The following is a 57671-nucleotide window of genomic DNA, read 5'->3' as shown; positions in this document are numbered from 1 at the left end:
AAGATTGAGGTTGCCTTTTTCTTTGGCACGCGTGAAATTTGCTAGACTTTGGCTTAGAAGTTGCTTTGGTGCTATCCAAACACGCAAAATGAGAATCTCTGCGAGCGGGGCTAAAGGTGAAAATTGCGTTTAAAAAAATTACTTCGGCGCAAAAAACCTTTAACCTACAAAATGACGATATGGTGCTAAATGGTTGTTTAAAACGCATAGATTCTCACATAATAAAGCTAGAAGCAACTTTAAGTGGCACGATAGAGCTTATTTGTGATAGAAGTGGCGAGGAATTCATAAAGCAATACAATGAACCTTTGGTTTTGTATATCTCAGATGGTTTGTGGGATACACAAAGTCAAAGCAAACTCGGTAGCTTTGAGGTTATTGAGTTTTTTGATGGCTTTATTGACTTAGATTGTATTTTGCTTAGCGAGATAGAATCTATAAAAAACGATTACCATATCAAAGGAGAATAAAATGGCCGTCCCAAAGAGAAGAGTAAGTAAAACACGCGCAGCAAAGCGCAGAACACACTACAAGGTAACATTGGCAAAGCCTATCAAAGACAAAGATGGGAGCTGGAAAATGCCCCACCACATTAACAAATTCAGTGGCACATATAAATAATGGAGCAAACGATGCAACGCATTGCCGTTGATGTAATGGGAGCAGACAATGGTGTGAAACCCATTGTGCTTGGCGTGCTAGAAGCCCTCAAACATAGGAAGTTTAAAGCTTTGATTGTGGGTGATGAAGCCCAAATAGCCCCGCTTGTGCCTCAAAACTTGCGTGAGAGTGTGCGAATCGTCCATTGCCAAGATTACATAAGAATGGAAGAATCTGCCTCGAGTGCCTCAAAGCGCGAACAAAGCTCCATTTACATCGCCACAGAGCTTGTGCGAAACGGCGAGGCAGACGCACTCGTATCACCCGGACATAGCGGAGCGACTATGAGTTTGGCGACATTGCGACTAGGACGCATTAAAGGTGTGTCTCGTCCAGCCATTTGCACTGCTATGCCAAGCGTAAATGACACACCAAGCGTAATCCTTGATGCAGGTGCAAATACGGATTGCAAGGCGAAATATCTTGTAGATTTTGCCATTATGGGCTATGAATATGCTAAAAGTGTGATGGGCTATGAGAATCCACGCGTAGGCTTGCTCTCCAATGGTGAGGAAGACACTAAAGGCAATGAACTTACAAAAGAAGCATTTGGACTACTAAAAGAATTTTCATTTTTCAAGGGGAATGTCGAGGGGCGCGATATTTTCAATGGAAGTGTAGAAGTAATCGTATGCGATGGTTTTGTTGGGAATCTCGTGTTAAAAACCGCTGAGGGTGTGGCGATGGCGATTTCAAAAATCATCAAAAATAATGTCAAATCACCTTTAAGCATACTTGGCGCACTGCTTTTAAAGCCAGCTTTTAAGGCATTAAAGAAAAAGGTTGATTACACTGAATATGGTGGCGCACCACTTCTAGGGGTGCAAAATGTCGTTATTATAAGCCACGGAAGCTCTAATGAGCGCGCTATTGAATGTGCTGTATATCAAGCACTCAATGCGCTCGATTCTAAAGTATGTGAAAAAATCCAAAAAGTCTTTGAATCTAACCCAAATCAAGGAGGATAATCGTGGGTAATGTCTATGCTTCCTTGCGCTCAATCGCTTCTTTTGTGCCACAAAAATGTGTAAGTAATGCTGAATTTGAAAAAACGCTTGACACAAGCGATGAATGGATAAGCAAACGCACGGGGATAAAGACACGCTACTTCGCGCTAGATTCTCAAAGCACAAGCGATTTGGGTTATGAAGCGGGCAAACTTGCAATTTCACGCGCAGGACTAACGCCAAATGATATTGAACTTGTAATCGTAGCAACATTAAGCCCAGATTTCATTACAATGCCTTCCACTGCGTGCCTACTAAGCGCAAAACTCGGTATAGAAAATGTCCCAGCGTTTGATATAAGTGCGGCGTGCAGTGGCTTTGTGTATTTACTCAAAGTAGCGAAATCCTTTATAGAATCAAAAGCCTATAAAAATGTCCTAATCATAGGAGCGGAAAAAATAAGCTCTTTGCTTGATTTTAGCGATAGGAGCACTTGCGTGCTTTTCGGCGATGGGGCAGGAGCGGCAGTGATAAGCGCGGAGGAGGACAAAAATAAATCTATCATTGATGTGCATATCAGTGCAAATGGCAAGTATGGTGATTTTTTATTCACGCCAAGAGTGCAAAATGGACAAGATAGCACCAAAATAAAACAATGCCTCCAAATGAAAGGCAACGAAACCTTTAAACTCGCAGTCAAAACACTCGCCAATGATGTAAGAGAAATTTTGCAAAACAACAAGCTCAATGCTAAAGACATTACTTATTTTGTCCCTCATCAGGCGAATTTACGGATTCTCCAAGCTGTTGGTAATATGCTTGATTTCGAGGAAAATCAAATCGTAGTTACGGTAAATAAATTTGGTAATACTTCTGCAGCAAGCATACCAATGGCACTTGATGAACTCCACACACAAAACAAACTCAAAAATGGAGATTTGCTCCTTTTAGATGCCTTTGGTGGTGGTATGACTTGGGGTTCTGCGTTACTCTATTATAATGGTTAGATTCTGCAATACAACTAAAAAGGACATACAATGAAAAAATTTATCGCGTTAGGATTTTTAATGCTTTGCTTTGTAGCTTGTGGCGATAAAAGCGCAGAACAAAGTGCTTTTGATTATGCTAATGATATGCTTGCTGGCAATGTAACACAAATAGCAAAAAATGCCAAAACACAAGATGGTCAAGCACTCAACGAAACGCAAAAAGAGCTCTTTATCCAAGATAGACAATATGCCAGCAAGGAGTATCGCGTCCTTTCAAAGCAAAACAATGGAATCAAAGAAATATCAGTATATGATAATGAATGCGCCGAAAAACTCCCCCAAGACAATGCTATATGTGTTGTGTATTTAACTTTGATATTTAATGACGAGACGGGGATTCCTATGGCTGTGCCACTCGTGCAAATAGATAAAAAATGGTATCCTGTATTTGATGTAGCATATCCCCAATAAAAGAGAATCTAAGTTGCGTGTTGATAAGTTTTTAAATGCTACAAATGTGCTTAAAAGACGCACACTCGCGCAAGATATGTGTGAAAATGGTGTCGTGCTCATAAATGGCGCGAAAGCAAAAAGCAGTAAAGAAGTCAAAATAGGCGACATTATCACTATAAACTTTTTGGAAAGTCAAAAGCAATACGAAGTGCTCGCGCTCCCAACAACCAAAAATGTCCCAAAATCCCAAAGCCAAATGTTTGTCAAACTGCTCTAATTCAAAAAGAAAATACAAACGAGTAGAAAAAAAAAGAAAGATTAAAGTGAGATTCTATAACCTTTTAGAGGTTATAGAATCTGTTGAGGCAGATTGTCTTAGCCCTCCGCACCTTTTGGTGGAGTAAAGGCTGTAACTTCAGGAAGTGTGCCTGTGTATTTTTCGACATTCACAAGCCCTGTGTGCGCGCAGTTACCATTCGCAAGTTTTGAAGTCGGTATGTCAAGCGTGAGCACATTTGCACTACCATATTTGCATAGTCCATTTTCATCTTGGTCTACCCAACCACCTTCACACACGCGAACTACGCTTGGTAGAATATCATCGCTTACCACAGCACCCGCGAGAATCTCACCTCTATCATTAAACACACGCACTACATCGCCATTTTTGATACCGCGTGCTTCTGCGTCTTGTTTGTTGATAAGGATTGGCTCTCTACCATTTACTGCATACTGCTCACGCAACGAAGTGTGGCAACACTGAGAGTGCAATCTATCTGCTGGGTGAGAAGTGAGCAAGTGAAGTGGATACTTCTCAGTTGCATTGCCTAGCCACTCAGCAGGCTCAAACCAAGTCGCGTGTGGCTTACAATCGTTGTATTTATAGCCTGCGATTTTTTGTGAGTAAATCTCAAATAAACCAGAATCTGTGCCAAGTGCGTTAAGCACAGGGTCTTCGATAAACTCAGCGAAGCGCACCCAATTATAATTTTCCGCAGGGACATCAAATTGGATTGGCTCATTTTTCGCCCAAAACTCCTCAAATACAGGCATAGGTGTGGTAAATGCTTCACCAAAGGCTTGCACTTGCTTGTATGCACCATCATAATATTCTTTTACAAAATCTTTCGCGCTTTTACCACCATCGCTATATGCCTTATAAACATCATCGCCATACACCTTACACAAATCACAGAATATGTCATAGTCATCTCTGCTTTCATCGATAGGTGCTACGGCTTGCTTCATCGGCACGATAAACATATTTGAATAATCGCTTGCCATTGTAATATCATCACGCTCATAAGAAGTCGTAACAGGAAGCACGATGTCTGCCATTTTTGCAGTTGGTGTCCAATAGATTTCATTCACGACTACCGTGCGAGGCTTTCTCCACGCTTTTTTGTTGGTGTTTGTATCTTGGTGATGCACGAGCGGATTCCCACCAGACCAATAAATGAAATCCATATCTGGGTAAGTTACTTTTGTCCCGTTATGGTCGATAGTCTTGCCCGGATTAAGAAGTGCATCGGCGATTCTTGCGAGTGGGAATGATGCCACACTTGGGTCTCTCAACCATTCTGCCACATCTTCACCGCCATCGCTTTTCGCAAGTCCTTTAAACTTACCATTTTCCCAAATGCCAACGCTACCAGCACTGATACCGCCCACAACGCCACCTTTTGCAGTTGGCACGCCACCGCCTGAGTAGTGATAGCTTAGTCCAAATCCACCGCCTGATGTGCCGATTTGTCCAATCATACACGCAAGTGTAACGAGTGCCCAGTGAGGCTGCTCTCCGTGATGAGCTCTTTGCATTGCCCAGCCACTCATTAGCATTGTAGGATTGTCATAGAAAGTTTCAGCCAAAGATTCTATAACGCTCGCCTCAATGCCACAAATCTTGCTTGCCCACGCAGGAGTTTTTGCTACGCCATCTTCTTTGCCCTCTACATAGGCTTTAAATTTATCATAGCCTGTTGTATAAGTATCCAAAAATTCAGTATTTACCTTGCCCACAGAGATTAAGTGGTGAGCCATTCCTAGCATCATCGCCACATCAGTGTTTGGTTTAGGTGCTATCCAATCTGCCTTGAAAAACTTCGTAGTTTCTGTGCGGATAGGGTCAATGACAATGATTTTCTTCCCGCTTTTGCGAAGTTTTTCATAGTATTGCATTGCGCGTTGGTCATTTGCTGTCCAAGCGATTCGTAGTGTAGAGAGTGGGTCTGTCCCCCAAAATACTACAACTTTTGTATCGCTTAAGATATTTTCCCAAGAAGTTTGTTGCTCATATACTTCGATAGAGCCCACAACATAAGGCATAATCACTTGAGAAGCACCTGTAGAATAGTCTCCTTGCACGCCCACAAATCCACCTGTAACGCTTAAGAATCTATGAAGCAACACGCGCGCATTATGGAAGTTCCCTGTGGATTTCCACCCATAGCTTCCTCCACAAATCGCTTTTGGACCCTTTGCATCGTATGTTTTTCTTAGCTCTTTTGCTACGAGTTTGATTGCCTCCTCATAGCTCACACGCACGAACTCTTCTTTGCCACGCAACTCTGGCTTTGGAGAATCTGGATTCTCTAAATAAGACTTTCGCACATACGGGAATCGCACACGAGATTTATAAATCATATCAGGTGTTACATACCATAGCGGGTTATCAGTTTCTTGCACCTTTTCCCAAGGCTCAGATTTCACACACTTGCCATCTTTAATAGTGAGGTCTAAAATCCCCCAGTGAGCAGCAGTAGTAACTTTACCATTTTGGATAAGACCGCCGGGCTTTATAGAAGTGGCTTTCTTATCATCACAGCCAATCCCTAAAATACCAGCTCCCACACCTATCGCAGCACTTGCCTTCAAAAACTTTCTTCTATCTAAACTCATTTTACACTCCTTTTATTTTACTTTTCGTAGTAGTCTTTGCCATTTTTTTGTAGGTATTCAATCACAAGCCACCTGTCCTCTTGGTCAATCGCCGTGCGATTTACCATCGAGTTAAAGACTGCTTGCCATTGATTTGCACCAAACTCACTTTCTTTATGCGTAGCGTGGCAGATTCCGCAATTCTCTGAATACAGCGTTTTTGCTTTTGCAAACATTGGCTTGCGGTCATTGACAAACTCGCCTTTATCCGCCCACACCTCAATGCTTACCTTATCCCATTTGCCACCGCTACCAGCGACTCTGCTTTTAAACTCCAACTTGGTATTTTTACCAAACGCAGCCACCATTACGCGTTGGCTGTCATTTGTGTATAGCACCGATGGAGCTTTGGGATTGACAAAGCCTGAGATTCTCACTAGCACTTTTTTAGAATCTTGCTTGATAATCTCAAAAGCATTAGTTGGCAACAACCTACCCTCAGGCTTCGTATCTTTAGCATTGAGATACAACGATACAACCTTGTCGCTATAAAGAACCTCTGCAAACGCTATGCTAGCAAATGCTACGCTAGCGCATATAAAAGCCCTTGCAACCTTGCTCATCATAAATTCCTCCTTTATTGAAATTGTTGATACAGCGTAAATTGTAAAGATTGTAACCTTAGAGTTTCCTTAAATGATTATGCTTACTTTTAGCAAATATCTATAAAAATATATTATTTGCCCCCCCCCCGCACGCTATTTTGAGCATATTACACCATAGAATCAATACAAATGTCGTTACATTTTTATACAAATATCAAAGAGAACTTCCAAAAAGGTAAATAAATGTTTGAAGTTTAAGAAGTTTATTTTTATTCTCTATACTTTAGAATCTGTAAATTTTTTAGCGAAGGATTTGTCGTGGATATTTTATTGTGCTTTTTGGATTCTCACAATGGCGCATAGTTCTCTTGTGAAGGGCATTGTGCTAATGCTCCTCTCTACGATTTTTCTAGCCCTTATGAACGCGCTTTTAAAATACCTCACTATGCTTGGCTACTCATCGATGGAAAATGTCTTTTTCCGCGCGTTTTTTATGGTGCTTACGCTTTATAGCATAATCCTCTTTTTCCCCGCGCTCTCACGCATTTCCCCGCGCATAAAAAAGCCCAAACTGCAAGCAAAGCAAAAAGGCGGATTTTCCTCACTGCTTATGCGCGGGCTTTTTGGCGGGGTGGCGGTAAGCATTGCGTATTACAATTTCGCAACTATCCCGCTAGGCATCGCTACGGCATTTTTGCAATCCACGCCCATTTTTGTGGTGTTTCTCTCATTTTTCACGCATAGTAAGCCTAGTGTGTTTGCGCTAGTGGCGACTATCGTGGGCTTTATCGGCGTGCTTTTGGTGGCAAACCCTGAAGCGAGCGAGATTCCGCTTTTTAATGCGCTGATTGGCATCATCGGTGCGATTTTTGCCGCGATTGCGTTTCTTACCATTCCCACGCTAAAGCGATTTTACACAAGCGAGGCGGTCGTGCTGTGGTATGGCATAATGATGTGTATCGTGGGAATCATAGGAATGTGTGTTAGCATTGATAAAATGGGGGGCTTTATATTTCCCTCGCTTTTTGCGTGGATTCTCTTTATTTTGACAGGTGTGGTGGGGACAATCGGGCAATGGCTAATGACAAAATCCTATATGTTTGCCTCGCCAAATGTAGTCGCCCCTATCACTTATATGCGCATTGTGTGGAGCGTGTTTTTGGGCGTGTTGCTAGGCGATAGTTTCCCAAATCTCCTGCCTAGCATAGGAATCGCTCTAATCCTACTCTCTGGCGCACTTATAGGGCTAAATGCAATCAAAAAAGATTCTGCAACAAAACAATAATATATCCAAATGCAATATGTATGTAATCCTGCCAAAATGTGCTCCAAAACTTACTTCAAACAAAAACCCCCAACAATACAAAAAAAGGTTTTTTTGTATTGTTGTTTTTATTAGGGTATGATTGCAAAGACAATTTTGTCAAATATCTTATTTCTAAGGAGAATCTAATGAAAAAACTTCTAGGTAGTGTCGCTCTAGCGGCGGTTTTGAGTTCAAGTGCGTTTGGCGCGGCAAATAGCAATGTAGGTTGCGGTCTTGGAAGCTATTTGATTGATAAGCAAGGGTTAGTATGGAATCTGTTGCAACTTACAACAAACTCTACTTTGTGGAATCAAACTTTTGGTATCACTTCAGGGACTTCTGGCTGTAAATGGGAAGGTCTTGTAATGGATAGTAGAACTCAGGAGTTTGTCGCTTCAAATATGGATACTCTCTCTAAAGAAATCGCTCAAGGCAAGGGAGAATCACTAGATACTTTAGTTGAGCTCTTAGGTGTCGAGCAAAAAGAGGAGTTTAAACTTGCTTTACAAGAAAACTATCATAAACTCTATGCGAGCAAAGATGCTCAAATGGCAGATGTGCTTAGCGGTGTGAATGCACTCTAAGACTTTCGTGCTCTAGTTTGTCCTTAAAGCAAACTAGAGACACATAGATTGTATGCGAATTTTTATATCACTTCTCTTTTCTCTTATCACTTTTATACTTTTAAATGCCAATGAGCTAGATTCTCTTACAAAAGCCAAACAAAAAGCCTTAGAGTTAGAAATTTATAATTCTAAACAATGGCTTGATTTACTGCATTTTGGAAATTTTTTTGGCTTTGGGCGTAAGAGCAAAAGTGAAATAGACTCGCCAAATTTTTTCCTCGCACCAAATGGAAAAAAAGACGCTAAGGCAGAATTGCTTGCCACTATTGAGGGTTTTTATCAAAGTGTAGAATCTGTATCAGTGCCTAAAGACTTCGAGGAAAAAGTCTCTAAAACCAACACTTTGCTTGATGCCGCTGTTACTTCATTGCCAAAACGCTCAAGTGCCAAAGAGGATTACCACGCTATTTGTCGCTTCCCAGCGCGCTTTTATTATTTGGATTCTCTTTTGCATTTTGAGAATCTCCCCGCACTTCAATGCGAAGAATTCCACACAATGAGAGAATATGTCAATCCCATAAGCGCGACACTTATTTTCCCCTCTGCGCATATCAACTCGCCTGCTTCGATGTTTGGACATACATTTTTATTGCTTAATTCTGGCTTTGACTCGCGCTTGCTGTCCTTTGCGATTAACTATCAAGCCAACGCTGATGAAAATGTCGAAAATGGCTTTGCATTCGCGTTTAAGGGATTGCTTGGAATGTATCCGGGAAGCTACTCTATTTTGCCCTATTATGATAAAGTCAAAGAATATGTGGATAGTGAAAGTCGCGATATTTGGGAGTTTGATTTAAAATTAAGCAAAGAGGAAGTCGCGCAAATGTATCGGCACATTTGGGAGCTTGGCGATTCGTGGTCATATTACTATTTCTTTGATGAAAACTGCTCGTATAATATTTTATGGCTCTTAGAAGTTGCGCGCCCGAGTTTAGAATTGCGCAAAAAATTTATCTATCAAGTAAATCCCCCTGAGACACTCTTTGTCATTGCAAATGCAGGGCTTATGCGTAATGAGATTTATCGCCCTTCAAAGCGCGCTAAAATCTTAGAATACGAAAAACAAATGACTCTAAGCGATGTGAGAAAAGCAAAAAAACTTGCCAAAGGCACATTGCAAGCTAGCGAAGTGCTAGACAATGATACACTAAGCCTCCATCAAAAGCAATACATTTTAGAATCTAGTATCGAAATGAGCGAATATCGCTATATGAAAGGCAAGCTAGAACACGAGGACTACACGCAAATCGCCCATAACCTCGCCAAAGCACGCGCCACAATCGGGGAAAGCCCCACGCTCACTCCACCCGCTCCAGCCTCACCACTACAAGCAAATCAGGGCTTAAGAATCTCTCCAAGCTATTACCTTGCCAATGCCACAGATTCTCATAAAGCACTCTCGCAAGGCATTGCGATTGATTTTCGCCTTACTTACCACGATATTAGCGATAATGATAAGGGCTATCTTAAGGTTGCCCAAATTGAGTTTTTAAAGGCAAACGCACATTTACAAATCGCGCCTCAAAGCAATATCTATCTGCATAATGCAACAATTTTATCGCTCGCTTCGTTTGGAAATATAAGTAAATTTTTCGCGCCATTTTCTTATCGATTAGAGACAGGATTCTCGCGCCAGTTTTTATCCCCAAATTTGCGTTACTATGCTATGTTTGGCGGTGGAGCAAGCGTGGGAATCTCGCAATACAGCTTTGCATATTACTTACTTGAGCCGACTTTTTACCTTGATAGGTATAATAGAGGAGATTTTTTACTCTCTAATGTGCTTGGATTCTCGCTCTCAAATGATTCGTGGTGGAAACTGAGCGCGGAATATAAATTTAAAGCATACAATCTACACACTTTTGGGCATTATCTCAATGCCACAGCAAGTGCAAATCTCGCCCATAATTTTGGAATCTTTGCTTCTTTGGAACAAAATTTTTTGCCTTTTGTAACAAGAAGTGCTTTAAATATAGGAATAAGGGCGTATTTCTAAAAGTTTTATAAAACTTTAAGTAAAATAAAAGAAATAAACAAGGAGTGCAAATGTTTCGCTACTTAATGGCGTTTTTTCTCAATGCAGTTTTTTGTGCGGTGGCTTTAGGACAAGATGGTGGAGATGGAGATTCTTTGTCAAAAACAAATTCCCATCAAAATGCGCCAAATGCCCTTAGTATAAAGAGTGCTTGGGACATCGTAGTGCAAAATAACGATGGATTAAAAGCACAGCGTTATGGACTACAACGCGCCGATGAACTTGCTCTTGGCGCGAAATTAAGCTACCTCCCTGAAATCAACTTTACGGCTGCTTATTTTTACTTTGATGATGTCAAAAAGCACCAATTTATCTCTCCAGATTCTCTAGCAAACGCAGGACAACTCGCACAAGCCCTTAGTGGTCTTACCAAGCCTGTTACGCTATTAGAACGCGATGTAATGCTAGGCGCATTAAATATTATCTATCCTATTTATACGGGCGGTTTGCGTCATTCTGGTGTGAAACTCGCACAAATCGCCAAAAAAGACGCCAATGAAATGTTACGATTAAAAAAGCTCGCAACTTTTGAGGAGCTTATAAGTGTCTATTATGGCGATGTGTTAGCAAAGGATTTAGTCGATGTGTTAGCTCAAAATTATGAAGCCTCAAATTTGCATTATCAAAATGCGCTAGGATTACAAAAAAGCGGGCAAATAGCTCGCTTAGAAGTGCTTGCGAGCCAAGTAGCGAGTGATAGAAACGCCAATCGCCTAAAAGAAGCCAAAAACTCGTATGAAAGCGCGGACTTAGCCTTGCAAACTGCGCTAGGCAAAGATGAAGTTACGCCCACCTCAACGCTTGAACTCTCAAACAAAAAACTTCAAAATGAGGAATATTATGTGCAAAAAACACTTGCGAGCTATCCAGCCCTCCAATCACTTGATTTAAAGCTCCAAAGTGCGCAGCAACTCACAAGCATTGAGTTTTCAAAGTTTATGCCCCAAGTGGTTGGAATGGGAAGTTATATTTGGACAAATCATAAAGATTCTCTAATGATGAAATCACTTCCCTCGTGGTATGTAGGCATTGGCATAAGTGTGCCAATCATCACACCAAAGGGAAGATTGCAAAAGTATCAAGCTGCCAAGTTAGGCGAACTTGAAGTGCAATCACTCAAAACCCAAGCCACTAAGGATTTAAGCCTACTTGTGAGGCGCACTTACAAAGAAGCAATATACGCACGGGAAGAATACGAAAGCCTTGCCTCCTCAGTCGCGCTTGCAAGAGAGAATCTAAAACTCCAACAAATCGCTTTTAAGCAAGGTTTAGCCACGAGCACGCAAGTAATTGATGCGCAAAATAGCTTACAAAGCGCGCTTATAGAGCAAAAAATGATTGCCTATAAAGCCATTGTCGCGCTTGCAAAATTACTTGCCCTAAGTGATGAAATTGAGAGTTTTTGGCAATACCAACAATAAGGAGTAAAAATGAAAAAACAATTTGAAATTGCCTTTGTGGTCGTAATAAGTGCGATTTTATGTATCTGGCTTATTATTAGCTTTTATAAAGCATACGCGCCCAAACCCCATCAGATTCAAGGACAGATTGCAACCCGTGAATACAAAGTGAGCTCTAAAGTCGCTGGGCGCATTGGCTCGGTGCTGGTAAAAAGAGGTGATAATGTCAAAAAGGGAGATTTGATTTTCACCATAGAATCTCCCGAGCTAGAGGCTAAACTCACCCAAGCAAAAGCTGGCTACGAAGCTGCCAAAGCCCTCTCAGAGGAAACGCACAAAGGTGCTAGGCTAGAGACTATTATTTCGGCTAGGGATATTTATCAAAGTGCCAAAGCAATGCGTGAGCTCACAGAAAACACCTATAAACGCATTGAAAGTTTATACAAAAATGGCGTGGCAAGTTTGCAACGAAGAGACGAAGCCTATGCGGCATTTCAAAATGCAAAATATAACGAAAATGCTGCACTTCAACAATACAAAATAGCAATGGACGGCGCGACACAAGAAACAAAAGAAGCAGCCAAACAAAAAGAAATCGCTGCAGCTGGACAACTTAGCGAAGTGGAGGCTTACATTAAAGACATTCAAGCCTACGCACCAAGTGATGGTGAAGTGGCAAATATTTTACTCAGTGAGGGCGAGCTAAGCCCCACAGGATTCCCTGTGGTAATGCTCGCTGATACCAACGATGTGTGGTTGCGTTTGGCAATTAGTGAAGAATATTTGCAAGACTTTAAGCTCGATTCTACTTTTAGCGCATTTTTGCCAGCATTACAAAAAGAAATGCAATTTAAAGTAACTTATGTTTCAGTGATGAGTGATTTTGCCACTTGGCGTGCAACCTCTAATTCTAAAGGATATGATTTGCGAAGTTTTGAAATCCAAGCAAAACCGCTAGAAAATAGCGGGGAATTTCGCGCGGGAATGAGTGCAATCATAACGCTTATGAAGTGATGTTAAGGATATAAATGCGTCTCAATATCCCAAATTATGAACAATGCAAAAGTGCATTGTATCACTTAGCAAATCTGCAAGCCACGCGTAAAGTTATCCAGCTTTGGAAGTTTCTCGCGCGCAGAAAAGTGCTGTTTTTGCTCTATTTTGTGTTGCCACTTTTAATTGGATGGTTTATTTATGCGATTTTTGTCTCTTCTTTGCCACGCGATTTGCCCATTGGTTTGGTGGATTTAGACACAAGCAATGCAAGTGCTGAAGTAATCTTTAAAATTAACGCCTCGCCGAGTATGAAAATCACCAAACAATACCACTCTATTTTAGAGGCCAAGCAGGACTTAGCAAGGGCAAAAATTTACGCGCTTGTTGTGATTCCACAAGATTATGAACGCGATGTGAATCTTGGCGTGGGCGCAAAGCTTGGCTTGTATTACAACGCACAATTTGTGCTTATAGGTAAGTCGCTTAATTCTGCGTTTGCCCAAATAGTAGGCACACTTGATGTAACGCAACACACCGCTAAGAATCTCGTAAAAGACACCGATATGAAACTCGCTCTAAGCAAGGCTATGCCGATTTTTTCGCAAATTATCCCGCTGTATAATTCAAATAGTAATTACGCACAATTCTTGCTTACCTTGCTTTTGCCCTGTATGCTCCAAATCTTAAGCGCGCTTGGGTGCGTGCAGATTCTAAGAAATCCTCCAAGTTCGCTTAAAAGTCTCCTTATCCGTTATGCGTTTAACTCGCTTGTGTTTATATTTTGGGGGCTTTGTATGATTATATTTTTGAAAAATTTAGGGTATCAGCATCGTGGCTCACTTGGACTTATCATTCTTGGCATTGCACTCCTAATCCTTAGTATTAACGGCGTGGCTTTGTTTTTACAATCTATTCTCCAAGATATTAAAAGGACTATTGGCGTGCTTGCTGTTTATACCGCACCTTCGCTCGCCTTTGCAGGCATTACTTATCCGCAAAATGCAATGAATCTCCCCGCATTTTTATGGAGCGAATTTTTGCCAATTTCTTCGTATATGAAACTCTATGTCCAACAGGCAAACTACGGCGGTGAGTTTGATTTGGCTTTTGGGATTCTCGCTAAACTTAGTGTATTTTTGCTCTTTTTGTGCTTAGGTGTGGTTATTTATGAAAAGAAACGCAAAAAGGCAAAAAACGAGCAAATTGCCAAAGAATTAAACTTTGCGATAAGGAATGCACAATGAGCTTATTTAAGGCACTCATTTATGAATACAAAGCTATTTTTACCAACAAAGTGGTGCTTTTGGTTGTCTTTATCGGCTCAATGGTGTATGGAATCCTCTATCCAATGCCATATCTTAATGACATTGTTACCAAACAAACATTACTTATTGTCGATGAGGACGACTCTTTTTTGTCAAAGGAATTGATATTTCTGGTTTCTGCCACGCCACAAATTGAACTTGTAAGCGAAGTAGATTCCCTGCAAAGTGCAGAAAAACTCATCGAAAACTTTGAGGCAAATGGCGTGCTCTTTATCCCACAAGGCTTTGAATCTAACGCGCAAATGGGCGTGGGAAGTATTGTCTCATATATGGGAAATGCCTCGTATTTTCTTATTTATGGAGCGATTGTAGAGGGCATACATAACGCCATAGATTCCCTCTCTACACGACTTTATAGAGAAAAAAATATCAATGCCCTAAGTCCAGCGATTATCTCGTATGAAGCAATTCCGCTGTATAATCCAAGTTTAGGTTACATTAACTACGCGCTAGCTGCTGTGCTCGTATTTATCCTCCACCAAACACTTATCGGTGGAAGTGCGATTGTAAGTGCGTATCAAAATAGAATCTTTACGCAAAATGCCAAAGAAATCCGTGCATTAAGAGAGCAAATCGCGCAAAATGGGGGGATTGAGAATCGCAACCCATTTACCACCAAAATGCCCTATTATTTCGCACTTTTTCCGCTTAAAAAGATTCTATGTGCGAGAATCTTGGCGTTTTGTAGCATTTATATTATGTGGTTTTTGTTATATTTTGGCGTGCTTTTTCCACTTTTTGGAGTGAGCATTCACGCAAGTGCGAGTGATTTTTGGTGTTTTGGGCTTGTGTTTATCTTTGCGTGTGCGGGGTGCGGGACTTTACTTGGGAGTTGTCTCAATGATGAAAGTTTGCCTACACAAGTGGTATTTATCTCATCAATGCCACTTGTGTTTATTATGGGCTTTATCTGGCCCAGCGAGCTATTGCCGAGCTTTTTGCGTGAGCTAGCCCATATAATCCCAGCCTTTCACGGCATTCGAGGATTTATTAGCCTCAATCAAATGGGCGCGGAATTTGCCAGTATTATGCCTCATTTTTTTATGCTTGGATTTTTATTTGCGCTTAGTATCACCATAAGTTTTTTTATTTTGCACAAAAAACAAGAGAGAAACGAAATAAATCGGGAAGAAATTTTACATTTTCTATCACAAATTACTTTACACAAGAAAATTTTTGCTATAATCACTCATTTTACAAAGAAAAGAGGAGCACGCGATGCAAAATGAAGTGTTGCTAAAAACCATTGATACTTTGCCTCCACTTCCAGCCACAGTCTTAAAGTTGCGCGAATACATTGATAATGCAGGTGCAGATGTAAGCGTAGATGGAGTAGTGAAAATCATTCAAGAAGACCCACTTGTTACAGCAGAATTGTTGCGCTTGGCAAACTCGCCGTATTATGGATTCTCATACGAAATTTCTACTATCCAACAAGTAGTCTCTTTACTTGGAATCAATAATATTAAAAATATCGTGCTTGCAAACTCACTCAAAAGCACCTTTAAGGCTGATGTTTCGCCTTATGGGCTTGATACTGATGAGTTTTTAGCAAATTGCGCCAAAGAGGCAAATTTCATATCAGAGTGGCTTGGCGAGGAGGACAGGAAACTCTCTCAAACACTTGTGCCATCTGCTATGTTGCTTCGACTTGGTGTGATTTTGTTTTCTAACTCTTTGCGCTCGCTAGGTAAGGATAAGGACTTTTTAGAAGCACTCAAACAGCATAATTTTAAAAATATCCCAATGATAGAAGAAGAGTTTTGCGGGGTAGATTCCCTGTCATTTTTAGGCTTTTTGTTTAATCATTGGAAATTTGATGAAACTTTGATAGAAAATATCTCATATATGACACTTCCTCACTCTGCTAGAGATAGTGTGAAAAAGGGGGCGTATGCACTTGCTATTGCAAATTGTCTCTTTGAACCTCATCAAGGTGGGAATGTATTTAATATGCGCCGCTCACTTGGACTAATTGATGAAGCAAAAACACAGGGCGTGCATTTTAATAGAAATAACTTTGAGGGAAAAATCCCCGAATATATGAAAGAAAATATGTATAAAACAGAAGAATAGCTATACACTCTCGCAAATGAGTTCGCTCATTTGCGCACAACCCACCTGCTTGCATTCATCACTCATTATATCAGCCGTGCGATACCCCTTATCTAACACTGCATTTATCGCATTCCGCACCGCTTTGGCTTCATTTGCAAGTCCTAAACTTAACTCCAAAAGCATAGCAAGGCTAAGAATCGTGCCGATAGGATTTGCCAAATCCTTGCCTGCTATATCAGGTGCTGAGCCGTGAATTGGCTCATAAAGTCCAAACTTATCATCTCTTAATGACGCAGAGGGCAACACACCTAAAGAACCTGTCAAAACGCTTGCCTCATCGCTTAAAATGTCGCCAAACATATTTTCTGTAACAATAACATCAAATTGCGCAGGGTTTTTGCAAAGCTGCATAGCCGCATTATCCACGAGCATAAATTCAAATTTCACCGCAGGATAATCTTTCGCCACACTCTGCACCACTTCGCGCCATAACCGACTAGATTCCAAAACATTTGCCTTATCCACACACACAAGTCTTTTATTTCGAGAATCTGCCAGTTCAAAGGCGACTTTGGCAATTTGTGTGATTTGCGCCTCGCTGTATAAAAGCGTGTCTTGTGCGACTTGCTCGCCTTTTTTTTCAAAACGCGTATGCTCGCCAAAATAAATACCCCCGATAAGCTCACGCACCATTATAAAATCAATGCCCTTAGCGAGAATCTCGCTCTTTAATGGACTTGAATTTGCAAGTTGCGGGAAAAGCGTAGCAGGACGCAAATTCGCAAAAAGCCCAAGCTCTTTTCGCAAGCGCAGTAGCCCAGATTCTGGGCGATTATGCGGTGGCTGTGTATCCCATTTTTCCCCACCTATCGCACCAAAAAGCACAGCCTTGCTTTGTTTGCATACTTCTAGGGTTTCATTTGGCAAAGGCACGCCTAGCGCATCGATTGCTGCACCACCCATTAGCACTTCTTTGCACCCAAAATTGTGGTTGAATTTTTGCTCCACCTTTTTTAGCACACGCAATGCACCATCAATGATTTCAACCCCTATGCCATCACCTTTAATCACTGCGATATTTGCCTGCATTTTAGTCCTTTTTGCTAATCCAATTAAGATACCCACTTGCATTTATGATTTCTTGGATAAAGGGCGGGAATGGGGCGGTTTTAAAGCTCTGCTTAGAATCTACATTCACAATTACGCCATTTTCAAAATCAATCTCCACCTTATCGCCCTTATTGATTGCCTCCACCGCCTCCTTAGATTCTATAATTGCAAGTCCTATGTTAATGGCATTACGATAAAAAATCCGCGCAAAAGACTTAGCGATAATGCACGAAATCCCGCTTGCCTTAATGGCGATAGGCGCGTGCTCTCGGCTAGACCCACAGCCAAAATTCCACCCACCAATCATCACATCGCCTTGCTTGACTACCTTTATAAAGTCTTTATCAATATCTTCCATACAATGCGCCGCAAGCTCGCTGTGCGAAGAAGTATTTAAATACCGCGCTGGAATAATAACATCTGTATCGACATTATCCCCGTATTTATGTGCGAAACCTTGTGCTTTCATTCTACAAATCCCCTCTTTGTAATATTTATCCTAGAGCACCTGCTCTGGTGCGCTTAAATATCCACTTATTGCGCTTGCTGCTGCTACTTCTGGAGAGGCGAGATACACCTCAGAGCTGATATGCCCCATTCGCCCTACAAAATTCCTATTTGTAGTGGAAACGCATTTTTCATTTGCTGCTAAGATTCCCATATGTCCGCCAAGACAAGGACCACAAGTGGGCGTAGAGACCACGCAACCAGCTTGGATAAATGTCTCTAAATGCCCGCGCTTTATGCACTCTAAATAAATATTTTGTGTCGCTGGTATCACAATGCAACGCGTATTTTTAGCGATTTTTTTGCCTTTGAAAATCTGCGCTGCCACTTCCATATCACTCAATCGCCCATTAGTGCAAGAGCCAATGACTACTTGGTCGATTTTTATTTCACCCCATTGTTCCTTTGTCCTTGCATTTTCTGGTAAATGTGGAAATGCCACCGTGTGATCGATTTGACTTAAATCAATATCAAAGACTTGCTCGTATTTAGCATTTTCATCAGCTTTATAGATTCTACTCTCCCTTTTAGAGCGATTTTTGACATACGCGAGAGTTTGCTCATCAACTTCAAAAATCCCATTTTTCGCACCCGCTTCAATCGCCATATTTGCAATGCAAAATCTATCATCAATAGTGAGATTTTTTAGCCCCTCACCACCAAACTCCATACTTTTATACAGCGCGCCATCTACGCCAATTTTACCAATGATATGCAAAATGACATCTTTCCCACTCACATAAGGATTAAGCTTACCTTTGAGGTTAAATCGTATCGCGCTTGGCACTTTAAACCACGCCTTCCCTTTCGCCATACCAACCGCCATATCCGTGCTCCCCACACCTGTGGAAAACGCCCCAAGCGCGCCATAAGTGCAAGTGTGAGAATCTGCACCAATAACCAAATCACCAATGGTTACAATGCCTTGCTCTGGCAAAAGTGCGTGCTCAACGCCCATATTCCCCACATCGTAATAATGCGTGATGTCAAAGTCATTGGCAAAGCACCTACATTGTGCGGATTGCGTAGCAGCCTTAATGTCTTTGTTTGGTGCGAAATGGTCCATTACGAGTGAAATTTTTTCTTTATTAAAGACCTTTTCAAACTTCGCTTCTTTAAACGCATTGATTGCCACAGGCGTGGTAATATCATTGCCTAACACCATATCAAGCTCTGCCATTATAAGTTCGCCCGCCTCGACAAACTCTTTACCCGCTCTATTGGCTAAGATTTTTTGCGACATTGTCATATCCATAATCGCCTCCTTAATGTTGTGTAGATTCTATACTCGTGCATTGTGTGCGTAGGTTGGCACTTGCACTTGTTGGAGATTGTTGTGTGCCTTGCTTTGTTTGTCCTTAAGGTTAGCTTGCGTGCTTTGTATGCCTTCTAGTGAGCGATTTATCGCGCTAATTAAGCCATTGATAGAGGCTGCGATAATATCTGTATCAATGCCCGCACCAAAGAACTTACCACGACTTGTCTTAATCTGCACATACGAAATAGCTTGCGATGATGAGCCCTCTTTAAGTGAATGCTCGCTATAATCTAAAATTTCAAACTCTAATCCCAATGCCTCACGCAACGCATTCGCCACACAATCTAATCGCCCATTACCACTTGCTTGTGTGCTATATGAAGTATTTTGATACCGCACATTGACACTTACGCTTAGCGCATTATCCACGCGCTTAAATTCATAATTAAGCATTTCCAATGCACCTTTAAGATTCACAAAATCGTGCTTAAACACTTCACAAATCTCATCGGCTTGCAATTCTTTATGTGCGACATCTGAGATTCCCTTAATGTGATATGAAAACTCCTCTCTAAAAGCAAGTGGCAACTCGATACCAAAGCGCGTATGCAAGACATACGCAATGCCACCTTTACCGCTTTGAGAATTTATACGAATCACATCGCTCTCATATTCTCTCCCCACATCTTTAGGGTCAATGGGAAGATATGGCACACTCCAAGTATCTAAATTGTGCTCTTTGTGGTATGCCATACCCTTAGCAATCGCATCTTGATGAGAGCCAGAAAATGCCGCAAAAACAAGCTTGCCAGCATAGGGCGCACGCTCATATACACGCATTTTCGTTACACGCTCATACACATCACAAATCTTAGGTATATTTGCAAAGTCAAGCCCGCTATCCACCCCGTGCGAATACATATTCATTGCCAAAGTAATAATATCCACATTGCCCGTGCGTTCGCCATTGCCAAATAGCGTGCCCTCAATCCTATCTGCTCCAGCCAAAAGCCCAAGCTCCGCATCAGCCACCGCACAACCCCTGTCATTATGTGGGTGGAGTGAAATGAGAATCTGCTCTCTATTATCCAAATTGCGCGACATAAACTCCACTTGTGAGGCATAAATATGTGGCAAGCTCATCTCCACCGTGGCGGGCAAGTTGATGATAAGTTTATTTTGCGTTGTGGGTTTTAACACCGCACTTACAGCATTACACACTTCTAATGCGTAATCAACCTCTGTGCCCGTGAAACTCTCAGGCGAATACTCAAAGCTAAAATTCCCCTGTGTGCCATTAGCACAATCACGCACAATATGCGCACCATCAATAGCAATCTTTTTGACTTCATCTTTGCTCTTTTTAAATACTTGCTCGCGCTGGGCATAAGAAGTAGAATTATAAAAATGCACAATCGCGCTATTTGCGCCCTTTAGGCTCTCAAAAGTTTTTTTGATGATATGCTCTCGCGCTTGGGTAAGCACTTGAATGCTCACATCTTGGGGAATAAGCTCATTTTCGATAAGCGTGCGCACGAATCGATACTCCGTATCGCTTGCCGCTGGGAATCCTACTTCAATTTGTTTAAAACCCACGCTCACGAGCAACTTGAAAAATTCGATTTTTTCTTCTAAGCTCATTGGTGTGATGAGGGCTTGATTCCCATCGCGCAAATCCACGCTACACCAAATAGGCGCGCTTGTGATAGACTCTTTTTTACTCCATTGCAAACTCTCTTTAGGTGGCATAAAGTAGCCCCGTTGGTATTTTTTAAAATTCATCATTTCTCCTAAACCACAAATGTGTTTGTTAAAATCTTTCGCTTAAAGCGCACATTATAGCTAAAATTTTTAATGTTCTCTCTTAGGCTTTTTATTTTACAAACCACATTACCCAACTTGTCTTGTTTGTAAAGCCAAATAAAGAAAGATTGGAGCACCAAGAATTGCGGTGATGATTCCAATAGGAATCTCAAACGCCTGCACACTGCGTGCGATAGTATCACAAAAGAGTAAAAATAACCCTCCCAACGCCGTGCATAGCGGAAGGACAAGCACATTATTATAATCCCGCAGGGCGAGGCGGATAATATGCGGAATAATAAGCCCCACAAAGCCAATGAGCCCACAAAAAGCCACGCTAAAGCTAACCGCCACACTAGAGACAATCAGCAAATTTCGCTTTAGCTTTGGCGCATCAATGCCAAGATTTCGCGCCTCCTCATCGCCACTTAGAATTATGTTAAGCCCATTGCGTTTGGCATAAAAATAACTCAGGCAAAAAATGAGCACAAAACACAGAATCTGAACCTTATACCACGCGCTCAAGCCCAAATAGCCCATAAGCCAAGTAACGATTTTAAAGCTTGATTCTCCAATAATATACATAAATAGCGAGCTAATTGCGCCAAGAAGTGAGCTAATGGCAATGCCAATGATAAGAAGTGTGGTAATGTTTGCGTGGCGTTGCAGAGCGAAAATCACTAACGAGAATCCACAACAACACACAAAGCCAACCACCCCATAAAAAATATCATCTAACCCGATAAAATGTGCTAACACCGCACCAAAGGTCGCAGCCGAAGCGATACCGATGATATATGGGTCTGCGATTGGATTGGCAAAGATACTTTGCGTAACCGCACCAGAGGAGGCAAGAAGCGCACCCACTAAAATTGCCATAGCGATTCTAGGGAGACGAGTCTCAAGCAAAATAAGAGAATCCACCTCACCGCTTGAAGCAAACAACGCATCATAAGTGCGAGAAATATCCCACAAGACGCCATCAACGCCAAGTGCCATTGCCACACCGATTGCTATGATATACAACACGAACATTACAAGCGCAATAAACACAACTTTGCGCACTTTTGATTGTTTGAGATTCATTGTTACGACTTTTTAAAATAAAATACCCTATAAAAATAAGAGATAAAATTATTCACTAAATTTTCTTAAAAATTACTGAAATACAATGCAATTTTATATAAAATTATAAATAGAATGTTTATCATTGTTATGTATTATTGCATTTGATTTTTAAATTAAAGGCTTATTGTTATGTCAGCTACTCAACCTTTGGATAAAACTTCACATCATACAGAATCTCACCAATATATTTGCGTGCAAAATCTGCATTTCTTTTATGGTAAAAAGCATATTTTACAAGATATTAGTTTGAGTGTCAATGTCGGGGAATTTGTAGGGATTTTAGGTCCTAATGGCTCTGGAAAAAGCACGCTTATCAAAAATATGCTAGGATTTATAAATCCTAGCAGTGGGCAAATCAAAGTATTTGACAAGCCACTACAAAGCTATGATATTAAATCCCTCTCAAACCTTATAGGCTTCGTTCCGCAACGCTCTGCAATCAATGCTCCATTGCTGGTAAAAGATTTTTTGCTTATGGGGCGATATAGCGCACTTAAATCCGCATTTAGCGATTATAGCGATGAGGATAAGGCACAGGTAGAACAAATAGCGCGTGAATTAGACATTGCGCAGTTTTTGGAGAGAAATATTTTAAGCCTTAGTGGCGGGGAATTCCAACGCACACTTCTCGCACGCGCCCTGCTTAAAAATCCCAAGATTCTCATACTTGATGAGCCCACAAGCGCACTTGATATGAATTATGCCATAGAATTACTGAGAATTTGTGAGAATCTCCTCGCCCAAAATATTGCGATTATGGCGGTTTTACACGATTTTAATCTCGCCTCGCTTTTTTGTCAAAGGCTTATTTTGCTAAAAGATGGCAAAGTTTATGCCAAAGGCACTCCAAAAGAGTTATTTACCCAAGAGATTCTAAAAGAGGTGTATGGATTTTCTTGCAAGATAATGTATGAAAAAAACAAACCCTTTGTCCTGCCGATGTGAGGCAACAATCTTACAAACAAGGAGTATCAAATGTATCAAAGACTTTTTTTACCTGCGCTTATTGTGCTTATGTCCTTTCACATATCACTAGCCCAGCCAAGCGCACCAAACAATGAGAATCAGCAAAGTTTTGGGCTTGATTATCGCTTAGATTCTAAGACAAAAGAAAATCGTCTCGTAGTGCTTGACCCTGCGATAATAGAGATTATTTATATGCTTGGCGAGCAACGCACCATTAAAGCAATCGCGAGTTTGCAACATTCACATATCTACCCAGAAGACCAAACCAAAAAACTCCCAAGTGTGGGGACATTTTCTAATCCATCGATTGAGAAAATCATCGCCACCAAACCAACTTTGGTTATCTTAAGCCTTTACTCACTAGGTTTGCGCGAAAAATTAGAGAATCTAGGCATTAAAACTGCCTATTTTGAAGCAAATCGACTTGATGAAATGTTCGATAATATACAAAACCTTGCAAAAATGCTCGGCGTGGAATCTAAGGGCAAACAACTCGCCCAAAAAACGCGCGAGCAAATAGAGGCGTTAAAAAGCAATCCTATTGGCAAAAGCGCGATATTTTTATATTCTGGCAATCCGCTAATGGGCTTTAATGACAATTCAATGGTTGCAGATATTATGCGCATTGTAGGCTTGGAAAACAAAACTATCGCCACAAAGATTCCAAGACCTATCATCTCAAATGAATTTTTGCTTAAAGCAAATCCTGATATGCTTATTTTTGATTTGCAAATCACGGATAAAGAAATGCTTATCGCACAAAATCCTACATTAAAAAATCTTAAAGCCTATAAAAACAACCAAATCTATGCGTGTAACCCAAAGGTGCATACACTATTACGCGCAAGCCCCACGATTGTAGAGAGGATAAAACAATTTAAACAACATTTACAACAATAACGCCTTATTCAACCAAATAAGGCGTTGTGTATTCTAAAATAATAAAATTATTTCTCATTATTTAAGCTATATTTAAGATTTTATGTGTTAGATTCTTGCCTTTGATTTTACACTTTGTAGGAATTGATAATGAACGCTAGAATCTTGTGTGTTGCATTTGCGATATGTGGTCTTGCGCTTAGCGATGAGTTAGAGCAATCATCGAAGAGCGCAATTACCTCCGAAACACAAGATAAAAGCCAAGTAGAAAATAAAAAGGATTTGCAAAAAGTCCAATTAGGCAAGGTAACTGCTACGGCGATAAGTGAGTTTGAAACCTACCAAAGTGGAGCGCAAATTGGGCGCAGTATGTTGGAATCTAACCCAAATGGCAATGGCGATATAACAAGCATTCTAAAAATCCTCCCAAATGTGCAGTTTGATAATTCTCAGCTAAAAAGCACTACGCCGGGTGAAATCAGCCCTGCGAATGTCAGCATTAGCGGAGGGCTTTTCTATCAAAACAACTTCCAGCTTGATGGATTTACTATGAATAATGACATAAACCCAGATGGTGTAGTGGGCGGTGGTGGGAGCAACAATACACCAGAGCTTAGCCAAAATGGTGCGCCCGGTCGCTCGCAAGGCTTAGCCATTGATACGAGTTTGCTTGATTCTATCGTGGTGCAAGATTCTAATATTTCCGCGCAGTATGGTAAGTTTAATGGCGGGATTATACAGGCAAATACAAGAAAAGCAAACAAAGAGTTTGGCGGAAGTGTGAGTTATCAAATCACACAGGGGAATGCAAGGGAAAATGCGATTTCATTGACAAAATATCATATTTATGGCGATAGAGACGCATTTATCAATTCTACTTACTCAAGCAATCAACCAAACTTTATTAAGCATATTGTCCGTGCTAGCGCAGAATCTAAGCTCAACGATAAAGCAAGCGTTATAGCAAGTATAAACGCTATACAAAGTTATATTTACTTGCGTGGGTATCAGCTAGAGGGTGGCAATATGGTCGATGATGTAAATAAAACACAATCGCGCGAGAGTTATAATCTTTTTATTAAAGGCAATTATGACATTGATGGAGTGCAACTCGAAGCAAGCTATGCGTATGCTCCAGAATTTAATAAATATTTTGTGGTTAATGCCAAAAATTCAGATTTTTTCTACCAGCAAGGCGGGCATAATCTTGGATTCAAAGCCACACTAGAGAGTGTGCTTGGCACGCTAAGTGCGCAGAGCAATGTAAGCTATATGGAAAATTCACGCACAAACTCTAGCAGCGATTATCGATTTTGGTTGTATTCAAGTGAAAAATATTGGACTTATAATGGAAGCGATGCCGAAGAGGGAGGCTATGGCAACATTGATAACAAACAGCTTAGTTTTGACAATAAATTTATCATAGATTTTCATCCACTCAAACTTTTAGCCACAGAGCATAAAATGAGTGCTGGCTTAGAGATGGGCTATGGCTATGTGTATTTTAAACGACACCAAGACACACGCATTGCAATGTATGGATACTACATTCCAAATACCACAAAGACTTGCACGGATTCTGCGTGGTGCACTACCGTTGCACCTTATGATAGCACAGCGACAGGGATTGACTTTGTTACCCCACTTACTAATGGATATTATTTTGCCGCACTCAATTATCTGCACGCTGGAAAAATTGCTCTCCATAACTTTACTAGCGGTGTATTTGTAGAAGATGATGTGCATTTAGATTTAGGCGGTGCGGGAGAACTTAATGCAAGGGCTGGAGCGAGATTAGATTATGAGCTTTATATGAGGCGAGCACCTATCGCGCCAAGATTCTCACTTAATTACATAACGCCTGCGAGCAAAGAGTGGCAAACCCAAATCACTTTAGGAGCAAACCGCTACTATGGACGCAATATTTTTGCCTTTCGTTTGCTACACGGACAACAAGCCCTTGATAAGCAATATTGGAAGTTTGATTACTTGAATTGGGATCCAAATGTGGTAGTCCCAGAATCTACCCCCTATGAGCAATCTCCATATAAAGTCGATAATGGCGGAATAGAGAGCGATTATTTAGGATTAAAAGTGCCCTATGATGATGAGCTAGTCGCTGGAGTGGTGCAAAATTTTAAAGATGTCCAACTCAATATTAAATACATTCATCGCTTCGGGCGCGACCAAGTAATGATAAAATGCAAGCAATACAATGACCGTGGTAATTGCGTGCTTAATACTTATGGTAATGATGGGAAATCTGATGCAGATATTATCTCGCTCACCCTTAGCAACCAAAATCCAATGCAAATTGTCAATAGCCAACATTACGCGTTAGTAGCATTTGATTGGACGCATTCAAAGCGCAATTTTAATAGCTACTCAACAAGTTTTAGCAATTCTCAACTTACTAATTCCATTATTTCTTACAATGGGCAATTTATGCGCTATATCGATAGACCAGCAGAAAATTTCTATCGCCCTTATAGCGTGCGTCTTACTACCACACATCAATTTAATATTGCCCGCGTGAAGTGGATTCTCACAAATTTCTTGCGAATGCGCTCTAGCTATGATGCTATGGTTGCGGTAAGTGATGATTACAAAGATAGCTACAATGGTGTGAAAGTGGATACTTTCCGTGTGTTTAAAGTGCCTTATAGCCTTACTTGGGATTTACGGCTAACTTGTGATATACCCGCATACAAAACACACAATGTGATTGTCAATGTGGATATAAACAATGTCTTAGATAGACGCAATATCGCGGTGGTGGATTACTCGAGCTTTCGTTCAAATCCTAGTGCCACCGCCGTGCCTACTTACGAAGTGGGTAGGCAACTCTGGCTACAGGTGGGGTATAAGTTTTAATGCAAAACTTAGCCTAAATACAGTCCGCACCTTTTAAGTGCGTGTAATCTTAATATAAAGGAGAAACAATGAAAGTTTTAAAGTATTTAAAGGGGTTAGCACTTTGTGTGCTTATGAGTGGCGTTATGAGCGCGAATGTAAGCACAACAAGTGTGAAATATAAACAAATCATTGATAATAAGCAAGGCAAAAGTTTGGCATTTGAGAACTTCATAGAGAATCTGCTTAATTATGACATTATCATCATTGGCGAGTATCATAACTTAGATTCCCACAAACTCGCTGAATTTGACATTATTCACGCGTTAAAAGCACATAAAAAGCTCTCCATAGTCTATGAAATGCTCCCAAGCTCTAAGCAAAAGCAAATAAATGGTGCGATTGCAAAAAAAGATTCCATTGCAAAAAATGAGTTGGCTCAAGCGTTATTTTGGATTGATGATTGGGAATATGCTGGCAGTGGATACGAAAGATTGCTCGAAGCATTGTTTTATGCGGGAGATTCTCTTATCGGTGGGAATCTCACTTATGAAGAAAAATCACTTATCGCCGAGAAAATGCCAACACTCAAAGGCAAAAACTCTACCAATCCAGCCGTGCAAAATACGCTAAAGCAAATTATTGGTGGCTTTCACGCTAAAAAATGGGATAGCATTTTTGTCAATATCCAGCAACATATCGATAGGAATCTCGCTCAAAAAATGCTCGAAAATCCAAATCCCGTAGCGATTATGGGTGCTTATCACGCATCGAAATCTATCGGTGTGCCACTGCATATCAAAGACTTAGATTCTACGAAAAAGGTGGCGGTAGTTATCCTTGATGGTGGGGATAATTTTGGTCTAAGCGATGCAGACTTTAGTATTTATTTTTAAGCGAGGTGGAGTATGAAAATTCTCAATTTTATAAGTGTAATTTGTGTGGCATTTGCTCACATTGCACTTGCTGATGAGTTAGAGCAATCATTTAAGAGTGCAATTACCCCCCCCCCGATACACAAGATAACAATCAAGTAGAGAAAAAAGATTTACAAAAAGTCCAATTAGGTAAAGTAACTGCTACGGCGGAGAGAGAATTTGAAGCCTATCAAAGTGGTAATCAAATTGGACGAGAAATATTAGATTCTAATCCAAGTGGCAATGGGGATATTGGCTCGATTCTTAGAATCCTCCCTAATGTGCAGTTTGATAACGCGCAAAATCGCTCGACTACACCGGGGGAGATTGACCCTGCCAACATATCCATAAGCGGAGGGTTGTTTTATCAAAACAACTTCCAAATCGATGGGTTTAATATGAATAATGATTTAACTTCAAATCTCTCTAGTGATAATGGTGTAAATGGCACAGGCACAAAAAATCCACGCTCCCAAGCCTTTAGTATTGACACCTCACTTTTAGAATCAATCACCGTGCAAGATTCAAATATTTCTGCAAGTTATGGAGGATTTACAGGTGGCGTAGTGGAGGCAAATGTCCGCAAACCGCGCAAAGATAATAGTGGTATCAATGGTTGGCACGCAAATATTTCTTATCAATTCACGCAAGGCAATGCAAAAGGATTTTCCCTCACACGCTATCATATCGACCCACAAACAGAATCGAACTTTTTAAATTCTACAAGCGAGTATTATCACCCATATTTTACCAAACACCTCGTGCGTGCTTCACTAGAAGGCTACGCAACCAAAAATCTAGGACTTATCTCTAGCTTTACCACCACGCAGAGCTTTATCCCTATTTTTATGTCAAATCCGCTAGCAAGCGCAAGTGGAATAAATGCTGGCAAGCAAAAAGACCAAAAACGCCAATCATACAATTATTATCTAAAAGCGTATTACAACCCAAATGAAAATCTAACCATTGAAGCAAATCTAGGATATATGCCTCAATATAATAGCTATTTTTGGAGTGGTGGGGCGTATAATGCCGATTATGTCGCACAAAGTGGCGGGTGGCAAGCTGGGGTAAAAGCATTGTATCAAACGCCGATTGGATTATCCACTACTACGCTTGGCTATTCATATTTAGACAACAATCGAAGCGCAGATTCTCGATATACTTATTATGCGAGTTGGTTTGTAAGCGATGAAGTTAATTGGCTAAGAAGCAATACCAATACTGCTGCTATCTACACAGCGGCAAATTATGGAAATATGACACAAATTTCACATAATCCAACGCTAAAAAGTGATTTTTTGTTTAATCCTATCCCTGCTTGGCGCACTGAACATACCTTTCGCATAGGTGCAGAACTCACTTATCAAAGTGCCACAAGAGAGCGATTATCTCCCTATGTGCAGTTTGCAAACGATAATAATATCCCCGTCCCCTCAAGCACTCCCTGTCCCACCACGCCTGATAATCTAGGACTTATAGCCTGCATAAATGGCAAACCTCATTTTAACCCAAATACCGCCATTCGCTCAAACAACCAAACTTATCAAGGATATGCAGAGGCTTCCAAAAACGAACAAGTAAGAAATCAACACACAGGCGCAAACTCTTGGGCAAATGGCTATGATAGCGCAGTGGCACAATACTTTAATGTCATCACGCAATATTATGGCGCAAACAAAATTATGCTAGATAATGTCGCTTATGGAGCGTTTATCGAAGATGACATAAAATTAGATTTGGGCTTGGGAGGTGAGATTAGCACAAGATTTGGCTTGCGATTTGATGGCGATAGCTATATGAGCAAGCACTCTTTTGCGCCGAGATTCTCGCTAAGCTATATCACACCTGCGCAAAAAGAGTGGCAAACACAGCTAACTTTTGGGGCAAATCGCTACTATGGACGCAATCTCTTTTCGTATAGATTCTTAGATTTTTCTGCTAAAAGACATTCGTATAAACGCGATTGCGCGAGCTGTGATTGGCAAGAGATAGAGCTAAATACCACGATAAATCCCGCTTGGACTTCAAGCGTGAAGTTTAGCCAACTAAAGATTCCATACAGTGATGAGCTAATGGGTGGCATAAATCAGAATCTAGGAATATTTAGCGCAAGTGTGAAATACATTTTTCGTGATGGAAAAGATGAGATAATGCGCGTAAGTAGAAGTGCTCTAAACCTCCCCACACAAGAGGGCTACTCCACGAGCTACAATGTATGGAGCAATGAGGGTGCGAGTCAAAGCCATATCGTTTTACTAATGATGCAAAACAATAATGTGTTTGATACTTTTGGGGTAAAGCACCATTATGTATTTGCGTTTGATTATACTCAAAGCAAGCGCACTTATAATGTCTTTGCTAATAGTAGCGATGATGAATACATTGCAGATTCTCAAATCATCTATGATAATGCACTGATTAGATACCGTGATAGACCTGTGGATAACTTTGTCCGCCCTTGGACTTTACGCTTCAACACCACGCATAGCTTTAATATAGGGCGCACCAAATGGTTACTTAATAACTTCTTTCGCTATCGCTCCGCATATAGCCGAATGGTAACGCTCACTACAAGCACAAATAATGCTATCTTTAAGCAATGGCAAGCACTCTATCCAAACATAGAGGGTGTGTATATCAAAAAGCACTTTAATGGAGCGTTTAGCTGGGATATGCGGGCTGGGTTTGAGCTAGATATAGTGCGGGGACAGACGCTGTATATGAATGTGGATATTTATAATGTCCTAAATGCGCGCAATGAAACCACAATAAGCAACTCAAGTGGCAACACGGGCTATGATATAGCAGGCTCTAGCTACACTTATGCAGTATATGAAGTAGGACGGCAATTTTGGCTACAAGTGGGGTATAAATTCTAACCCCTAATACAAAATCGTATAAGTCTTTCGTGGTCCGTGCACGCCAAAGACGGTTTGTAGCTCTATATCTGCGGTGCGCGATGGTCCCGCCACAAAGATAATATTGCTAGGCAAAATCTCTGTGCCACTTCGTTTGCGCTCATATCCTTTGACAAACTCCACGCCACTAAGCATATTTGGCACGATAGATTCTTTTGGGAGCAAGTAAATGCAAATGTTGGTAATCAGCGAGCTTAGGCGCGGGGCATTTTCATTTGAGCTAAGCGCGATGACGCCCAAATCCGCTATACCACAGCGCGCCTGCACCACGCTCACACTAATGCCAAAAAGCCTATCACGCATACAATCCACACTTTGCGCATAAGGCAAAAGCGCGTAAGATTCTAATCCCGCGCTATTTAGCGCACTACTTAGCGCATTTGTCTCGCAGTCCAAATCACAGTTGCATAAAATCTCTTTGATACTCGCTTCATTTGGGCTTATTTCGCCGTCATTTTCTGCGATGATTGTTGCGATTGTGGTGGGCAAATCAGCCTTGCTAGATTCGATAATAAGTGATTTATTATTCGTATGATTTTCCTTAAAATCACTAAGCAGTGCCTCTTTTGTGCTTCCGCTTAAGTGCAATGGCTGGGGGAATTTTGGCTCGCCCTCCGCGATATGTGGGATATGCGTATTGCTCGCAATCGCCTCTTTTATGCGAGCTAAAATCTCCTCCTTTGCATTCAAGGCTTGTGCGTTTAGATTTTGCGCCCCGCCATTTGTGCCATTTTGCCCACCCTGCCCATTCAAACTTGCATTACTCATATATCACTCCTTGCATTTTTTGCACCTTGTTATGAAGCCCACTGCTTACCTTTGGAAATGCCCGATATTTTACCCATTTATTCAGCAATGGCACAAAGCTAGCAAAAGGCTTGCCAAGCGGGGCTAGCCCTGTTAAGCCCATCACAAATCGCCATTTTGCAGGGCTAGTAGCGAGATTTGCAAAGCCTCTCATCGCGCTTTGTTCGGTTGGATTTTGCGTATGCAATGCGCCTTTTGCACCACCCTCACGCGCATTAGAATTACCCTTGCCAAATGCACCATACTCCCCATTTGCCTTGACTACCTTGCGCCCCTGTCCCACGCGCTCACTTCGCAAATCTCGTATGAGTTCAGCTAAGGGAATCTCCACAGGACACACTTCGCTACATCGCCCACACAGCGAGCACAAATCAAGCATCGGCGAGCAGGAATTTAGCCCAAAAATCTGCGGGCTAATCACTTCGCCAATGGGTCCGGGATAAGTGCTTAGATAGGCGTGTCCGCCGATTTTATCATACACGGGGCAGTGGTTTAGACAGCTCCCACAGCGGATACAGCTCATCGAGCGGTAGTAGTGGCTATCTTTTAGCATATTTGAGCGGTTATTATCAAGCAAAATGATATGCACTTCTTTTGGTCCGTCTTTTTCGCCCTCTTTGCGCGGGGAAGTGATGATATTATTGTAGCAAGTGATGACGCTCCCCACCGCGCTAGGAGCAAGCATAGAATCTAAAATCGCCGCATCTTCAAAGCTCTCCACCACCTTTTCGATTCCACAAATTGCGATATGCACATCTGGCGCGGTGGTGCTCATACGCCCGTTGCCCTCATTCTCAATTAGCCATATCGCGCCCTCATTTGCGATAGCGAAATTTACCCCGCTCATTCCCATACTAAAGGTTTGAAACTCTTTGCGCATAAAGTTTCGCGCGATGGCGTTTAGCTTTGGAATCTCATTTTCTAGCGGTGCGCCTAATTTCTCGTGGAAAATCTGCCCCACTTCATAGCGGTTTTTATGAATCGCTGGGACGACAATATGCACGGGCGATTCGCCGATAAGCTGGATAATCACTTCGCCCAAATCTGTTTCAAACGCCTCTATGCCTTTAGATTCTAAGAAGTGATTAAGCCCGATTTCCTCACTCGCCATAGATTTGCCTTTGAGGATTTTTACCGCGCCTTTTTGCTTCATAATGCCATAAATAATCTCATTTGCCTCCTGTGCGTCCCGCGCCCAATGCACTTTCATACCATTTTTGGTGGCGTTTGCCTCAAATGTTAAGAGATTTTTTTCTAAGTTTTTTAGATTTTTTTGCTTGAGTTCCTTGCCCTTTTGTCGCAAGCCTTCCCAATCAATAAACCTCGTAGTAACGAGTTTTTTGCGATTGCCCCTTAGCGTATCCATCGCACGGAGCAAATTTTCTTGCAGTTGCTTGTTGCTTAGCCCCTTTGCCACTGCGCTGTGGTATTTTGCTTTTAGCTGCGGTGTGCTTAGATTGTGGTTTGTGCTACTCATTGTGCCTCCCTTTGTTGTGTTTGTGGCATTTGTTGTTTGCTTGATACAAACATCTAAATTCTAGAATCTCGACCTTATTTCGCGCGTTTTGCGTGATATTTTGCCCTTAGGCTATGCCGATTCGCTGTGCCAAAAAATCATACAGATGCACGGGCTTCACACTCACGCCCTGCTTTGCCATAGCCCCTGCGATATTAAGCAAACAACCCGCATCACCTGAAATCATATACTCCACGCCCCGCGATTGTATGTCTTGGACTTTGCGCGTAACCATTGCGTTGCTAACCTCTGGCTCTTTTACGCTAAATGTCCCGCCAAACCCGCAACACTCCTCCTCGCGCTCTAGCTCGATGAGATTGACATTTTTTAGCCCTTTTAGGATTTTTTTCGCAGATTCTATGCACTTTGCGGTGCGGAGCGCGTGGCAGTTGCTATGCCAAGTGATATTTGTGCGCTCGCCCTTATCCTCGTAAGTTACGCCTCTTGCTAGCAAGTATTCGCTGAGCTCATAGATTCTCGCGCAAAAGCCTTTTGCCCGCTCATAATGCTCGCTCCCCTCAAACAACTCCAAATAATCCACCCTCATCATTCCCGCGCAAGAGCCACTAGGCACGATGATGGGAATCTCTTCAGCAAAAATCTCCATATTATGCAGGGCGACTTTGCGCGTCTCATCATAATAGCCCGAATTAAAGCTAGGCTGTCCGCAGCAAGTCTGGTCTTTTTTAAACACCACTTGCGCGCCTGCGTTTTGGAGTAGCTTTATCGCATTGACACAAGTATCGCTATATGCCGCCGTGCCGATACAAGTCGCAAAAAAATACACACGATTACTCATTTTTCTTCCTTTTATTTGTGTCTCTCAATCCTTATAGCCATTTGTTGTGGCGGCTATAAGGCATAAGCCAAAATACAAGTGAGATTCTTGTATTAGGCAAACTCTATGGCGTTTCAACAGGCACGACATCAGGGATAATACCACCTAAGAAAAGCGAAATAATCAAAGTCCAAATGCCAATAAGGAGAATAAATCCTAGCGAATATTTAAATGTAAATCTAAACAAATCCGCCTCTTTGCCGACTAGCCCCACTGCCGCACACGCGATAGCAATACTTTGTGGGCTTATCATTTTACCGACAACCCCACCCACAGCGTTTGCCGCTAGGAATAGTGCTTCTTTTACACCAAGTGTATGTGCGGTTACTTGTTGCAATGGGCCAAAGAGTAAGTTTGCACTTGTGTCTGAACCTGTGATAAATACACCAATCCACCCAATCACAGGACTAAAGAATGCAAACGCATCGCCCGTAGCCGCAAATGCTGTGCCAAGTGTGCCACTCATACCTGAATTTTTCGCAATAAAGGCAAAAGCGACAACAAGTCCAATAGTAATACAAGGAATCGCCATTTCTTTCAATGTGTCGCCGAGTGCCTCCTCCACGACATTTGATTGTATGCGTAAGAAAAATATGCTCAATAATGCAGCCACCAAAATCGCTGTGCCAGCCTGCAATCCAATAAAGCTAATGCTGTGCTTTATACTCACATCATTTCCAGCACTATCAACAATGCTGTTTTCTAAATTTGCAAAGACAAGTTGAATTTGACTATAATCTAACACCGCACCTTTGGCAAAAAGCGCTTTAAACCAAGGTTGAGACCACACAACAATACAAATGATAAGCAAAATAAAAGGCAACCACGCCTTAAACACTATGCCAAAACTCATCTGCTTATGTTGAGAAAAATCTTTTAAATCATCAAGGCGGAAAATATGTGTAACTTTCCAAAATTTCAAAAAGATTGTGGTGCAAGCAAGCGAAACAACCGCCGAAGCAATATCTGGCAATTCTGCACCTAAGTAATTAGAGCTATAAAACTGCGTAGCAGTGAAGCTCAGTGCAGCTACCAAAATCGCTGGGAAAGTCTCTTTTATACCTTTTACTCCGTCCATTAAAAAGACAATAAAAAACGGCACGCTTAAACTCAATGGCACAAGCATTCGCCCTATCATAGCTGCAATTTCATACTGCTCCACGCCTACTAGCTTTGCCATCGCAGTAATGGGAATCCCAACCGCACCAAACGCCACAGGAGCAGTATTAGCAATCAAACAAAGTCCAGCTGCATAGAGTGGGCGAAGTCCTAAGCCCACAAGCAATGCCGCTGTAATCGCCACAGGTCCGCCAAAGCCGATTGCCCCCTCCAAAAATGAGCCAAAGCAAAAACCAATCAAAATCACTTGGATTCTGTGGTCTGGCGTGATGCTCATCACACTTTCTTTGATAATCTCAAAACTACCGCTTTTAATGGAAAGTTTGTAAAGGAAAATCGCTGCGATGATAATCCACGCTATGGGCCACATTCCGTTTGCAAAGCCTTGCAAGAAACTCGCTCCAATAAGTGAAAAAGGCATATCATAAGTAAAAAATGCCACCAAAGTCGCCACGATAACAGTGATAAATCCTGCGATATAACCTTTCATCTTGAAGGCGAGTAAGCAGAGCAAAAAGCACGCAATTGGCACAAATGCAAATAGCGCGCTAAGCCAGAGGTTGTTGAGAGGGTCGTAGTTTTGTATCCACTGCATAAAATCTCCTTGATAACAAAATATTAAAGTCTCTTAATTGTAAAAAAATATATATAAAATTTTTCTTAAATATTGTCTTAAAAATGAGAAATTGTAAAATTATCGCACTATCAAAGTTATAATTTCACAACTTTTGCTCCAAAACCACCCATTTGTGGTGGAGCATCGCTAAATTCAAGCACTTTGGGGTGAGATGATAAAAATTCGCTTACCGCTACACTTAGTCGCCCTGTGCCGATGCCGTGAGATACGAGCACTTCACTAAATCCAGCCATTAGGGCGTTTGAGAGAAAATTATCAAGTTCTTCTATCGCTTCTTCCACGCGTTTGCCGTGCAAATCAAGGTGAACACGAGCATTTTTTGGTGCAGTCGTTTTGATTTTTACTCCATTGCTTTTTACATTTTTGCCTAAAGCAAGCTCTTTGTTGTTAATCCACGCCTTTAATCCATTGTCAAACTCCACAAGAGAGGTGGAACTCTTTGTTTCTATGACTTTGGCGGTGTTTTTTTGGTATTTGACATAATCGCCCTTTTTGAAAGTATGCGAGTGTATTGTGGATATAGAAAGTTGTTGTGTATGCTGTGTGGATTGTAGAGATTCGTTACGCAGGATTGTATTTGCTTTGTTAATGGCGCGGTGGATATTTTTATTGTCGTTTTCTTTCATTACCGCTTTAAGCTCATCTAGTGCAAGCTTATAAGTATTTTGTAGAGCGTTTTTACTTGCTTCTAGGCTTTGTTTATCTTTATTAAATTGCTCTTGGAGTGCATCTCTAGTCTTTTGTAGTTCATTCAACTCTAATTGTGTTTGAGCGATTTTTTGCTTCAACTCTAACTCCAACTCGCTTGAGCGTGTGATAAGCTGGCTTAATCCTTGCTTTTGCTCGCCATCAAATTCTCTTGCTTGGGCGATTATGGCGTGTGGGATTCCGTGTCTTAGGGCAGTTTCATACGCGTAGCTTTTGCCTATGCACCCTTGTAAAAATTCGTAATTTGGGCGTGAGCGCATCTCATCATACAGCGCGGCGATAAGCATCACATCATCTCTGTGTGCCATAAGAGCTGCTAAGCGTTTGTGATGTGTGGTTAAGACTACTTTGCAATTTTTCTTCGCAAGAGATTGCAAAAGCACCTTATACAAACTCGCCGCCTCATCGGAATCTGTGCCTAACTCTATCTCATCAATGCCAAGTAAAAAATTATCCTTATCTAATATTTGAGAAAACTCGAGCATTCGCCCCGCGAAAGTAGAAATGTTGTTTTTGGAATTTTGTGGGTCAGAGATAATGCTAAAATATTGCTTAAATACGGGAATCTTGGATTGATGTGGGTTAATTTTAAGTGGCAAAAGATATTTGCTTAGCAAACTTGCACTAAGAATAGACTTTAAAAGCATTGTTTTACCACCCTCATTCACGCCCGTGATAATGGTAAATTTCTGCTCTAATGATAAACTTAGTGGCACGGGATTTTGTAAAATGGGGTGGCAAAATTCGCTTAAAACGCATTGTTTGCTGAGCTTATACACAAATTCTAAATTACGCTCTTTGGCGACACTTATGCGTGTATAAAGGTGGTCAAAGACATCAAATTCTTTGTTAATAAAGCGTAGGAAAAAATAATATTTTTGCAATCTCGCGCTAATTTCTTTGCACACTTCATATATCTCACCTTGTAGTTTATCGCTAAGTGCGCTTTGCTTGGTCTTTAACTCCGCAATAGCCTTAGGGAGAATGTAGAAAAATCCGCTCCCACTGCGCGAAATGATAATGCCCTCTAACGCACGATTAAACCCAGATTTCACCAGCAAACATTCACTTTGATTGACAAAATGCAATGAATTATCTACCAAATACCCTTTGAGTGCGGGACTTGTCATAATGGTAGAAAATTCGTTTGAAATATTTTTGCCAACGCGCTTTATGGAATCTTTAAGACTATCAATATGCGGGTAGATTCCCTCTTTTATCTCGCCCTTATCGGTAAAAATAGCACAAATCTCACTCACGCCTTGAGGAATGCTTATGGAATCTAACCACGCAAAAAGTTTTGTGCTTTGGGAATTTATCGCCTTTTTAAGGTAAGCAAAATAATTCACCAATCTCACAAACTCAAAAATCTCTTCTAAGCGCAATGTGCCAAACTTTTGAATATGCGCCAAGCTTAACTCAAGTGGTTTTAATGGTGGTGGCGGGGTTAAATGCAAAGATTCTAATTCTTGCAAAAAAAGTGCGTAAGTCTCTCTATCACCGCTAAATGCAAAGCTCTTTTCCCGTGCAAAAGAACTCTCAAAAAATCCAACAAACTCTCTCAAATCAAGCTTATCTATCAGTGCGTATAGGGATTCTTGTGCTTTATCCTTTGGAAGATTCTCATTTGGTTTTAGGTAATCAAGTGGAGAATCCTTTGTGCTTAAAAGATTCTCTTTATCTTGTGTGAAATCTTTGTTTGTTGTGGTTGGATTGGCATTTGTGTCGTGCATTGCTTCATTAAAATCTTAATTTTTTTTGCAAATTTTCTCACTAAAGGCAAACCGCACGCCCTCATTTGGAGTGCCTTTTTTGCCTTCAAAATACTTTATACCACCATCATTTATGCTAAATCCCTCTTTTGTGATGCGCATCTCTTCGCCCAAAACTTCACAAGAAATGCTCTCTCCACGCTCAAAAGCATCTAAAATTTCATAAAACTTCTTAGAATCTTCATCTTGCAACATAGTGTAAATAGCGGTAATGACGATAAGTGCGACAAAACTTATGCCTAAAGAAATTTTATTTCTTGTGCTAATTTTTTTAGAATCTTTGGTCAAAACCACTACTAAAGCGATAAGCAAAAGAATAAATACAACAAATAAAGGATACATTTCGTGCCTCACAAAAATAGATTATAGAAATAAACCGCGCATTTTAGCAAGTTTTATCCAATAGCACAAATACAATTACTTTTCTCCACGCAACTGATAAGTAATGTCCCCAGCACCAAGACCTACGATAATGGCATTGCTTAGCGTTTGGAGTTGCTTAGAATCGTTATAAAGCACAATGTTATCATTCACGCGCTTAATGTGCGAAGCAAAAGTGGGATTATACCGAGCAAATTCTTTTGACATATCGATTTGTATTTCACTCTCTCCAGCACGCCAAACAGGCAAAATAACAAGTCTATCACAATGCGTAAAACATTCCTTAAAACTCTCTAAATTGCTTAAAAGTCGCGAATATTTGTGTGGTTGCCAAATAGCGATAATTTCTTTGGGAGTGCTTGATAACAATTTGGCATAAATTTGCACACTTTGCAAAGTCGCAAGGATTTCTGTGGGGTGATGGGCATAATCATCAATAATGATATTATCCTCACGCGCAATAATATCAAATCGTTTTTTAATGCCCTTAAAGTTTTTAAGATTCATAGCAATTTCTTGCACACTTTTACCCTCTTGTAGCGCACACAAAATTGCTAATGAAGCATTAAGTGCGATATGATTCCCAAATCCATACACTTCAAAAGTGCCTAAGTCTTTAAGATTAAAGCGTGTGTATGGTTGGTTGTTTTGTAAAAAATATTCAATGTGGCTAATATCCTTGCTTGGATAAAGTTTCACGCAAGGGAGACGACACTTCGAGAGAAACGAATCTTCAGCGTTAATGACACGCACCTTTGCCATTTGCAAAAAATCATTATATGCACCATAAAATTCATCTAAATTATAGTGATAAGTTTCCATATGTTCGGGTTCGGCATTTGGAATGATTGCATAATAGGGATTTGAGTTTAAAAAACTTCTATCAGATTCATCAGCTTCAAAGATGAGATTCTCACTTGCCACTGCGCGCACATTTGAGCCAAACTCTTTAGAATCTGCGCCAATAATCGCCCCACTTTGCGCAAAAATACTCGCAAGCATAGCACTTGTAGTGCTTTTACCGTGCGCTCCACACACGCTAAAGACCTTTTTGTCTTTTAAGATAAACTCTAAGGCTTGAGCGCGAGAGAGCACTTTAATGCCAAGCTCCTTAGCACGCAAGATTTCGATATTATCAGGTTTGATAATGGCTGAATGAATGACAATGTCTTGATTGGTTATGCACTCCTTGTTATGAGGGATTGTAATGGATACTCCAAGTGCCTTTAATCCCTTTATTGCGCTTCCTTCTGCAATATCTGAGCCACTTACTTCTATGCCTTGCGCAAGACAAAAGCGAGCCAATCCAGAAATCCCAATCCCACCAATACCAATAAAGTGAATCTTCATTTATGATTCTCCATTGTATTAAACTCCTCTAAGGCAATTTTCACGCGCTCTAACGCCTCTTTGATAACTGCACTTTCATACACCAAAGCCAAACGCACAAATCCAGCTCCAGCACCTTGCCTACCTAAAAAACTTCCCGGCAATACTTTGAGATTTTGTGTTTGATAGACAAATTGCGCAAACGACACATCATCGCCCAAAATTTGAGAATCCTCGCTCACACGAAGCCACACATAAAAGGTATAAGGACTCACATCGATATGGGGAAACATCGCTTTGGCAATCTCTAAATTCTTTGCATAAATTGCCCGACTATGCGCAGGATTGTTAAAATCTCTCCAAGCTAACGCGCTTGCCTTTTGTAATGGCAATGGAATAGCACAACCCACATAAGTGCGATACAGCCCATAACCTTGCAAAATTTCACTATCCCCAGCAATAAATCCACTTCTAAGTCCGGGTGCGCTGGAACGCTTTGAGATTGAGTTAATGGCTAAAATATTTTTAAAATTTTTGTTACCACATTGATAACTTGCCTCTAAAATACTTGCGGGTTTGCAATCTACATAAATCTCACTATAACACTCATCACTGATAATCACAAAGTTATACTCTATGGCTTTTTGCACCCAATCTTGCAATTCTTGTAGGCTTAAAATAGCTCCTGTTGGATTGTTTGGTGAATTTAAAATCACCAAATCCACCTCTTTTAACTGCTCTTTAGTAAGTGTTGGCTTAAACCCATTGACACTATTTAATTCCATTAGCACGGTCTTTGCCCTTGAGGCAATGGCTGCGCCCTCATAAATTTGATAAAATGGATTTGGATAAGCGATTGTTGGATTCGACACACCATAAAGATAAAACTGCGGAAAATTAAAAAGCACTTCTCTTGTGCCAAAAGTAGGGATTATTTGTGTTTTATCGAGTGTGAGGTTATAGCGATTAGCGATAAAAAAAAGTTGAGAATCTTTTAAAAAATCCTCCCCCCCAGATTTGGGATATTTATTGAGTAATGCAACATTGCAAGTGAGCTCATCAAGGATATTTTTAGGCGTATCAAATTGTGGCTCGCCTATCGTAAGGGTGATATGGCTCTTTTCTTGTGAGGGAGTAATAGAATTTAAAAGAGTGGAGAGCTTTTCAAATGGGTATTGTTCAAAACTATTTAACATCGAATTTCCTTGAATTGATAGGGCTAAATCGGCGCACTCAAAATAAAATAAACACTTTTATAATAGCATAAACATTCAAATTATCCAAAACACAATGCGTTAAATCCCTATAAGATTCTCGTGTGTATCGATATTTTTAGGCGTTTTGCAAAACAAATATTGATTTTTAACTAAAACATTGCTACAATTTTGCCTTTTATATTCACGCGGGAATAGCTCAGTGGTAGAGCACGACCTTGCCAAGGTCGGGGCCGCGGGTTCGATCCCCGTTTCCCGCTCCATAATGCGGTATTTCTTTCGCATTTATAGATTCTATAAGTTTTGCTAATTTTCTTAAACAAGCCGCCCGGGTGGTGAAATTGGTAGACACAAGGGACTTAAAATCCCTCGGACATTGCGTCTGTACCGGTTCAAGTCCGGTCTCGGGCACCACTGGGATAGGCAATAGAATCTGTTGTGTCAAACATTATGGCGACATAGCCAAGTGGTAAGGCAAGGGCCTGCAAAGCCTTGATTCCCCGGTTCAAATCCGGGTGTCGCCTCCATATTTACGCACACATTCGGGAGATGGCTGAGTGGTCGAAAGCGGCGGTCTTGAAAACCGTTGAGGGTAACACCTCCGGGGGTTCGAATCCCTCTCTCCCGGCCACTCCCTAAATACAACATAAAATCAATAAACTCTATTGCTTAAGGAATTATTTTTGAGAGATATAAAAATATTGAGACTTTTTTGGCTTATATGCAGTGTTGGCATTATTGCCATTGGTGTAGCGTGCATTTGTTTCCCACTTAAGACAATGCTTGCTATAAGCTACCTTGCAGCCATAGTCATACTTTCATTTGGTATTGGAAGTATATATTATTTTTTTGTAAGCTACAATCGCTCTAATTTCGTGCTCTTTGATGGTATCGTTTCGATTGCATTAGCCATTGTTTTAATGTTTGGAAATGAATACATTGGGGAGCATTTTATCCCTTATATTGTCGCATTTTGGGTGATTTTTAAAGGTGGGGTATGGGCGGTGTTGGCAGTGAGGATTAAGACAATAAGCCCAAATACATTTTTATATATGCTTGCTTTTGGTGTATTTTGTGTAATTTTAGGCATTATATTTATCATCAAACCTGAAATATTAGCATTTTTGTTAAGTTTCGTGCTAGGGATTGGGCTTATAATCTTTGGCATAGGCGCGCTGGTATTTTGGAAAATATCAAACATAACATAAGAACAATTTTTGCATACACAAAGATTTAGTGTCAAAACGGCTCTTTAATTAAGGAGGAAAAATTGAGAGAAATTGTATTAGTGGGAACAAAACCTCATAGTGAGCTAAAAAGCATTGTTGTGAGTGAAATTACGATAAATGAGATTCCAAAAGATATTTTGCAAGATAGAGATTGCCTTATTTTTACCTCGCGTTATGCTATCAGTGCGCTTGCTAAAAGCGCGCAACATTGCCAAGAATTAAGCAAATGGGTTAGTATGCCAAGCTATGTCATCGGCGGTAGTAGTGCGAAACGACTAGAAGAATGCAATGCAAATGTTGCATTTATCGGCAGTGATGCACACGGAGCAAATTTCGCCCAAGAGTTAGTTGAAAAACTCCAAGACAAACACCCTCTTTATTTACGCGCAGAGCGCATTGTGTCTCATCTTAATGAAAAACTCCTTGAAGCAAAAATTGACTTAAAAGAGTGTATAGCATATAGCAACCAACCAAAAAATCTCGATTCTTCTCTAAAGCCAGCGAGCAATTCTGTGCTAATTTTCACTGCGCCAAGCGCATATCAAAGTTTTAAGCAAAATTTTGGTTGGGATGGAAATTATGTGGCAGTGGCGATTGGTATGACGACTTTTAGTGCGTTTGATAGCGATGTGATGGGGTTTGTAAGCCAAATCCAAAGTATCGAGGGTTGCATCACATTAGCAAAAGACTTAGCCCAAAGCCTACCATAAAAACAGAATCTCATTTATTCTACAATCTGCACTTCGCATTCTAAGGCGATACCAAACTCCTCAAATACACGCTTTTTTGCCAAATTGATTAGCTCTATTGCTTGAGAGAATGTGCCTCCGCCAAGATTGACTAAGAAATTTGCGTGATTCTCGCTCAATCCTACCCCACCGATACAAAATCCCTTTAATCCAACAGATTCCAAAAGTCTGCCTGCAAAATCCCCTTGTGGATTCTTAAAGCAACTTCCACAACTTGGCTTTTTGGGGTGTTTAGCGCGAATACTCTCAAATCCACCTACCAAGTCCATATTGAAGCCTTTATTTTTTTTCACTTTTGCCGAGATGATACACCCACAAATCCCGCTATATCGATAGCCAAACGCAATGTCTTCACAATCCACCCATTCTCCATTGATATTCACAGATTCCAACACATTAGCAATTTCATATATTTTTCCATCAGTTCCTTTTAATCCCGCATTCATCTTAATAATCCCACCAAGAGAGCCCGGTAACCCACATAAAAACTCTAATCCACCGAGATTTTGCTGTTTGCAAAAGCTATATATCTTTGATGCGCTTGTGAATGCACCAATCTCTAAATAATCTTCATACAAATCAATAGACGCAAATTCTTTGTTTAAAAGTGCTAAGTTTTTTGCGTTTGGCGAAACAAGCAAGTTATTTGCCTTTCCTATGAGATTTGAGGCTTGTGTGTGAGTATTATCACTAATGAAGCCAAGTGAAACAAGGTCTTGCCTTAAAGTGTGCTTCTCTATCACACTCACTTGCAAGGGTGCGCCAATGCGAAGGCTTGAATAGGTAGAAAAATCAATACAAACTTCGCGCATTAAAACTTAATGTCTTTAATCATATTAAGTAACATAGTCGCATAATCTGTAACCATACCAATCATCCACGGCATTGTAAAGATGATAACCGCCACAACTGCGAGAATCTTAGGCACGAAGCTCAATGTCATTTCGTTAATTTGTGTGGTCGCCTGAAATATACTTACCAAAAGCCCCACAATAAGCCCAGCTAAAAGCATAGGGAGTGAAAGAATAAGTGTGAGTTTATAAGTTTGAATTGCCAAAGACATTAGTTGTGATTCCATTCATCGTCCTTTATCCATAAATTTAGCATTCATTTGGCGAGAAGGCGAGAGAATCGAACTCCCCAAAAGCTAGACACCTAGCCTTTCATTAGGTTTGAAGCCTAAGGCGCACACCAGCACACTTGCCTCCCAATCTCTAAGCCATTCAATACACCTCTTAAAGATTCCAAAAAAGGAATCCTAAGTGCTATAATACCATAAATTATTTTAAATCAAGGCATAGGTGATGCACACACAACAAAACCAAATGAGACTTTTACCAAAGGTGGATTGCTTACTTCATTTAGAGATTTTTCACGCGTGCAATAAAGACACCCTAAAGCCCATTATCCATAAACATTTAGACGCATTAAGAGTAGGCATAAAGTCCAATAACATAGATTGCCTAGAAGAAGTCCTCCAATCTTTGCCAAATGCCATTAAGCGCGAATATGATTCTATCCTTGCTCCAAGTCTTGTGCCCGTAGTGAATGCCACAGGCGTAGTTTTACAGACAAATTTAGGACGCAGTGTGTTTGATACTGCCATCATAGAGCGTGTAATACCACTGCTTGCGCGTTATAGCACGCTAGAATACGACCTTGCAAAAGGCGAGCGTGCGAGTCGCTATATGCACGCAAACGCGCTATTAAAGGCTCTTTTTGGCGAGGAATATGAATTTTTGCTTGTGAATAACAATGCAGCAGCGGTATTGCTTGTTTTGCAAACTTTTGCTCAAGGCAAAGAAGTTATTATTTCGCGGGGCGAGCTTGTAGAAATTGGCGGGGCGTTTAGAATCCCAGAGGTGATGAAATGTGCAGGGTGCATTTTGCGTGAAGTGGGCGCGACCAACAAAACACATTTGCAAGACTACCAAAACGCCATAAATGAGCAAAGTGCAATTATTATGAAAGCACACCAAAGTAATTTCGCGCAAGTTGGCTTTTGCGCGCAAGTCTCAATGCAAGAAATAACCACGCTGGCACAAGAAAATGGGTTGATTGATTATTATGATGTTGGCAGTGGATTTGTGGGAGTGGAGTTTGATGATAGAGATTCTAAATTTGTAAAAAATTTGCACACCAAAGAGCCAAGTTTAAAAGAGATTTTCGCACTCAAGCCTTCGCTTGTGAGCTTTAGCGGAGATAAGCTCTTTGGAAGTGCGCAAGTGGGAATCATCGCTGGCAGAAAAGATTTGATTGAGAATCTTAAGAGCAATCATCTTTTGCGTGCCTTGCGTGTAGATAAACTCTGCATAAGCACCTTGCAAGCGACCTTAGAGCTTTATATCAAACGAGAGTTAGATAAAATTCCTACTCTTGCGATGCTTCATTGCTCGCTAGATTCCTTGCAAAATCGTGCAAATGCCTTTATAACAATGCTCAACCAAGCTGATTTAAGCAGTTTTAGCTTTGAGCTACTTGAGCTAGATTCTGTGGCTGGTGGTGGGAGTTTGCCTGATAATACTTTTAAAAGCTATGGCATTGGGATTAAGACTAAAGCTATGAGCGCGGCACATTTAGAATCAATATTACGAAAAGAATTTTTTATCATCACAAGGGTTTTTAAACAGCTTGTAGCTATCGATATGCGCACATTGCTTCAAGGCGATGAGAATCAAATCGTGCAATCGCTAAAAAGCATTCAAAAGCAATTAGATAAATCCGCCACGCCAAAGCACACAAAGATTGTTAAATGAATACCCAAATGCCAAATACCTCTAATAATGACATTATCGTGGGGTTAGCGGGGCATATCGACCACGGCAAGACTTCTCTTATCCGCGCACTTAATGGCTTTGATGGTGATAGTTTGGAAGAGGAAAAAAAACGAGGCATTACCCTTGATTTAAGTTTTTCACATCTTAATCTTTCATCGCGCAATGTCGCCTTTATCGATGTGCCCGGACACGAAAAGCTAGTAAAAAATATGATTGCTGGGGCATTTGGTTTTGATATATTGCTTCTTGTGGTGGCGAGCGATGATGGACTTATGCCACAGAGCTTTGAACATCTACAAATCGCAGATATGCTTGGAATCAAGCATTGCATTTGTGTGCTTAGCAAAGTAGATAAGGCTTCTAGCGAGTTGGTGCAAAGGCGCAAAAAAGAAATTACACAAGCCTTTAAAGATTTACATATCCGCTTGGAGGGCATTTTTGAGTTTAGTATATTTGATAGCAATAACAAACCATATCCACAGCCTACGCCAAATACACACAATCCCAACCCTTACACAAACGATATTATAGAATTTTTGCGTTCTTATCAAAAGCCACAAAGATACGACTTTGGTATGGTTGTATATTACATTGATAGAGTGTTTAGCATTAGCGGAGCTGGGTGTGTATGCACGGGCACGCTTGCAAGTGGAAGTATCAAAAAGGGCGATAGCGTCTTTGTATGCGAATTGCAAAAAGAGCTTATCGTGCGCTCATTGCAAATCCACGACACACCTCAAGAAATCGCTTCTCCATCACATCGTGTAGCACTTAATCTTGCTAACATTCAAGCCGATGAGCTAAAACGCGGCTTTTTAATCTCACAAAAAGGCTTTATTCGCGGTTCTTGTTATATTGATGTCAAGTTACGCCCATTTAATGCAAACAATCTCGCTTCAAATACCACTTATCAGCTCTACATTGGCGCAAAACGCATTAGCGTGAAACTAAATATTTTAGAATCTAAACAGAGCGAAACCTTTGCCCAACTAAGCTCCAAAACACCAATTTTTAGCCTTTTTCAACAACATATCATCATTCGCGATGGCAATGAAAGCATCGCTGGAGGAATCGTGCTTAATCCCATTAGCGACCCTATCAAAAGAAAACAAAAAATCTCGCTCCTTCACGCGCTCGATTCTCACAACTTTATCCAAGCCTTTGAAATCCTCGCAAAAATCCATAAAAAAGGCTTTGGCGTAGTGAGCTCTACACAGCGATTTGGACTAAGCCATACACAAGCTATTGGCATTATGGAGGAGTTACAAAGCACCAAAGAGAGTATATTTTTTGACAAAAGAGATTTAGTCGCCTACCCCATTAGCCAGCTTGAATATCTAAAAAATGAAATCTTAAATGTTTTTAGCAAAAATAAAAACGCCCTCCTTTCAGCAAAAAGCCTGCAAATCAAACATAAATGGGCGAGTATAGAATTTTTACAAAAAGCACTTGATGAGCTTGTAGCTGAAAAATTTATCAAAAAACAAGAATCTCTCTACTTAGTAAAAAACAATGAAATACACAACATCAAAGATTTTTTGCAAAAAGAAATTTTACACATTTTACAACACCAAAAATTCACTCCCCCTGCGCCATACAATATATATGACAGCCTAGACATTGATAGAGCCACAGGCGATAGCGCACTCAAAGCATTAAGTAAATCACAAAAGGTCGTAAGAATAGCGCACAATCTTTTTATTGAATCGAACGCACTTAATGAAGTGATAAATACAATGCGCCAAATTCTTAACACCAATGGTTATATTGACATTACGCTATTAAAAGAAAAGCTCCCGCTAAGTCGCAAATATTTAATCAATTATTTAGAATACTTGGATAATTTTAATGATATTGTGCGAGAGGGTGATAAACGCATTTCACGCTTTAATGCTAAAAATTAGGAGGCGATAATGACACACTTAGATTACTTTGCTAACTACCCACTGCATAGACAAGCCTATGACATATTGAGTGCTACTAAACTTCCTAACACAAATCCCTTTAGCCTTGCAGATTCTAAGCATACTAAAGCCCAACTTGAGATTTTGCAAGCATTTTTTGGAGTGGAATTCGTGCAGTTTTTTGGTTGCACGACAGAAGATTTTGTTGCGCTTTTTTTAAAATTACACAACAATGACATCTTTTTAATGCCAAGTTTCTCTCAACAAGCCTATAAAAGTTTTGACCTCATCGCAGATATTCATAAAATTAACGCTAATGATTTGGCGCATTTCACGCGCAAAAACACACAAAAACCTTGCTATATATTTCTGCCCTATATCAATGAAGATATTTTGAGTTATAACGATTTTGGTGGCATTACGCAAAAATTAGATTCTCTTAATGCGGTGTTGTTCGTAGAGATTTCTCGTTTGTTACAAAATGCTAATTTGCATTCACTTCAAGCACTCCAAAAACTCCACCACAAACGCATAGCTTTGGTGCTTAACGCAGAAAACATTGGATTGCCTAGACGATATGGCATTATCGCGCATTCGCTCCCAGAGCTTAGCCAATCTTTAGATTCTCTTGTGCCAAATGGCTTTTTTGAAGCACTCAATCTCTGCTTGCAAGACATTGCTAAAAATAATGCCTTGCGTGATTATCTTGCCACTTTCCCAAATGCGCCATTTTATGAAACCCTGCAAAATGAACTCAAGCAAAGCGTGAGTCTTTTTGCCCCTCTTGCATCTTGTCCGTCAAATGCGCTAGCTTTGAGGCTTTTTGGAGCAAAGGCACGCGTGCTAGCACAAAACTTACTTATTGAAAATGTAAGTGTTATCAACGGACAAGAATGTCTGCTTGGGAACTTTAAACCATCATTTGTGCTTGGCGAAATGGGCTATAGCGAAAATGAATGTCGCGAGCTTTTAAGCATTTCCTTTGTGCATTTGGATAAAGACACATTGCAAGAATGTGCTAGAAAAATTGCTCGTGCCTATAATAGCTTTAAAGCATTGGGAATCTAAGCTAAAAATCCGATGCTTTGGGCGAATTTGACTTCCTCCGCGCTCTTAATGCTTGGTGTAAAATCCTCGATAAAAAGCACTATGGTTGAGCCCATTTGAAACATTCCTAGCTCCTCACCCTTGCGCACTTTTTTTGGGCTTGCATACGCATAGGTTTCATTATATCGTCTTGCGTTTGTTTGGATTTTTGGCTCACAATGAAAGATGATAGAGCCCACATTAAGCGCACCCACCGCGACAAAGTAAAGAATCTTTTGGTTTGGCATTTTTGCTTTTAACACCACGCGTTCATTGCGGATAAAGAGATGGGCATTTTTATGCAAAGATGGCATATTCACAGGCATCAAATCCCCGCCAAAATAACGCATCTCCATAATCTCCAAATCACAAGGAGCGTGATAGCGATGATAATCTTTTGGAGAAAGATAGAGGTTGATATAAAACATTTCTTTTGATAATGTCTCGCCCAAAAGCTCCTCGACACTATATTGCATTCCTTTAATTTGTAACGCCTTTTTCTCCTTGCTTACACCTAATTCCGTAATAAGAGAATCTGATGGGGAAATAAGCACATTGGCACTTCCATCAAAGATTCTATTGTGTTTAAGTTTCCTTGTAAAAAGTGCGTTAAGCGTTGGATAAGATGTGCTTTCAAACTCGCTCAAATCAATACTAAAAATGGCGACATATACGCTATTGATAAAATTTTGGATAGGGGTAGGAAATCGTGTATGTGCAAAGCAACCGAACAAACGCGAAAAAAAATTATTCATCACACACTCTCTTTTGCGCCTTTAGAATCTAAATGCAACACTCTTTTACCACGAATGGCAAACGCATAAAACAACGGCGTGTTGCAAAGATTGGACATAACTTTAATAGCATAATCACTAAAGACCATAGCAACAATCTCTCCCTCTGGTTTAATAAACAAATATGCGATATGGAAAAATATCAGCGTATCAATAAATTGGGAAAATAAACTCGCGCCATTATTACGCAAATACCATATTTTTGGAAATTTGCGCTTAAGATAATAAAACACAAAAACATCAAGCACTTGGGCACAACAAAATCCACACACGCTCGCACACGCAATGCGAAATTCTGCAAGTAAAATACTTGGCACAAAGGCAAGAGCAAGCCCTAACCAAAGTGTTTTAAGCACATTTGAGCGCGGATATTTTTCGCTTAAAATATTCATTAGCAAAAAGCTCAATGGATAAGTGAGCGCGCCGAAAGTAAGAGGCGTGTTAAAAATATTATACTGCACGCTGAAATTTGCTAGCACGATAATGCAAGCAAAGCCAAAAGAAGCAAGTATAAATTGTGCTGTATTCATTGTCTTTTGAGAATACAAAGAATCTGCAAACATTTCCCCACCTTATATTGCCTGCAGGGATTGCCCTGCAATGTTGTGATTATTCTTGAGCGTTAAGTTTTTTATACAAAAGCACACCGATTCTATTTGCCAAACGCGTGGTATCAGCATTCTTAGAAGATTCTCTAAATTCCTCCACAAAAGTAGCATTGCCATTACAATCTACAATCTTAATCTCCGCGCTCATTTCGTTATAAGAAAGAGTGAATGAAACAAAAGCCTTTTGGCTTGCCTTAGAATCTAAGCGGTAAAATTTCACCAACTCCTTTTGCAAGGCATTTTTAAGCTCTCTGCCGCCTTGTTTGCTCTCTTCGTTGATGAGAAGAGCAATCTTTGGCTTTGGTGAATTACGCTCAAATATATCGCTGTATTCCAAAAATGACAACCCGCTACTACCAAGCGCACTAAGATAGCCCTGTGTTTGTGCTTGCCTTGCGAGCTCCATTTTTAGTGCGTTGTGCTGAGTGAGCGAAATATCATCGCATTGGATATTAAGTGCTTGGAGTTTTTGAATGGACTTTTTGTTCTCTTCTTTAAGCTGATTGATAAAATCGCTCTTGGCAATATGCGCACGCACAAAATATGTATTGTCATGGGTTTGCACTTTATAGTTGATATTTCGCAGTGTAGTGCGGGCAGTTTCTTTGCTAATATTTTCTTTAATGCTATTAGATTCTCTGCCATCGCTAAAGCTACTTGATACATTTGTTTTTGATTGAATCCCAACCATAAGGGTGGAAAGCATATCGCTTAATGCCATATCTTTGGCTCTTTGCAAATCCTTATTGCTCCCCACACCGTAGAGATTTTTTTCATCACTAGCGGAGTTATAAAACCAGCTTGGCACACCAGAACTCCCAGCACACGCCACAAACAACAAACCCACAAATAATGAACAAACAATGTTATTTCGCATATTGCCTACCAGCTCACTGATTTATTTGACCCAAGTTTAATGATATTGACTTCTTCGTCCCAAATCACCTCTCCTGTGGCTAAATCAAGCAATGTAAGTAAGAAAAAGTAATCCGTGCGTTGCTTGCTTCCCTTTACGCGGACATTTTTTTGATAAATTTTGCCAGAAAGTGAAAGTTGCGCACCTTTGAGTTGCCCTTTTTCAATGACTGAGTATTGGTCGTATTCGTCATTGTCTCTTGTGGTTTTTCGCACTCTATTTACCATTTTATCTTGTTGTGCGCCTGAGCCAGCGAGGGCTAATGAAAGTTTGAACTTCCCGCTATTTCGCATATCACGCGCTACTTTACGACTTAATTGCTCCACATCAATAGTCTGCATTGTATCATTTATAATGTCTGAAATCACAAGCACTTTTGGGCTTTTAATCTTTTGGACATAATCACTCTCCAAAAGCGAGGCTACGCTTTTTTGCGCTACACTTTCAATATCGTGGTAATCAAGCCCCATACTTGTATAAGACTTAGAATCAGCCGTATCTATATATGTAGGCTCACCACACGCGCTAAAAGCAAGCACCATCATACTTGCACAAAAAATCTTTACACCACTTATTAGCTCTTTAATTGTTAATGTTTTCATTTGTGTTCCTTTGTTTTGATTGAATTAGCACCACGCAGAATCTGATAACTCAAATCCTTTTGTCGTAACCGAATGTATAGAATATTATCACTTTTTTGACACAAAACCAAATTATTTGGTGTATTACATTCTTCATTGATAGCAAAACGCAACAATGTGTGAAAAGCAAATAACTCATAATTTCCCACTTCATTAGGGATACGAAGCGCATACACTTTGTTTGGGAGCACACTTGAGATTCTCACATCTGCTGAAGTGCTCACCGCTGAATATATCACTCCAGCAAGCAACCCATACGCTCCAGCTTGCTCTTGGAGGACAGACTGCGTAATAGCCTTAAGTATAGCCGAACTCATCGCACGCGTAAGCACAAATGGTAATTGCTCGTGAAATTCATTAGTGATAATGCCCTCTACATTGGCGATAAGCGAGGCTTTTTTGTTTAGAGATTCTCCCCTCACGCCAAGCCCTATATGAAAATCCTCTCCATCTAGCAATGCTGGCACAGAAACTCCTACATGCAAGACATTGCTACTTACCAAATACGCTGGGAAATCGAGCGAAACATCTTCTTTTTGCGGGCTTTTGCCATCTTCGATGATAAGCCAAGTATAAGTAGTCTTATCGCCCTTTTGTCTAGCCCTTAGCGCGCTAATATCCTCATCAATAACTTCTGCTTGTGTCATTCCATAGGCTTGCTTGTATAAATCAAGCGATTTCGCATAATCTGATTCCAAAAAGAAAAATAACCCAGAAACATAACTTACCGCAGGATTGATGAAATTATTATACGCCTTAAAATCTCGTAATTTTGCGTATTGATTGCCAAGCTGTGATTGAAGAGCACCCTGTGTGGCAGATTGATTCACTTTAGCCATAGTATCAGAATCTTCTTCTTGTTGTTTTTGCAGGGCTCGCTGAATGTCCTTTCGATAATAATCTTTTGCACGCCGTTGTCTATCATTGGCGCGGTTAAACTCTACGCGAGCAAGTGCATTGTTGCCACTTTGCATCGCTAGCAGTGCTTTATAATAATTCATTAGCACGCCCTCATAGATGTTTCCGCGATAAGTTTTGACATTTTCATTTACCACCACTGCGCCTACATTACTAAATATCCCAGAGAGCAAGCCCTGCGCTTCATATTGATTAAAGACTTGTTCGGTAGATTCTAGCACATTAAAGCTCTCTTTATTGCCAAGCTGAATTCCCGTAACGCCCGCTTGAAACCCCCATAACACAGAATCATCGTTTTTTACCGCTCTTTTATGAGCGAAGTCATAGGCACTCTGCAAATGTCCGCCATAATACTTTTTGTTAAATTCCTCCATTGTGCCTTTGTGCGAGCATCCATTAAAAACCCAAATAACAAGGACAATGCTACTAAGCAAAAGTGTGTTTTTCATTATGTAATAATCCTTAGATTCTAGGAATGTTAAAATATTTTGCTGTGATAAAAATACGCGAATTGTAACATTTTGTTTGTAAAATTTCAATCAAAAATTATTTGAATATTTTAGGCTATAATTGCCAAAACTTTCAACAAAGGCTTAACCTAATGTATATACAACGCGTGAATGAAGCTATACAAGCCATAAGGCAAGGCGAGATAATTATCATAATGGACGATGAAGATAGAGAAAATGAGGGCGATTTGGTTATGGCAGGGATTTTTAGCACTGCTGAGAAAATCAACTTTATGGCGACAGAAGCAAGAGGGCTTATTTGCGTCTCACTTACCAATGACATCGCCAAAAAGCTAGATTTAGAGCCAATGGTAGAATCCAATAGCTCTAACCACGAAACCGCCTTTACCATTTCTATTGATGCGGCAAGCGCAAAAACGGGAATCTCCGCCCAAGAGAGAGATTTAACCATTCAACTTATGTGCCAAGAGCACACAACTCCAAAAGACTTCGTGCGACCCGGACATATATTTCCTCTCATCGCCAAAAATGGTGGCGTGCTCGTGCGCACAGGACACACAGAGGCAAGTGTGGATATTTGCACTTTAGCAGGGTTGAAACCTATTAGTGTCATTTGCGAAATTATGAAAGCCGATGGACAAATGGCACGCAACAACGACCTTATAGCATTTGCCAAGAAACACAATCTAAAGATTCTCTATGTCTCTGATGTGATTCAATATCGCTTGCAATATGAAAAACTTATTTGCTTAGAATCAAAACAAGAATCTCATTTGCTTGATAACCCTTGTCAAAAACTTGTCTTTTTAGACCACCAAAAAAACCGCCACATCGTGTATGCCTTTTCCCATAATCTTAATAATCCGCTCATTTATTTTCATAAAATTAAGCAAGATTGTGAGTATTTTGAGAATCCTCTTAACGCACACCAGAGCTTTATGCAAAGCTTACAAATGCTAAAAGATGAGGGTGGATATTTGATTTGTCTTAGCACGCAACCCCACCAAGATTTAAAAACACTTGGCATTGGTGCGCAAATTTTGCGTGAAATGGGGATTGAGCAATTTCGTTTATTGCATAATGAAGATTCCCAAAGTGCGTTACATAACTTTAGCGGGATTAGTGGATTTAATCTTAACTTAACCCAAAGAGTGCTTCCTAAACAGAAGTAAGAAATTATACTCTATCCAAAAAGCCATCTTTTGGCAAAAAAAGTGAGATATTTTTAGGCAAAAAGTTTAATAAACGAGTAAAAAATATCTTATGTGCAAACATATCACCACAAAGCAACACACCAAAATCCTCCCCAAAAGCATAATTTACCTGCATATCACGCACCATAGTGGCTAAAAACTCACAAAAACTATCAATAAACCCATAAGCTAAAATGGCATTCTCCATTCCAGCGCATTTAAAGCTCATAGAAGAGCGAAAGATTCTAGGATAATCAAGGCGCAGTGCATTGCCCTCTCGCAAAAGATGATAATCAATGCGTGGTCCCTTTTGATGGACAAATTCATTGGCATTGGCAATGAGATTCTTGCTTGTGCGCGAGAGAACTTGCAAAAGATTGTTTTCCTTTGGCACTTCATCACTCATCTCAAGCAAAAGTGCTGCAATGCCAAAAATATGGATAAAGTTTTCACTCATCACACTTTGCTTGGAATCTAAGTGTTTTATACACTGCAAAGATACTTTTTGTTTAAAGTTTTGCACGAGCATTTCCCCGCTTTCATAATTGCTCGCAATATCGTGCAAAATTTTTGCAATATTGCACTCAAAGCGTGGAATCATAATCTCTTTAAGCGAGCCTTTCTCCCCCAAAGCAATATGTGGCTCTCTTAGTAAAATCGCGCTTTTGTGCTTTGAGCTAAGATAAAAAATAAGCGTCTTGCAATCTGTTGGAACATTGTGCGAAAAAAGCTCCAAAAGACTTCTATCTCTAGCAATCGCCGTATCGATAAAAAGTCCATTTTCACTTGCGGTAATAATTTTTTGGTGTTGTTTTGAGTGATGAAAGTTTGGGATAGCTTGCTTGCTTGCCTTTGTGTGTTTATGCTCGCGGATAAAAAAATGTGTTATTTCCTTTTGCACCATTAACGCACTAAGAAGCTGCAACACACAATCATAAGGCAAAGTGCAAAGCACCAATCCAAACTCATTAAGCACAAATTGCTTGGCAAAAACTGCCTTTGGCGGAAGTCTCATTGATGGCTTCTCAAAGCTCGCCATAAGCTCACATTCGACCTTTTGGATTCTAAAAAGCGTTTGCAAGGAGCTTATATCACACACGATACATTCACTTGGCTCATCAAATGGCTCTAAACTAAGCTCTTTTAGCCCTCTTGCGCTTTGGAGTAAAATTGGCTGGCTTGCTTTATCATCTTGGAGTTGTTTAAAAATTTCTTTGACAAACGCACCTAAGTTTTTTGTGTGTTGAAGTTTCTTAGCGTAGGCAAAGACACTCACATCACCAAAGTGTTGCTCGCTTAAAAATGCTCTAATCTCATTTGGCGTGCAGTAATGCGTTTTTTTGCTCAATGCCTTAATTCGCAGGGGCTTTAGTGATTCTAACTCAAGCAAGACTTTAATCTCGCTAAAGGCAAAGTTTAATGATAATGGGAGATGCGCACTCAAAGCATCGGCAAAGCGCAACACTGCATCTTGCTGGTCGCTTTGTATGACAAAATGAAGTGAGTTTTTATCAGCATTAGAGGCTTCCTCATACACGCCATACCTATACTTTGTCTGCTTAGAATCTTTTGGTGCGAACGCTTTTGCTTGGTCTTTTAGAATCTTCACAAAAAAAGGCAAGAAAGAATGCGCTCCACAAGGAGTATATGAAAAAATAAAATCATAATACTTCATTATGCCTCTTTATGTATTGCATTAAAATCCGCGAAATGAAGTGTTTGCCACTTCTTGCAAATCTAAATCTGCAACTTTTTGTGCCTTTAAGCCGTTTTGCTCTAAAAACTCTATGGCTTTAGATTCCATAATTTTCGCGCCATTTTTGACTTGCTGACTTAAAGTAAATGCTGTGTCCTCCCCGATGACTTCAGGGATAATCCCAATAATGAACACAGGAGGCAAATCACCGCTTAGCTCAATCATTCTAAGCGTTTGGAGCATTTCCACTTCGTGTGCGCTACCAGCCCAAGTAATAATATTTGGAATCGTATCAAAACTAAAAGCATAGACATCGCCGATGTTGCCATTATTCACATCTACACAATCAAAAATAAGCACTTTGTCATACGAAGTAATAAGCGGGATTAGCATTTGAGCCATTGTCCCGCCATCAGTGAAATCCAGCGTAATATCACTAGATGTATCTATGGGAGTAAATTCGTAGCTTCTTTTCATAAAATGCGCCAAATGCACGCCAATACCCTCATCACCAAAGAGGATATTGCCAATGCCAAGAACCAAAATTTTCAATGTTAAACTTTGACCTCATCAGTATAGCGCATTCCACTTACAATCGCATCAACTCCGCCATTTGGATATTTCACAGAGTTCCACACGGCAAGATAAATATGCACAGGTATAAAGATAATAAACGCCCAAGTAACGATATGGTGAATGTTTCTCACATTTGCCAATCCACCACAAAGCACTTCAAACCACTTAAAAAATACCTTTAAAACTGCTCCAAGCCCATCATCATAGACATTGTAATATAAAACAACGCCTGTAAGTGAAATGACAAGCACCAAAACCCCAAGTCCAAAGTAAGTCGCAAACTGCAATGGATTGTATGTCCCATAAATGTGTGGGTGCTTGCCAATTAACATATACACCTTAATTTGCTCAATCCATACTTTTGGGTTAAGCACTTGATGAAACGATACGCGTTCTGGCTTAGATTCCTTATCAAAGAAAAACAAATACACGCGGAAAAATGAAACAGCAATCAACGCAAAACCCAACACGATATGAAAACTACGAATATATGCTTGCAAATACCCCGTAAAAGCATTTACATTATAACTAGCACTCTCGCTCACAAGTGTTACGCTTTTGTATTCACCTACAGCGTGCAAAAACGGATACGCAATGTAAAAGCCCGTAGCGATAAGCAAAAAAATGCAAAACGCCCTAATCCAGTGAAAGATTCTCGTTAGAGCAGAGAACTCTTTATGGATATGAAATTCTTTTTTTTCCATAGGAATTGTATGTGGCATTTTACCCTCCTTATAACTTAGAATCTAGCGCAATGGCGAGACAGATGGCTCGACTTTGTATTGACTAAGTTCATTTCCCTTCGTATCCATCACATGCACCGCACACGCAATGCAAGGGTCAAAAGAGTGAATATGGCGGATAATCTCTAAAGGTTGAGTGATGTCTTTCATCTTTGTGCCAATGAGACTCATCTCATAAGGCCCTTTTTTACCATTTCTATCTATCGGTCCCGCATTCCAAGTGCTAGGCACAACTGCTTGATAATTCTTAATCACGCCATTTTCGATGCTAGTCCAATGGCTTAGCATTCCTCGAGGCACATTGCCGATATAGTGCCCTTTGTAACTTTTACTTTTATCAATCACATAAGGCGCGCAAGTAGCTGTATCTTTTTTCAAATTAGCCACGAGACTATCAAATGCTTTAATACCATTATCAGCAATCACCTTAC

The 57671-nt window shown here is 40.5% G+C and carries 53 protein-coding genes and 5 tRNA genes (2 of these 58 cut by a window edge); 31 read left to right on the top strand and 27 right to left on the bottom strand.

Annotated features, from left to right (window positions below; all coding sequences use genetic code 11):
* The 7 genes from ndk to ACWIWK_RS08660 all read left to right on the top strand — a co-directional run.
* Positions 1-45: the final stretch of a nucleoside-diphosphate kinase gene (ndk, locus tag ACWIWK_RS08690; protein WP_454152406.1), read on the top strand. 369 nt of this gene lie to the left of the window's left edge; only the last 45 of its 414 coding nucleotides appear in the window; the start codon falls outside the window, past its left edge; its stop codon occupies positions 43-45.
* 71 nt (positions 46-116) lie between these two features.
* A complete protein-coding gene (locus ACWIWK_RS08685; protein WP_454152405.1) occupies positions 117-470 on the top strand; it encodes a hypothetical protein in 354 nt (117 codons plus the stop codon).
* 1 nt (position 471) lies between these two features.
* Entirely contained in the window at positions 472-621 is a 150-nt protein-coding gene (rpmF, locus tag ACWIWK_RS08680) for a 50S ribosomal protein L32 (RefSeq protein ID WP_454152404.1), read from the top strand.
* Positions 622-632: 11 nt separating this feature from the next.
* Complete coding sequence (gene plsX / locus ACWIWK_RS08675; protein WP_454152403.1) at positions 633-1628, top strand: phosphate acyltransferase PlsX; 996 nt, start codon at positions 633-635, stop codon at positions 1626-1628.
* Between the two features lie 2 nt (positions 1629-1630).
* Complete coding sequence (locus ACWIWK_RS08670) at positions 1631-2614, top strand: beta-ketoacyl-ACP synthase III (protein WP_454152402.1); 984 nt, start codon at positions 1631-1633, stop codon at positions 2612-2614.
* 30 nt (positions 2615-2644) lie between these two features.
* The gene (locus ACWIWK_RS08665) at positions 2645-3067 is read left to right on the top strand and encodes a hypothetical protein (RefSeq protein WP_454152401.1); all 423 of its coding nucleotides are present in this window, start codon (positions 2645-2647) and stop codon (positions 3065-3067) included.
* 13 nt (positions 3068-3080) lie between these two features.
* Positions 3081-3326 (top strand): RNA-binding S4 domain-containing protein, encoded by a 246-nt coding sequence (locus ACWIWK_RS08660; protein ID WP_454152400.1) that lies wholly within the window; start codon positions 3081-3083, stop codon positions 3324-3326.
* A gap of 98 nt (positions 3327-3424) precedes the next feature.
* On the opposite strand, the gene ACWIWK_RS08655 is transcribed toward ACWIWK_RS08660, so the two are convergent.
* Together ACWIWK_RS08655 and ACWIWK_RS08650 are read right to left on the bottom strand one after the other, a co-directional pair.
* Positions 3425-5947 carry a molybdopterin guanine dinucleotide-containing S/N-oxide reductase gene (locus ACWIWK_RS08655; protein WP_454152399.1) on the bottom strand — a complete coding sequence of 841 codons (2523 nt, stop codon included), beginning with the start codon at positions 5945-5947 and terminating at the stop codon, positions 3425-3427.
* 17 nt (positions 5948-5964) lie between these two features.
* Entirely contained in the window at positions 5965-6552 is a 588-nt protein-coding gene (locus ACWIWK_RS08650) for a cytochrome c3 family protein (RefSeq protein WP_454152398.1), read from the bottom strand.
* A 331-nt stretch (positions 6553-6883) separates the two neighbouring features.
* On the opposite strand from ACWIWK_RS08650, the gene ACWIWK_RS08645 reads away from it, so the two are divergent.
* From ACWIWK_RS08645 to ACWIWK_RS08610, 8 genes are all read left to right on the top strand, one after another.
* Positions 6884-7816 (top strand): DMT family transporter, encoded by a 933-nt coding sequence (locus tag ACWIWK_RS08645; RefSeq protein WP_454152397.1) that lies wholly within the window; start codon positions 6884-6886, stop codon positions 7814-7816.
* A 167-nt stretch (positions 7817-7983) separates the two neighbouring features.
* Complete coding sequence (locus tag ACWIWK_RS08640; RefSeq protein WP_454152396.1) at positions 7984-8421, top strand: DUF3015 family protein; 438 nt, start codon at positions 7984-7986, stop codon at positions 8419-8421.
* A gap of 52 nt (positions 8422-8473) precedes the next feature.
* Positions 8474-10459 carry an Lnb N-terminal periplasmic domain-containing protein gene (locus ACWIWK_RS08635; RefSeq protein ID WP_454152395.1) on the top strand — a complete coding sequence of 662 codons (1986 nt, stop codon included), beginning with the start codon at positions 8474-8476 and terminating at the stop codon, positions 10457-10459.
* 50 nt (positions 10460-10509) lie between these two features.
* The gene (locus tag ACWIWK_RS08630; RefSeq protein WP_454152394.1) at positions 10510-11919 is read left to right on the top strand and encodes a TolC family protein; all 1410 of its coding nucleotides are present in this window, start codon (positions 10510-10512) and stop codon (positions 11917-11919) included.
* A 9-nt stretch (positions 11920-11928) separates the two neighbouring features.
* Positions 11929-12912 carry an HlyD family secretion protein gene (locus ACWIWK_RS08625; protein ID WP_454152393.1) on the top strand — a complete coding sequence of 328 codons (984 nt, stop codon included), beginning with the start codon at positions 11929-11931 and terminating at the stop codon, positions 12910-12912.
* Between the two features lie 14 nt (positions 12913-12926).
* Positions 12927-14138 (top strand): ABC transporter permease, encoded by a 1212-nt coding sequence (locus ACWIWK_RS08620; protein ID WP_454152392.1) that lies wholly within the window; start codon positions 12927-12929, stop codon positions 14136-14138.
* Positions 14135-15448, top strand: a complete 1314-nt coding sequence (locus ACWIWK_RS08615) for an ABC transporter permease (protein WP_454152391.1) — start codon at positions 14135-14137, stop codon at positions 15446-15448. Before ACWIWK_RS08620 ends, ACWIWK_RS08615 begins: the two co-directional genes overlap by 4 nt.
* Positions 15438-16295 carry an HDOD domain-containing protein gene (locus ACWIWK_RS08610; protein ID WP_454152390.1) on the top strand — a complete coding sequence of 286 codons (858 nt, stop codon included), beginning with the start codon at positions 15438-15440 and terminating at the stop codon, positions 16293-16295. The genes ACWIWK_RS08615 and ACWIWK_RS08610 overlap by 11 nt, the downstream gene beginning before the upstream one ends.
* Here the strand turns inward: ACWIWK_RS08610 and leuB are convergent, their stop codons facing one another.
* The 5 genes from leuB to ACWIWK_RS08585 all read right to left on the bottom strand — a co-directional run bounded on the left by leuB (position 16296) and on the right by ACWIWK_RS08585 (position 22041).
* Positions 16296-17366 (bottom strand): 3-isopropylmalate dehydrogenase, encoded by a 1071-nt coding sequence (gene leuB, locus ACWIWK_RS08605; protein ID WP_454152389.1) that lies wholly within the window; start codon positions 17364-17366, stop codon positions 16296-16298.
* A 1-nt stretch (position 17367) separates the two neighbouring features.
* Positions 17368-17856 carry a 3-isopropylmalate dehydratase small subunit gene (gene leuD, locus ACWIWK_RS08600; RefSeq protein WP_454152388.1) on the bottom strand — a complete coding sequence of 163 codons (489 nt, stop codon included), beginning with the start codon at positions 17854-17856 and terminating at the stop codon, positions 17368-17370.
* Between the two features lie 30 nt (positions 17857-17886).
* Complete coding sequence (leuC, locus tag ACWIWK_RS08595) at positions 17887-19149, bottom strand: 3-isopropylmalate dehydratase large subunit (protein ID WP_454152387.1); 1263 nt, start codon at positions 19147-19149, stop codon at positions 17887-17889.
* 27 nt (positions 19150-19176) lie between these two features.
* A complete protein-coding gene (locus tag ACWIWK_RS08590; RefSeq protein WP_454152386.1) occupies positions 19177-20934 on the bottom strand; it encodes a 2-isopropylmalate synthase in 1758 nt (585 codons plus the stop codon).
* Positions 20935-21042: 108 nt separating this feature from the next.
* The gene (locus ACWIWK_RS08585; protein WP_454152385.1) at positions 21043-22041 is read right to left on the bottom strand and encodes a FecCD family ABC transporter permease; all 999 of its coding nucleotides are present in this window, start codon (positions 22039-22041) and stop codon (positions 21043-21045) included.
* A gap of 171 nt (positions 22042-22212) precedes the next feature.
* Between ACWIWK_RS08585 and ACWIWK_RS08580 the strand changes: the two genes are divergently transcribed.
* The 6 genes from ACWIWK_RS08580 to ACWIWK_RS08555 all read left to right on the top strand — a co-directional run bounded on the left by ACWIWK_RS08580 (position 22213) and on the right by ACWIWK_RS08555 (position 30580).
* Positions 22213-23028 carry an ABC transporter ATP-binding protein gene (locus ACWIWK_RS08580; RefSeq protein ID WP_454152384.1) on the top strand — a complete coding sequence of 272 codons (816 nt, stop codon included), beginning with the start codon at positions 22213-22215 and terminating at the stop codon, positions 23026-23028.
* A gap of 30 nt (positions 23029-23058) precedes the next feature.
* A complete protein-coding gene (locus ACWIWK_RS08575) occupies positions 23059-23949 on the top strand; it encodes an ABC transporter substrate-binding protein (protein ID WP_454152383.1) in 891 nt (296 codons plus the stop codon).
* A 129-nt stretch (positions 23950-24078) separates the two neighbouring features.
* Entirely contained in the window at positions 24079-26802 is a 2724-nt protein-coding gene (locus tag ACWIWK_RS08570; protein WP_454152382.1) for a TonB-dependent receptor, read from the top strand.
* 68 nt (positions 26803-26870) lie between these two features.
* Positions 26871-27677 (top strand): ChaN family lipoprotein, encoded by an 807-nt coding sequence (locus ACWIWK_RS08565; RefSeq protein ID WP_454152381.1) that lies wholly within the window; start codon positions 26871-26873, stop codon positions 27675-27677.
* 12 nt (positions 27678-27689) lie between these two features.
* On the top strand, positions 27690-27818 hold the full coding sequence (locus ACWIWK_RS08560) for a hypothetical protein (protein WP_454152380.1): 129 nt from the start codon (positions 27690-27692) through the stop codon (positions 27816-27818).
* A 161-nt stretch (positions 27819-27979) separates the two neighbouring features.
* Positions 27980-30580: a TonB-dependent receptor gene (locus tag ACWIWK_RS08555; protein ID WP_454152379.1), complete on the top strand. Its 2601-nt coding sequence runs from the start codon at positions 27980-27982 to the stop codon at positions 30578-30580.
* 3 nt (positions 30581-30583) lie between these two features.
* Here ACWIWK_RS08555 and ACWIWK_RS08550 read toward each other — a convergent pair whose 3' ends face one another.
* The 8 genes from ACWIWK_RS08550 to ACWIWK_RS08515 form a co-directional block, all read right to left on the bottom strand.
* On the bottom strand, positions 30584-31387 hold the full coding sequence (locus ACWIWK_RS08550; protein WP_454152378.1) for a LutC/YkgG family protein: 804 nt from the start codon (positions 31385-31387) through the stop codon (positions 30584-30586).
* Positions 31380-32903, bottom strand: coding sequence for a LutB/LldF family L-lactate oxidation iron-sulfur protein (locus tag ACWIWK_RS08545; protein WP_454152377.1), 1524 nt, complete (start codon positions 32901-32903; stop codon positions 31380-31382). The genes ACWIWK_RS08550 and ACWIWK_RS08545 overlap by 8 nt, the downstream gene beginning before the upstream one ends.
* A gap of 106 nt (positions 32904-33009) precedes the next feature.
* Positions 33010-33741, bottom strand: a complete 732-nt coding sequence (locus ACWIWK_RS08540; RefSeq protein WP_454152376.1) for a (Fe-S)-binding protein — start codon at positions 33739-33741, stop codon at positions 33010-33012.
* Between the two features lie 103 nt (positions 33742-33844).
* Entirely contained in the window at positions 33845-35494 is a 1650-nt protein-coding gene (locus tag ACWIWK_RS08535; RefSeq protein ID WP_454152375.1) for an L-lactate permease, read from the bottom strand.
* 116 nt (positions 35495-35610) lie between these two features.
* Positions 35611-37977 carry an endonuclease MutS2 gene (locus ACWIWK_RS08530; RefSeq protein ID WP_454152374.1) on the bottom strand — a complete coding sequence of 789 codons (2367 nt, stop codon included), beginning with the start codon at positions 37975-37977 and terminating at the stop codon, positions 35611-35613.
* Positions 37978-37992: 15 nt separating this feature from the next.
* On the bottom strand, positions 37993-38358 hold the full coding sequence (locus ACWIWK_RS08525) for a hypothetical protein (protein ID WP_454152373.1): 366 nt from the start codon (positions 38356-38358) through the stop codon (positions 37993-37995).
* A gap of 75 nt (positions 38359-38433) precedes the next feature.
* On the bottom strand, positions 38434-39747 hold the full coding sequence (murC, locus tag ACWIWK_RS08520; protein ID WP_454152372.1) for a UDP-N-acetylmuramate--L-alanine ligase: 1314 nt from the start codon (positions 39745-39747) through the stop codon (positions 38434-38436).
* Positions 39744-40922, bottom strand: a complete 1179-nt coding sequence (locus ACWIWK_RS08515) for a succinyldiaminopimelate transaminase (RefSeq protein ID WP_454152371.1) — start codon at positions 40920-40922, stop codon at positions 39744-39746. The genes murC and ACWIWK_RS08515 overlap by 4 nt, the downstream gene beginning before the upstream one ends.
* A 206-nt stretch (positions 40923-41128) precedes the next feature.
* Here ACWIWK_RS08515 and ACWIWK_RS08510 point away from each other — a divergent pair.
* From ACWIWK_RS08510 to ACWIWK_RS08485, 6 genes are all read left to right on the top strand, one after another.
* Positions 41129-41203 (top strand) — tRNA-Gly (locus tag ACWIWK_RS08510).
* 63 nt (positions 41204-41266) lie between these two features.
* Positions 41267-41354 (top strand) — tRNA-Leu (locus ACWIWK_RS08505).
* 38 nt (positions 41355-41392) lie between these two features.
* Positions 41393-41467: transfer RNA gene (locus ACWIWK_RS08500), tRNA-Cys, on the top strand.
* 16 nt (positions 41468-41483) lie between these two features.
* Positions 41484-41571 (top strand) — tRNA-Ser (locus ACWIWK_RS08495).
* Positions 41572-41623: 52 nt separating this feature from the next.
* Positions 41624-42148 (top strand): DUF308 domain-containing protein, encoded by a 525-nt coding sequence (locus tag ACWIWK_RS08490; RefSeq protein ID WP_454152370.1) that lies wholly within the window; start codon positions 41624-41626, stop codon positions 42146-42148.
* 62 nt (positions 42149-42210) lie between these two features.
* Positions 42211-42879, top strand: coding sequence for a uroporphyrinogen-III synthase (locus ACWIWK_RS08485; protein WP_454152369.1), 669 nt, complete (start codon positions 42211-42213; stop codon positions 42877-42879).
* Between the two features lie 14 nt (positions 42880-42893).
* Here ACWIWK_RS08485 and ACWIWK_RS08480 read toward each other — a convergent pair whose 3' ends face one another.
* The 3 genes from ACWIWK_RS08480 to ACWIWK_RS08470 form a co-directional block, all read right to left on the bottom strand.
* Entirely contained in the window at positions 42894-43730 is an 837-nt protein-coding gene (locus ACWIWK_RS08480) for a UDP-N-acetylmuramate dehydrogenase (protein WP_454152368.1), read from the bottom strand.
* On the bottom strand, positions 43730-43996 hold the full coding sequence (gene fliQ / locus ACWIWK_RS08475; RefSeq protein ID WP_454152367.1) for a flagellar biosynthesis protein FliQ: 267 nt from the start codon (positions 43994-43996) through the stop codon (positions 43730-43732). Before fliQ ends, ACWIWK_RS08480 begins: the two co-directional genes overlap by 1 nt.
* A gap of 34 nt (positions 43997-44030) precedes the next feature.
* Positions 44031-44127: transfer RNA gene (locus tag ACWIWK_RS08470), tRNA-Sec, on the bottom strand.
* 95 nt (positions 44128-44222) lie between these two features.
* Here ACWIWK_RS08470 and selA point away from each other — a divergent pair.
* The 3 genes from selA to ACWIWK_RS08455 are packed head-to-tail and all read left to right on the top strand — an operon-like array spanning position 44223 to position 48667.
* On the top strand, positions 44223-45674 hold the full coding sequence (gene selA, locus ACWIWK_RS08465) for an L-seryl-tRNA(Sec) selenium transferase (RefSeq protein WP_454152366.1): 1452 nt from the start codon (positions 44223-44225) through the stop codon (positions 45672-45674).
* Positions 45671-47599, top strand: a complete 1929-nt coding sequence (gene selB, locus ACWIWK_RS08460) for a selenocysteine-specific translation elongation factor (RefSeq protein WP_454152365.1) — start codon at positions 45671-45673, stop codon at positions 47597-47599. Before selA ends, selB begins: the two co-directional genes overlap by 4 nt.
* Positions 47600-47608: 9 nt before the next feature.
* Positions 47609-48667: a hypothetical protein gene (locus tag ACWIWK_RS08455; protein WP_454152364.1), complete on the top strand. Its 1059-nt coding sequence runs from the start codon at positions 47609-47611 to the stop codon at positions 48665-48667.
* On the opposite strand, the gene ACWIWK_RS08450 is transcribed toward ACWIWK_RS08455, so the two are convergent.
* The 5 genes from ACWIWK_RS08450 to ACWIWK_RS08430 are packed head-to-tail and all read right to left on the bottom strand — an operon-like array spanning position 48664 to position 53011.
* On the bottom strand, positions 48664-49440 hold the full coding sequence (locus ACWIWK_RS08450; RefSeq protein WP_454152363.1) for a phosphatidylserine decarboxylase: 777 nt from the start codon (positions 49438-49440) through the stop codon (positions 48664-48666). The two genes, ACWIWK_RS08455 and ACWIWK_RS08450, sit on opposite strands and share 4 nt — an antisense overlap.
* Positions 49440-50042: a queuosine precursor transporter gene (locus tag ACWIWK_RS08445; RefSeq protein ID WP_454152362.1), complete on the bottom strand. Its 603-nt coding sequence runs from the start codon at positions 50040-50042 to the stop codon at positions 49440-49442. The genes ACWIWK_RS08450 and ACWIWK_RS08445 overlap by 1 nt, the downstream gene beginning before the upstream one ends.
* A gap of 46 nt (positions 50043-50088) precedes the next feature.
* Positions 50089-50964: an LPP20 family lipoprotein gene (locus ACWIWK_RS08440; protein WP_454152361.1), complete on the bottom strand. Its 876-nt coding sequence runs from the start codon at positions 50962-50964 to the stop codon at positions 50089-50091.
* 5 nt (positions 50965-50969) lie between these two features.
* Positions 50970-51605: a penicillin-binding protein activator LpoB gene (gene lpoB / locus ACWIWK_RS08435; protein WP_454152360.1), complete on the bottom strand. Its 636-nt coding sequence runs from the start codon at positions 51603-51605 to the stop codon at positions 50970-50972.
* On the bottom strand, positions 51602-53011 hold the full coding sequence (locus ACWIWK_RS08430) for a hypothetical protein (RefSeq protein ID WP_454152359.1): 1410 nt from the start codon (positions 53009-53011) through the stop codon (positions 51602-51604). The genes lpoB and ACWIWK_RS08430 overlap by 4 nt, the downstream gene beginning before the upstream one ends.
* A 152-nt stretch (positions 53012-53163) precedes the next feature.
* On the opposite strand from ACWIWK_RS08430, the gene ACWIWK_RS08425 reads away from it, so the two are divergent.
* Positions 53164-54204, top strand: a complete 1041-nt coding sequence (locus ACWIWK_RS08425; protein WP_454152358.1) for a bifunctional 3,4-dihydroxy-2-butanone 4-phosphate synthase/GTP cyclohydrolase II — start codon at positions 53164-53166, stop codon at positions 54202-54204.
* A 4-nt stretch (positions 54205-54208) separates the two neighbouring features.
* On the opposite strand, the gene ACWIWK_RS08420 is transcribed toward ACWIWK_RS08425, so the two are convergent.
* The 4 genes in view from ACWIWK_RS08420 to ACWIWK_RS08405 are tightly spaced (at most 24 nt apart) and all read right to left on the bottom strand, a layout consistent with a single transcriptional unit that may run on beyond the window.
* Complete coding sequence (locus ACWIWK_RS08420) at positions 54209-55900, bottom strand: hypothetical protein (protein ID WP_454152357.1); 1692 nt, start codon at positions 55898-55900, stop codon at positions 54209-54211.
* Positions 55901-55921: 21 nt separating this feature from the next.
* Entirely contained in the window at positions 55922-56473 is a 552-nt protein-coding gene (locus ACWIWK_RS08415; protein ID WP_454152356.1) for a HyaD/HybD family hydrogenase maturation endopeptidase, read from the bottom strand.
* A gap of 2 nt (positions 56474-56475) precedes the next feature.
* Positions 56476-57219, bottom strand: a complete 744-nt coding sequence (cybH, locus tag ACWIWK_RS08410; protein ID WP_454152355.1) for a Ni/Fe-hydrogenase, b-type cytochrome subunit — start codon at positions 57217-57219, stop codon at positions 56476-56478.
* Positions 57220-57243: 24 nt separating this feature from the next.
* Positions 57244-57671 carry the final stretch of a nickel-dependent hydrogenase large subunit gene (locus tag ACWIWK_RS08405; RefSeq protein ID WP_454152354.1) on the bottom strand. The gene runs 1303 nt beyond the window's last position, so only the last 428 of its 1731 coding nucleotides appear in the window; its start codon lies off the right edge, out of view; it ends in the stop codon at positions 57244-57246.

The organism is Helicobacter sp. 23-1048, from assembly GCF_053654545.1.
The sequence above is the reverse complement of the archived record's forward strand: the minus strand, read 5'-3'. Positions and strand labels throughout refer to the sequence as shown.

Excerpts from the sequence above, each read along its gene's own strand:
- rpmF (WP_454152404.1), top strand. The coding sequence starts at position 472 with ATGGCCGTCCCAAAGAGAAGAGTAAGTAAAACACGCGCAGCAAAGCGC.
- plsX (WP_454152403.1), top strand. The coding sequence starts at position 633 with ATGCAACGCATTGCCGTTGATGTAATGGGAGCAGACAATGGTGTGAAA.
- ACWIWK_RS08665 (WP_454152401.1), top strand. The coding sequence starts at position 2,645 with ATGAAAAAATTTATCGCGTTAGGATTTTTAATGCTTTGCTTTGTAGCT.
- ACWIWK_RS08655 (WP_454152399.1), bottom strand. The coding sequence starts at position 5,947 with ATGAGTTTAGATAGAAGAAAGTTTTTGAAGGCAAGTGCTGCGATAGGT.
- ACWIWK_RS08650 (WP_454152398.1), bottom strand. The coding sequence starts at position 6,552 with ATGATGAGCAAGGTTGCAAGGGCTTTTATATGCGCTAGCGTAGCATTT.
- ACWIWK_RS08645 (WP_454152397.1), top strand. The coding sequence starts at position 6,884 with ATGGCGCATAGTTCTCTTGTGAAGGGCATTGTGCTAATGCTCCTCTCT.
- ACWIWK_RS08640 (WP_454152396.1), top strand. The coding sequence starts at position 7,984 with ATGAAAAAACTTCTAGGTAGTGTCGCTCTAGCGGCGGTTTTGAGTTCA.
- ACWIWK_RS08635 (WP_454152395.1), top strand. The coding sequence starts at position 8,474 with ATGCGAATTTTTATATCACTTCTCTTTTCTCTTATCACTTTTATACTT.
- ACWIWK_RS08630 (WP_454152394.1), top strand. The coding sequence starts at position 10,510 with ATGTTTCGCTACTTAATGGCGTTTTTTCTCAATGCAGTTTTTTGTGCG.
- ACWIWK_RS08625 (WP_454152393.1), top strand. The coding sequence starts at position 11,929 with ATGAAAAAACAATTTGAAATTGCCTTTGTGGTCGTAATAAGTGCGATT.
- ACWIWK_RS08620 (WP_454152392.1), top strand. The coding sequence starts at position 12,927 with ATGCGTCTCAATATCCCAAATTATGAACAATGCAAAAGTGCATTGTAT.
- ACWIWK_RS08615 (WP_454152391.1), top strand. The coding sequence starts at position 14,135 with ATGAGCTTATTTAAGGCACTCATTTATGAATACAAAGCTATTTTTACC.
- ACWIWK_RS08610 (WP_454152390.1), top strand. The coding sequence starts at position 15,438 with ATGCAAAATGAAGTGTTGCTAAAAACCATTGATACTTTGCCTCCACTT.
- leuB (WP_454152389.1), bottom strand. The coding sequence starts at position 17,366 with ATGCAGGCAAATATCGCAGTGATTAAAGGTGATGGCATAGGGGTTGAA.
- leuD (WP_454152388.1), bottom strand. The coding sequence starts at position 17,856 with ATGAAAGCACAAGGTTTCGCACATAAATACGGGGATAATGTCGATACA.
- leuC (WP_454152387.1), bottom strand. The coding sequence starts at position 19,149 with ATGGATATGACAATGTCGCAAAAAATCTTAGCCAATAGAGCGGGTAAA.
- ACWIWK_RS08590 (WP_454152386.1), bottom strand. The coding sequence starts at position 20,934 with ATGAATTTTAAAAAATACCAACGGGGCTACTTTATGCCACCTAAAGAG.
- ACWIWK_RS08585 (WP_454152385.1), bottom strand. The coding sequence starts at position 22,041 with ATGAATCTCAAACAATCAAAAGTGCGCAAAGTTGTGTTTATTGCGCTT.
- ACWIWK_RS08580 (WP_454152384.1), top strand. The coding sequence starts at position 22,213 with ATGTCAGCTACTCAACCTTTGGATAAAACTTCACATCATACAGAATCT.
- ACWIWK_RS08575 (WP_454152383.1), top strand. The coding sequence starts at position 23,059 with ATGTATCAAAGACTTTTTTTACCTGCGCTTATTGTGCTTATGTCCTTT.
- ACWIWK_RS08570 (WP_454152382.1), top strand. The coding sequence starts at position 24,079 with ATGAACGCTAGAATCTTGTGTGTTGCATTTGCGATATGTGGTCTTGCG.
- ACWIWK_RS08565 (WP_454152381.1), top strand. The coding sequence starts at position 26,871 with ATGAAAGTTTTAAAGTATTTAAAGGGGTTAGCACTTTGTGTGCTTATG.
- ACWIWK_RS08560 (WP_454152380.1), top strand. The coding sequence starts at position 27,690 with ATGAAAATTCTCAATTTTATAAGTGTAATTTGTGTGGCATTTGCTCAC.
- ACWIWK_RS08550 (WP_454152378.1), bottom strand. The coding sequence starts at position 31,387 with ATGAGTAATGCAAGTTTGAATGGGCAGGGTGGGCAAAATGGCACAAAT.
- ACWIWK_RS08545 (WP_454152377.1), bottom strand. The coding sequence starts at position 32,903 with ATGAGTAGCACAAACCACAATCTAAGCACACCGCAGCTAAAAGCAAAA.
- ACWIWK_RS08540 (WP_454152376.1), bottom strand. The coding sequence starts at position 33,741 with ATGAGTAATCGTGTGTATTTTTTTGCGACTTGTATCGGCACGGCGGCA.
- ACWIWK_RS08535 (WP_454152375.1), bottom strand. The coding sequence starts at position 35,494 with ATGCAGTGGATACAAAACTACGACCCTCTCAACAACCTCTGGCTTAGC.
- ACWIWK_RS08530 (WP_454152374.1), bottom strand. The coding sequence starts at position 37,977 with ATGCACGACACAAATGCCAATCCAACCACAACAAACAAAGATTTCACA.
- ACWIWK_RS08525 (WP_454152373.1), bottom strand. The coding sequence starts at position 38,358 with ATGTATCCTTTATTTGTTGTATTTATTCTTTTGCTTATCGCTTTAGTA.
- murC (WP_454152372.1), bottom strand. The coding sequence starts at position 39,747 with ATGAAGATTCACTTTATTGGTATTGGTGGGATTGGGATTTCTGGATTG.
- ACWIWK_RS08515 (WP_454152371.1), bottom strand. The coding sequence starts at position 40,922 with ATGTTAAATAGTTTTGAACAATACCCATTTGAAAAGCTCTCCACTCTT.
- ACWIWK_RS08480 (WP_454152368.1), bottom strand. The coding sequence starts at position 43,730 with ATGCGCGAAGTTTGTATTGATTTTTCTACCTATTCAAGCCTTCGCATT.
- fliQ (WP_454152367.1), bottom strand. The coding sequence starts at position 43,996 with ATGGAATCACAACTAATGTCTTTGGCAATTCAAACTTATAAACTCACA.
- selA (WP_454152366.1), top strand. The coding sequence starts at position 44,223 with ATGCACACACAACAAAACCAAATGAGACTTTTACCAAAGGTGGATTGC.
- selB (WP_454152365.1), top strand. The coding sequence starts at position 45,671 with ATGAATACCCAAATGCCAAATACCTCTAATAATGACATTATCGTGGGG.
- ACWIWK_RS08455 (WP_454152364.1), top strand. The coding sequence starts at position 47,609 with ATGACACACTTAGATTACTTTGCTAACTACCCACTGCATAGACAAGCC.
- ACWIWK_RS08450 (WP_454152363.1), bottom strand. The coding sequence starts at position 49,440 with ATGAATAATTTTTTTTCGCGTTTGTTCGGTTGCTTTGCACATACACGA.
- ACWIWK_RS08445 (WP_454152362.1), bottom strand. The coding sequence starts at position 50,042 with ATGTTTGCAGATTCTTTGTATTCTCAAAAGACAATGAATACAGCACAA.
- ACWIWK_RS08440 (WP_454152361.1), bottom strand. The coding sequence starts at position 50,964 with ATGCGAAATAACATTGTTTGTTCATTATTTGTGGGTTTGTTGTTTGTG.
- lpoB (WP_454152360.1), bottom strand. The coding sequence starts at position 51,605 with ATGAAAACATTAACAATTAAAGAGCTAATAAGTGGTGTAAAGATTTTT.
- ACWIWK_RS08430 (WP_454152359.1), bottom strand. The coding sequence starts at position 53,011 with ATGAAAAACACACTTTTGCTTAGTAGCATTGTCCTTGTTATTTGGGTT.
- ACWIWK_RS08425 (WP_454152358.1), top strand. The coding sequence starts at position 53,164 with ATGTATATACAACGCGTGAATGAAGCTATACAAGCCATAAGGCAAGGC.
- ACWIWK_RS08420 (WP_454152357.1), bottom strand. The coding sequence starts at position 55,900 with ATGAAGTATTATGATTTTATTTTTTCATATACTCCTTGTGGAGCGCAT.
- cybH (WP_454152355.1), bottom strand. The coding sequence starts at position 57,219 with ATGCCACATACAATTCCTATGGAAAAAAAAGAATTTCATATCCATAAA.